General features: G+C 59.4%; 46 protein-coding genes (2 of these 46 cut by a window edge). 17 read left to right on the top strand and 29 right to left on the bottom strand.

From position 1 onward, the window contains the following. The 8 genes in view from HQL98_01680 to waaC are tightly spaced (at most 53 nt apart) and all read left to right on the top strand, a layout consistent with a single transcriptional unit that may run on beyond the window. Nucleotides 1-107 carry the end of a methyltransferase domain-containing protein gene (locus HQL98_01680; protein ID MBF0270771.1) on the top strand. Its footprint begins 556 nt before the window's first position, so only the last 107 of its 663 coding nucleotides appear in the window; the start codon falls outside the window, past its left edge; its stop codon occupies nucleotides 105-107. A 3-nt stretch (nucleotides 108-110) separates the two neighbouring features. Further along, on the top strand, nucleotides 111-1028 hold the full coding sequence (locus tag HQL98_01685) for a sugar nucleotide-binding protein (protein ID MBF0270772.1): 918 nt from the start codon (nucleotides 111-113) through the stop codon (nucleotides 1026-1028). A 53-nt stretch (nucleotides 1029-1081) separates the two neighbouring features. Beyond that, nucleotides 1082-1999, top strand: a complete 918-nt coding sequence (locus HQL98_01690; protein ID MBF0270773.1) for a hypothetical protein — start codon at nucleotides 1082-1084, stop codon at nucleotides 1997-1999. A gap of 51 nt (nucleotides 2000-2050) precedes the next feature. Continuing rightward, the gene (rfaE1, locus tag HQL98_01695) at nucleotides 2051-3544 is read left to right on the top strand and encodes a D-glycero-beta-D-manno-heptose-7-phosphate kinase (protein MBF0270774.1); all 1494 of its coding nucleotides are present in this window, start codon (nucleotides 2051-2053) and stop codon (nucleotides 3542-3544) included. Between the two features lie 3 nt (nucleotides 3545-3547). Further along, a complete protein-coding gene (gene rfaD, locus HQL98_01700) occupies nucleotides 3548-4501 on the top strand; it encodes an ADP-glyceromanno-heptose 6-epimerase (GenBank protein MBF0270775.1) in 954 nt (317 codons plus the stop codon). After that, nucleotides 4498-5502: a lipopolysaccharide heptosyltransferase II gene (waaF, locus tag HQL98_01705; protein MBF0270776.1), complete on the top strand. Its 1005-nt coding sequence runs from the start codon at nucleotides 4498-4500 to the stop codon at nucleotides 5500-5502. Before rfaD ends, waaF begins: the two co-directional genes overlap by 4 nt. A 2-nt stretch (nucleotides 5503-5504) precedes the next feature. After that, entirely contained in the window at nucleotides 5505-6467 is a 963-nt protein-coding gene (locus HQL98_01710) for a hypothetical protein (GenBank protein MBF0270777.1), read from the top strand. Beyond that, nucleotides 6464-7486: a lipopolysaccharide heptosyltransferase I gene (waaC, locus tag HQL98_01715; GenBank protein ID MBF0270778.1), complete on the top strand. Its 1023-nt coding sequence runs from the start codon at nucleotides 6464-6466 to the stop codon at nucleotides 7484-7486. Before HQL98_01710 ends, waaC begins: the two co-directional genes overlap by 4 nt. A gap of 254 nt (nucleotides 7487-7740) precedes the next feature. Here the strand turns inward: waaC and HQL98_01720 are convergent, their stop codons facing one another. Continuing rightward, nucleotides 7741-9633: a potassium transporter Kup gene (locus HQL98_01720; GenBank protein ID MBF0270779.1), complete on the bottom strand. Its 1893-nt coding sequence runs from the start codon at nucleotides 9631-9633 to the stop codon at nucleotides 7741-7743. Nucleotides 9634-10035: 402 nt separating this feature from the next. On the opposite strand from HQL98_01720, the gene HQL98_01725 reads away from it, so the two are divergent. Beyond that, nucleotides 10036-10422, top strand: a complete 387-nt coding sequence (locus tag HQL98_01725; GenBank protein MBF0270780.1) for a hypothetical protein — start codon at nucleotides 10036-10038, stop codon at nucleotides 10420-10422. 68 nt (nucleotides 10423-10490) lie between these two features. Here the strand turns inward: HQL98_01725 and HQL98_01730 are convergent, their stop codons facing one another. Genes HQL98_01730 through rfaQ form a run of 5 tightly spaced genes read right to left on the bottom strand, consistent with a single transcriptional unit; the run spans nucleotide 10491 to nucleotide 16371 of the window. Next, a complete protein-coding gene (locus tag HQL98_01730) occupies nucleotides 10491-12305 on the bottom strand; it encodes an ATP-binding cassette domain-containing protein (protein MBF0270781.1) in 1815 nt (604 codons plus the stop codon). A 7-nt stretch (nucleotides 12306-12312) separates the two neighbouring features. After that, nucleotides 12313-13095, bottom strand: a complete 783-nt coding sequence (locus HQL98_01735; protein MBF0270782.1) for a glycosyltransferase family 2 protein — start codon at nucleotides 13093-13095, stop codon at nucleotides 12313-12315. Between the two features lie 26 nt (nucleotides 13096-13121). Beyond that, complete coding sequence (locus HQL98_01740; protein ID MBF0270783.1) at nucleotides 13122-14384, bottom strand: O-antigen ligase family protein; 1263 nt, start codon at nucleotides 14382-14384, stop codon at nucleotides 13122-13124. Then, nucleotides 14381-15226: a glycosyltransferase family 2 protein gene (locus HQL98_01745; protein ID MBF0270784.1), complete on the bottom strand. Its 846-nt coding sequence runs from the start codon at nucleotides 15224-15226 to the stop codon at nucleotides 14381-14383. The genes HQL98_01740 and HQL98_01745 overlap by 4 nt, the downstream gene beginning before the upstream one ends. Beyond that, a complete protein-coding gene (gene rfaQ / locus HQL98_01750) occupies nucleotides 15223-16371 on the bottom strand; it encodes a putative lipopolysaccharide heptosyltransferase III (GenBank protein ID MBF0270785.1) in 1149 nt (382 codons plus the stop codon). Before rfaQ ends, HQL98_01745 begins: the two co-directional genes overlap by 4 nt. A gap of 207 nt (nucleotides 16372-16578) precedes the next feature. Between rfaQ and rfbD the strand changes: the two genes are divergently transcribed. Beyond that, on the top strand, nucleotides 16579-17460 hold the full coding sequence (rfbD, locus tag HQL98_01755; GenBank protein MBF0270786.1) for a dTDP-4-dehydrorhamnose reductase: 882 nt from the start codon (nucleotides 16579-16581) through the stop codon (nucleotides 17458-17460). Between the two features lie 64 nt (nucleotides 17461-17524). On the opposite strand, the gene HQL98_01760 is transcribed toward rfbD, so the two are convergent. Beyond that, nucleotides 17525-19378 (bottom strand): diguanylate cyclase, encoded by a 1854-nt coding sequence (locus HQL98_01760; protein MBF0270787.1) that lies wholly within the window; start codon nucleotides 19376-19378, stop codon nucleotides 17525-17527. A 38-nt stretch (nucleotides 19379-19416) separates the two neighbouring features. Further along, nucleotides 19417-20433 carry a flippase-like domain-containing protein gene (locus HQL98_01765; GenBank protein MBF0270788.1) on the bottom strand — a complete coding sequence of 339 codons (1017 nt, stop codon included), beginning with the start codon at nucleotides 20431-20433 and terminating at the stop codon, nucleotides 19417-19419. Nucleotides 20434-20728: 295 nt separating this feature from the next. Here HQL98_01765 and HQL98_01770 point away from each other — a divergent pair, with 295 nt between their 5' ends. After that, nucleotides 20729-23908, top strand: a complete 3180-nt coding sequence (locus HQL98_01770) for an SEL1-like repeat protein (protein ID MBF0270789.1) — start codon at nucleotides 20729-20731, stop codon at nucleotides 23906-23908. Between the two features lie 190 nt (nucleotides 23909-24098). On the opposite strand, the gene HQL98_01775 is transcribed toward HQL98_01770, so the two are convergent. From HQL98_01775 to HQL98_01785, 3 genes are all read right to left on the bottom strand, one after another. Next, nucleotides 24099-24788, bottom strand: a complete 690-nt coding sequence (locus tag HQL98_01775; protein ID MBF0270790.1) for a hypothetical protein — start codon at nucleotides 24786-24788, stop codon at nucleotides 24099-24101. 6 nt (nucleotides 24789-24794) lie between these two features. Beyond that, nucleotides 24795-26249 (bottom strand): hypothetical protein, encoded by a 1455-nt coding sequence (locus tag HQL98_01780; protein ID MBF0270791.1) that lies wholly within the window; start codon nucleotides 26247-26249, stop codon nucleotides 24795-24797. 89 nt (nucleotides 26250-26338) lie between these two features. Further along, nucleotides 26339-26896, bottom strand: coding sequence for a hypothetical protein (locus HQL98_01785; GenBank protein MBF0270792.1), 558 nt, complete (start codon nucleotides 26894-26896; stop codon nucleotides 26339-26341). A gap of 487 nt (nucleotides 26897-27383) precedes the next feature. Here HQL98_01785 and HQL98_01790 point away from each other — a divergent pair, with 487 nt between their 5' ends. Both HQL98_01790 and HQL98_01795 read left to right on the top strand, forming a co-directional pair. Further along, on the top strand, nucleotides 27384-27866 hold the full coding sequence (locus HQL98_01790; protein ID MBF0270793.1) for a type II secretion system protein: 483 nt from the start codon (nucleotides 27384-27386) through the stop codon (nucleotides 27864-27866). 81 nt (nucleotides 27867-27947) lie between these two features. Beyond that, nucleotides 27948-29441, top strand: a complete 1494-nt coding sequence (locus tag HQL98_01795; protein ID MBF0270794.1) for an O-antigen ligase family protein — start codon at nucleotides 27948-27950, stop codon at nucleotides 29439-29441. Nucleotides 29442-29448: 7 nt separating this feature from the next. Here HQL98_01795 and HQL98_01800 read toward each other — a convergent pair whose 3' ends face one another. The 8 genes from HQL98_01800 to mshL all read right to left on the bottom strand — a co-directional run bounded on the left by HQL98_01800 (nucleotide 29449) and on the right by mshL (nucleotide 41823). Further along, nucleotides 29449-29862 carry a DUF1566 domain-containing protein gene (locus HQL98_01800; GenBank protein ID MBF0270795.1) on the bottom strand — a complete coding sequence of 138 codons (414 nt, stop codon included), beginning with the start codon at nucleotides 29860-29862 and terminating at the stop codon, nucleotides 29449-29451. Between the two features lie 227 nt (nucleotides 29863-30089). Next, on the bottom strand, nucleotides 30090-30650 hold the full coding sequence (locus HQL98_01805; GenBank protein MBF0270796.1) for a DUF1566 domain-containing protein: 561 nt from the start codon (nucleotides 30648-30650) through the stop codon (nucleotides 30090-30092). A 1014-nt stretch (nucleotides 30651-31664) separates the two neighbouring features. Continuing rightward, complete coding sequence (locus tag HQL98_01810; GenBank protein ID MBF0270797.1) at nucleotides 31665-32540, bottom strand: hypothetical protein; 876 nt, start codon at nucleotides 32538-32540, stop codon at nucleotides 31665-31667. 208 nt (nucleotides 32541-32748) lie between these two features. Then, nucleotides 32749-33969, bottom strand: a complete 1221-nt coding sequence (locus tag HQL98_01815) for a type II secretion system F family protein (GenBank protein ID MBF0270798.1) — start codon at nucleotides 33967-33969, stop codon at nucleotides 32749-32751. A 16-nt stretch (nucleotides 33970-33985) separates the two neighbouring features. Beyond that, nucleotides 33986-35638: a type II/IV secretion system protein gene (locus HQL98_01820; GenBank protein MBF0270799.1), complete on the bottom strand. Its 1653-nt coding sequence runs from the start codon at nucleotides 35636-35638 to the stop codon at nucleotides 33986-33988. Between the two features lie 43 nt (nucleotides 35639-35681). Beyond that, the gene (locus tag HQL98_01825) at nucleotides 35682-38903 is read right to left on the bottom strand and encodes an AAA family ATPase (protein MBF0270800.1); all 3222 of its coding nucleotides are present in this window, start codon (nucleotides 38901-38903) and stop codon (nucleotides 35682-35684) included. Nucleotides 38904-38911: 8 nt separating this feature from the next. Next, complete coding sequence (locus tag HQL98_01830; GenBank protein ID MBF0270801.1) at nucleotides 38912-39877, bottom strand: tetratricopeptide repeat protein; 966 nt, start codon at nucleotides 39875-39877, stop codon at nucleotides 38912-38914. A gap of 50 nt (nucleotides 39878-39927) precedes the next feature. Then, nucleotides 39928-41823: a pilus (MSHA type) biogenesis protein MshL gene (gene mshL, locus HQL98_01835; GenBank protein ID MBF0270802.1), complete on the bottom strand. Its 1896-nt coding sequence runs from the start codon at nucleotides 41821-41823 to the stop codon at nucleotides 39928-39930. Between the two features lie 217 nt (nucleotides 41824-42040). Between mshL and HQL98_01840 the strand changes: the two genes are divergently transcribed. The 4 genes from HQL98_01840 to HQL98_01855 all read left to right on the top strand — a co-directional run bounded on the left by HQL98_01840 (nucleotide 42041) and on the right by HQL98_01855 (nucleotide 48908). Beyond that, nucleotides 42041-43321, top strand: coding sequence for a 3-deoxy-D-manno-octulosonic acid transferase (locus HQL98_01840; protein MBF0270803.1), 1281 nt, complete (start codon nucleotides 42041-42043; stop codon nucleotides 43319-43321). Nucleotides 43322-43326: 5 nt separating this feature from the next. Continuing rightward, on the top strand, nucleotides 43327-44439 hold the full coding sequence (lpxK, locus tag HQL98_01845) for a tetraacyldisaccharide 4'-kinase (protein ID MBF0270804.1): 1113 nt from the start codon (nucleotides 43327-43329) through the stop codon (nucleotides 44437-44439). A gap of 126 nt (nucleotides 44440-44565) precedes the next feature. After that, nucleotides 44566-45468 carry a transporter substrate-binding domain-containing protein gene (locus HQL98_01850; protein MBF0270805.1) on the top strand — a complete coding sequence of 301 codons (903 nt, stop codon included), beginning with the start codon at nucleotides 44566-44568 and terminating at the stop codon, nucleotides 45466-45468. A 20-nt stretch (nucleotides 45469-45488) separates the two neighbouring features. Then, a complete protein-coding gene (locus HQL98_01855) occupies nucleotides 45489-48908 on the top strand; it encodes a response regulator (protein MBF0270806.1) in 3420 nt (1139 codons plus the stop codon). Between the two features lie 143 nt (nucleotides 48909-49051). Here HQL98_01855 and HQL98_01860 read toward each other — a convergent pair whose 3' ends face one another. The 10 genes from HQL98_01860 to pssA form a co-directional block, all read right to left on the bottom strand. After that, nucleotides 49052-49216 carry a Trm112 family protein gene (locus HQL98_01860; GenBank protein ID MBF0270807.1) on the bottom strand — a complete coding sequence of 55 codons (165 nt, stop codon included), beginning with the start codon at nucleotides 49214-49216 and terminating at the stop codon, nucleotides 49052-49054. A 26-nt stretch (nucleotides 49217-49242) separates the two neighbouring features. Next, nucleotides 49243-49995, bottom strand: coding sequence for a DNA repair protein RecO (recO, locus tag HQL98_01865; GenBank protein MBF0270808.1), 753 nt, complete (start codon nucleotides 49993-49995; stop codon nucleotides 49243-49245). Next, the gene (era, locus tag HQL98_01870) at nucleotides 49979-50893 is read right to left on the bottom strand and encodes a GTPase Era (GenBank protein ID MBF0270809.1); all 915 of its coding nucleotides are present in this window, start codon (nucleotides 50891-50893) and stop codon (nucleotides 49979-49981) included. The genes recO and era overlap by 17 nt, the downstream gene beginning before the upstream one ends. Before the next feature lie 71 nt (nucleotides 50894-50964). Next, entirely contained in the window at nucleotides 50965-51729 is a 765-nt protein-coding gene (rnc, locus tag HQL98_01875; GenBank protein MBF0270810.1) for a ribonuclease III, read from the bottom strand. A 4-nt stretch (nucleotides 51730-51733) separates the two neighbouring features. After that, complete coding sequence (locus tag HQL98_01880; protein MBF0270811.1) at nucleotides 51734-52126, bottom strand: hypothetical protein; 393 nt, start codon at nucleotides 52124-52126, stop codon at nucleotides 51734-51736. Between the two features lie 13 nt (nucleotides 52127-52139). Beyond that, nucleotides 52140-52850, bottom strand: a complete 711-nt coding sequence (lepB, locus tag HQL98_01885) for a signal peptidase I (GenBank protein ID MBF0270812.1) — start codon at nucleotides 52848-52850, stop codon at nucleotides 52140-52142. Between the two features lie 181 nt (nucleotides 52851-53031). Continuing rightward, nucleotides 53032-54843, bottom strand: a complete 1812-nt coding sequence (lepA, locus tag HQL98_01890; GenBank protein MBF0270813.1) for an elongation factor 4 — start codon at nucleotides 54841-54843, stop codon at nucleotides 53032-53034. Nucleotides 54844-54935: 92 nt separating this feature from the next. Then, on the bottom strand, nucleotides 54936-55382 hold the full coding sequence (locus HQL98_01895; GenBank protein MBF0270814.1) for a hypothetical protein: 447 nt from the start codon (nucleotides 55380-55382) through the stop codon (nucleotides 54936-54938). Between the two features lie 114 nt (nucleotides 55383-55496). Further along, nucleotides 55497-57032, bottom strand: coding sequence for a 2-isopropylmalate synthase (locus tag HQL98_01900; GenBank protein MBF0270815.1), 1536 nt, complete (start codon nucleotides 57030-57032; stop codon nucleotides 55497-55499). A gap of 50 nt (nucleotides 57033-57082) precedes the next feature. Further along, nucleotides 57083-57671, bottom strand: the 3' portion of a protein-coding gene (gene pssA / locus HQL98_01905; protein MBF0270816.1) for a CDP-diacylglycerol--serine O-phosphatidyltransferase. 149 nt of this gene lie beyond the right edge of the window; the window shows 589 of its 738 coding nt (coding positions 150-738); its start codon lies off the right edge, out of view; it ends in the stop codon at nucleotides 57083-57085.

Below are 57671 nucleotides of genomic sequence, written 5' to 3' on the forward strand. Positions count from 1 at the left end.
TCTACTGGCAATTGACCTGCGAAAGCTTCTTCACCCCGGAAGAGTGGCAATGGTGGTTCGACCGGTGCGGTTATGACGGCGACGCCGAATTCATCTATTTCGAGTAGATCATGTCCAAAAAGATTCTGATTGTCGGCGGTTCGGGTTACATCGGACGCCAACTGTTCGCCCGGCTGGGCAGAGACCGGGCCGTGGCCACCCATCACACCCACCCGTTTCCCGGCAGCGTGGCCTTCGATCCGCTCACCACCCAGCCCGAAAGCTGGCTGACCGCCCATGGTCCTTTTTCCACCGCCATTCTCCTGATGGGGGCCACCCGGGTGGATGCCTGCTCGAAAGACCCCGCCGGCACGGACCCCATCAACCGCGACGCGGTGCAATCCGTGATCCGGGCCTGTCTGAAGCTGGGCATTCATCCCCTGTTCACCTCCTCGGACGTGGTGTTCGACGGTCACAAAGGCCATTACGCCGAATCCGACCCGCCGGCTCCCCTGCTCCAGTATGGCCGCCAGAAACACCACATCGAACAATTCCTGCACGCCACCAACGCGCCCCACACCCTGATCCGCCTGCCCAAGGTCTACGACAGCGATCCGCAAGGATCCTCCCTGCTGGCCAACTGGTGGCAGGCCATCCAACGCCGCGAACCCATCCGCAGCGCCGCGGACCGGATTTTCTCCCCGGTGCATGTGGCAGATGTGGTCGAAGGCCTGATCACCCTCACACAATCCGGCCAAAGCGGCACCTGGCATCTGGGGGGACCGGTGGCGGTGTCGATGGCCGGGCTGTTCGGGCTGTTCGCCGCGGGGCTGCGAAAGGCCGACGCTTCCATTCCGGCTCCGGACCACACGGTGTGCGGCATCAACGATCTGGGATTCCGGGAGCGCTGGCCCTTGGACATCTCCTTGAATTCCACCCGCTGGATCCAGACCACCGGCATCGCCCCCCAGACACCGGACGCGGTGGTGGATGCGTTTATCGCACGCTTGAGATTGCCTTTTGAGAGCCAATGCGGTAAATCTGCCTGATCGAAAATCCACGGATCCACATTCATCCTCGATTCACGCGGCGGCCCAACACCATGACACCCATCCGACCATCCGCACCCCCTCTTCCCGCCGTGACCGCGCCCGCACAGCCCGAAGAGGTGAAACAGTTGACCCTGGATGACCTGTTCGGCAGACTCATGGAACAAAAATGGGTGGTGCTGGCGGTGACACTGATCTCCCTCACCTGCGCCGTGACCTACGCCATGATTACCCCCCGGCTCTACCAGTCCGACATCCTGCTGGAACCCTCCAGTGACGATGGAAGAAGAGGCGGAGGCGCCCTGGCGCAACTGGGTGGCTTGGCCGCCATGGCCGGGGTAAGCCTGGGATCCGGAGGCACCTCCAAGGATGCGGCCCTGGCCAAACTCAAATCCCGGATCTTCATCGGCGAATTCATCCAGGACGAAAATCTGCTGCCCGTGCTGTTCAACGAGCAGTGGGATGCGGCCAAAAAGGATTGGATGCCCTCAACCCCGCCCCCGAGCGTGTTCAAGGGGATCGTGCTGTTCAAGAAACAGGTACTCAAGATCACCGAGGAGAAACGCTCCGGACTGATCACCCTGTCCATCGAATGGACCGATCGGGAACTGACCTCCAAATGGGCCAATCTGCTGGTGGAGCGGATCAACCGCCACCTGCGCCTGCTGGCCATCGAAGACGCCAAACGCAACATGGATTATCTCAACAAGGAACTGGCCAAAACCACCATCGTGGAACTCAAGCAGGTGATCGCCTCCCTGCTGGAAGACCAGATCAAAAAAGTCATGATGGCCAATGGCCGTCCCGAATACGCCTTCAAGGTGCTGGATCCGGCGGTGGTGCCGGAACGGCCCGTCTGGCCCAAACGGACCCAGATCGCGCTGATCGGTGTCATTGGAGGTGGACTCCTGGGCATTCTGGTCGGGTTCATTCGCATCACCTTGCAACACCGCAAACGCATCGTCCTGTAATTCCCCATGCCACCCCGTTCCCATCCACCCGACCAACAAGGCCCACAGGTCATGTTTCAAGATCGCGCCACCGTACAACAGACCCTGAATGCCGGTTTTCATGGCCAATCCGTGCTGGTGGCCGGTGATCTGATTCTGGACCGCTACATCTGGGGGGAGGTCTCCCGCATCTCCCCCGAAGCGCCAGTGCCGGTGGTCAAGATTCTCCGGGAGACCTCCCGGTGCGGAGGCGCGGCCCATGTGGCGGTCAATCTGGCCAATCTCGGGCTCACCCCCCGCATCTGCGGCTGGGTGGGAGAGGACGCGGACGGCGCCCTGCTGAAAAATCTGCTCCATCAGGCCGGAGTCACCACCGAAGCGATCCACGCCCTGCCCAACCGTCCCACCATCGCCAAGACCCGCATCATCGGCGGACGGCAACAGATGCTGCGTCTGGATCTGGAACAGACCGATCCGGTGGCCGAAGAGGTCTGGACCACTTTCGTCTCCCACGTCATGGAACAACTCCTCAAAGAACCCCGTCCCAAGGCGGTGATTCTATCGGACTACGGCAAGGGCACCCTGGCCGAACCGGTCTGTCAGGCGATCATCCAGGCGGCCCGCTCCATCGAGGTACCGGTGCTGGTGGATCCCAAAGGGATGAATTACGACAAATACCGGGGCGCCACCACCCTCACCCCCAACCGCCGGGAACTGGCGGAAGCCATTCCCATGGGAATCGGCGACCTGGAACCCCTGCTGATCGCCGGAGAAACGTTGCGTCAACGCATCGAAGCCGATTTTCTGGCGGTCACCTTGAGCGAACTGGGCATCGCCTTGCTGGAAGGCCATGGACCTCCGGTACGGATTCCCGCCACGGCCCGGGAGGTGTTCGATGTCTCCGGCGCCGGAGACGCGGTGATCGCCGTTCTGGCGGCGGGCATGACCGCCGGTTTTTCCCGGCTGGACGCCTTGCATCTGGCCAATCTGGCCGCCGGGGTGGTGGTGGGCAAGGTGGGCACCTCTCCCATCCATCGGGATGAACTGCTGGCGGCCCTCTCCTCCCACGAAGCCCTGGCCCAGGCCGACAAGATCTGTCTGCCGGAAATCGCCCTGTCGCGGGTCGAGGCGTGGCGGCAGAAAGGAGAACGGATCATCTTCACCAACGGCTGTTTCGATCTGCTGCACGCCGGACACGTCACCTATCTGGAAAAGGCCCGCAACCTGGGCAACCGCCTGATCGTGGGGTTGAACACCGACCGTTCGGTCCAGGCCATCAAAGGCCCGAGCCGTCCGGTGATCTATCAGGAGGATCGGGCCCGGGTGCTGGCGGCTTTGGCCTCGGTGGACATGATCTTGCTGTTCGACGAACCCACCCCATTGGAACTGATCCATCTGCTGCGTCCGGACGTGATCGCCAAGGGAGCGGACTACACCGAAGAACAGGTGGTGGGAGGGGACGCGGTCAAATCCTGGGGAGGACGGGTGGCCTTGATTCCTCTGGAGCCGGGACGCAGCAGCAGCACCATTTTGCATCACATTCAATCCAGCAGGGGAGCGACCTGAAAGATGTATATCGTGACCGGAGGCGCGGGATTCATCGGCGCCAATATCGTGGCCACCCTCAACCGCAGGGGCGACAGCAACATCTTGGTGGTCGATGACCTGAAACAGGGAGACAAATTCCTGAATCTGCGGGATCTGGAGATCGCCGACTACCTGGATCTGACCGAATTCCGCGAGCATCTGCGGGCCGGACGGTTCCGCAACGCCCGGGTGCGGGCCATTTTCCATCAGGGGGCCTGCTCCGACACCATGGAGTACGACGGTCGCTACATGATGGACAACAATTTCACCTATTCCAAAGAGCTGTTCCATTTCGCCCTGGAACAGAACACCCCCTTCATCTACGCCTCCAGCGCCGCCACCTACGGAGCCTCCGTCACCTTCGCCGAACACCCGGACAACGAAAAACCCCTCAATGTCTACGGCTACTCCAAACTGCTGTTCGACCGCTATGTGCAACGGCTGATCCCCCGGACCACCACGGCCGTGGCCGGATTGCGTTATTTCAACGTCTACGGCCCCCGGGAAGACCACAAGGGACGCATGGCCTCCATGATCCACCAGATGCACCATCAACTCCTGACCCACGGCGTGGTCAAGCTGTTCACCGGCAGCGGCGGCTATGGGGACGGGGAACAACGACGGGACTTCGTGCATGTGGCCGACGCGGTCAAGGTGAATCTGTTTCTGGCGGACAGCGGCAACATCCAGGGAATCTTCAATGTGGGCACGGGCAAAAGCCGCAGCTTCAACGACGTGGCCCGGAGTCTGATCGACACCCTGGGACAAGGCCGCATCGAATACGTGCCGATGCCCGACGTGCTGAAAACCAAATATCAAAACTTTACCGAAGCCGACATCACCCACCTGCGGGCCGTGGGTTACGACGCCCCCTTCGACTCTTTGGAAGAAGGCATCCAGACCTTCGTGCGCGCCAAGGCGAGCGCCACCCCATGAATTCCGACGGGGCGATCCTGGTGATCGGTCCCTCCTGGGTGGGGGACATGGTGATGGCGCAGGCGCTGTTCAAAACCCTGCAACAACATCACCCCCAAACCCCCATCGATCTGCTGGCCCCGGCCTGGACCCTGCCCCTGGTCAGCCGCATGCCGGAAATCCGCCAGGGCATTCCCCTGCCCGCCGGACACGGGGAGTTGGCCCTGGGCACCCGCTTCCGACTGGGCAAAAGCCTGCGGGGACGCTACCGGCAGGCCATTTTGCTGCCCAACTCCCTCAAGTCCGCGCTGCTGCCCTGGTTTGCCGCCATTCCGGTGCGCACCGGTTTTTTGGGGGAGTGGCGCTGGGGGCTGCTCAACGACATCCGCCCGTTGGACAAAACCAAACTGAAACGCACCGTGGACCGCTTCGTGGCCCTGGGACTGCCGTCGGGCACCCCCTTTCCCGACTCCATCCCCCTGCCCGCCCTGGTGGCGACACCGCAAGCCGGAGCCGCCCTCCTTCAACAATACGACCCCTCGGGCCAGGGACCGCTGCTGGCTTTGTGCCCCGGCGCCGAATACGGTCCGGCCAAACGCTGGCCTGCGGGCCACTTCGCCGCCCTGGCCCAGACCCGCATCCGGGAAGGATGGCGGGTGGTGGTGCTGGGCTCGGGCAAGGAACAAACCCTGGGGGATGAAATCCTCGCCGGACTCGGCCCCCACGCCCTCAATCTGGCGGGGAAAATCCCCCTGGAGCAGGCCGTGGATCTGCTGGCCCTGGCAGAGGCGGTGGTGACCAACGACTCCGGACTCATGCATGTGGCCGCCGCTCTGGATCGTCCCGGCGTGGCCATTTTCGGCTCTTCGGATCCGGGCCATACCCCGCCTCTGGGGGGACGGTTGCGGGTGGTCTCCCTGGGTCTGCCCTGCGCCCCCTGCTTCAAACGCCACTGCCCCGACGGCCCCAAGGCCCGCTGCCTGGAAGAGATCACGCCCCGGATGATCCTGGAGGCCTTGTAACCATGTCCCGTCCCCGCTTCCGTCACCGCGTCGAATGGCTGCTGCTCGAAGGTCTGCTGGCCCTGATCCGCCAGGGAGACTTAAGCGCCGCCTACCGCAAGGCCAGGGGACTTTCCCGGCTGGCCCGACGCCTGCTGCATTCGGAATGGGCCTGGACCAACGCCAATCTGGCCATGGTCTACGGGAACGCCCTCACCCCGGAGCAGCGGGAACGACTGGCCATGCTCGCCTTTGAAAACATCTTCTACAGCCATATGGAGGCGATCCGGGTACACGAAATCTCCTTCCGAGACGAAGGGGTGGAACGGCTGCACGCGGCCCGCGAGCAAGGCCGCGGGGTGATCGTGGTGGGGGTGCATGTGGGCTGCTGGGAACCGGGTCTGAAACGGCTGGGAGGACATGCGGCACCAGCGGCCATTCTCTACCGGCACGCCAACAACCCCTTGAGCGAACAAAGCTTCATGAAGATGCGCGCCAGCTACGGCGTGGAGTGGATCTCCCGGCAAAACACCCGGGAGATCGTCCGGGCCTGCCAGGAACGCAAGGTATTGGGGTTCATGACCGACATCAACACCCGGGATGGCGGCGTCACCGCGCCGTTTCTGGGGGTCGAGGCCCAGTGTCCGCCGGGACCGGCCCGGCTCGCCTTAAAATTCAACATGCCTTTGGTGCCCATCATCGCCACCCGCCATGGGATGGGTCAGGCCATCTTCCGGGTGGGTCAAGCCATCGATCCCCACAGCGCCGGCTCCGGAGAGGCCCAAATCCAGACCCTCACCACCCGGATCAACACCGCCTTCACCGCCTGGGTCCACGAATACGCCGAACAATACAACTGGCTGCACGCCCGCTGGCGCGCCCGTCCCGACGGAACCTTGTGGCGACCCGAAGAGGCGATCCACGCCAATCCCGCTCCGGCGACCCCGTCGCCACGGGTCATGCGGTTGTTGCAAAGTCCGCGATGAAACTGCTTTTGGTCAAGACCTCCTCCTTCGGGGATGTGCTGCACACCCTGCCGGCCCTCAACGACCTGCGACGCCATCGCCCGGAGATCCGGGTCCACTGGGTGGTGGAAGAGGCCTTCGCCCAGATTCCCACCTGGTCGCCCCAGGTGGAACGGGTGATTCCCGTGGCGTGGCGACGCTGGCGGGGCGGCGTGTGGCAGGCCATGCGCTCCGGGGAGCCGGAAGCCTTTTGGCGCGCCCTGCGGGATCAACCTTTTGAAACCATTCTGGACGCCCAGGGATTGATCAAAAGCGCGGTGATGGCCCGCATGGCCCACGGCACCCTCCATGGACTGGATCGGGCCTCGGCCCGCGAGCCATGGGCCACGCTCTTGTACCAGCGGACCCACACGGTGCCGGTGGAGCTGCACGCCACGGAGCGGTTGAGACGCCTGTTCGCCGCCGCCCTGGAGCTGCCGCAGCCCCAGGGGCCGGCGGATTTCGGGTTGGAGGCGGCACGCTTCGCCACTGACGCCAATCAGGCGGAGGGGTCCACTCTGATTTTTTTGCACGGAACCACCTGGGTCTCCAAGCTGTGGCCCGTGACCCACTGGCAGGAGCTGGCCCGACTGGCCAGTCAAGCGGGCATGGGCGTGGCGCTGCCCTGGGGCAACACGACGGAACGCCAGCGGGCCGCAGAGATCGCCCAGGCGGCCCCTTCCGCCTGTCGGTTGCTGCCGCCTTTGACCCTGGCACAATTGGCGGCCCGACTGGCCGGCGCCCGGGCTGTGGTGGCCACGGATACCGGCCCGGCCCATCTGGCGGCGGCCCTGTCCACCCCCACCATCGGCCTCTACGGCCCCACCCCCACGGAGCGGATCGGCATCGTGGGGCGTCACGTGACCCGGCTGTGCGGTCCCTGTCCCCTGGCTCCCTGTCGTCAACGGGTCTGCCCGCTCAAAGGGCAACCAAACGGCTGCATGCGCGCCTTGACCCCGCAACAGGTGTGGCAAACCGTCACAGAGCAGCTTGGCATGTAAACTTTTGAAGAAAAAGAAGAGGTCTGGGGGATTCCTCCCCCAGGGTTTTAACTATAGTTTATTTATTGATAATTTTTTACATAGCAATTCCAATATTATGCTTTAAAATGACATAACCATACAATTCCAAGTTTTCAATTTCCAGGAATCCCAAAGCAAGACAATGGGTTCACCCAACGGGATAAGATTCTTCTGTCCGGTCTGCGGCGTATCTCTTATGAGTCTGGGGCGGACCGCTAATCCTGACATACGCGTCAGATTGGAATGCGCACCCCAAGTTCGATGACCTTATCCAGAGGAATATTCAAATAGGCGGCAATGCTGCCCGCATTGTGTTGCATGACAATCCAGAACTTGGTGCGCCAGGAGGAGAGTGTTCTTGTCTTATTTTCCTGGAAGACAAACACCACTCTTCCCAAGAAGTAATACGTCTCATCCGCATCAAATCCGTTGATGCGGATTTGACAGAGTTGTAGCGCTGCAGGAATGTCCGGAACCTCTTGATAGCCGTAATCCAGAAAAATACGATAAACGCTATCTTGAATCAGTTCCACATTCAGCCGTTCGTGATCTTCCACATAGGGGACATCCTTGGTGCGGGTGGTTAAAATGATGACCCGATCATGCACCACACAATTGCACGAAATATTTTGCATAAGGGCACGGGGGGCATTGTACGGATCGGCGGTAAAAAAAATGGCCGTTCCCGGTGTTCTGCTGATGAGGGGATTGTTGGTGAACTGGCCCAGGAAAAGTTCTAAAGGAATGGTGTCTTGATGCCAAGCCTGCGAAGCCTGTTCCCCTCCCAACCTCCAGGTGGTCATAATGAAGAAGATCGAAAAACCCAGCACCAGCGGAAACCATCCACCAGTGGGAATCTTGATGACATTGGCCAAAAAGAAGGTCAGATCAAAGGCAATGAAAATGGTCAGGAGGCTGAATTTGACCAGCCTGTTCCAGCGATGAATGGTGCTGAGGACGACCCCAAAGGCCAGGATGGTGTCCACGAGCATGGCCCCGGTGACGGCGATACCATAGGCGGAAGCTAGATTGTCAGAGGATTTGAAGGAGAGTACCACCAAGACGACACCGGTCATCAGACTCCAGTTCAAAAAAGGCACATAGATCTGACCCATTTCATGGATGGAAGTATGGATCACCTCCATTCGGGGCAACAAACCCAGTTGCACGGCTTGGCGGGTAGCGGAAAAAACCCCGGAAATGACCGCCTGAGAGGCGATAACCGTGGCTGCGGTGGATAATGCGACCATGGGATAAAGCAGCCAGGAGGGAACCAGCAGATAGAAAGGATTGCTGGCCGCTTCAGGATTGTGCAACAAAAGTGCTCCCTGACCGAGATAATTGAGGAGCAGGGATGGGAAGACAATAAAAATCCAGGAAATACGAATCGGGCGTGAACCGAAATGGCCCATATCCGCATACAAGGCCTCGCCACCGGTCACGCAGAGAAACACAGACCCCAAAACGATAAAACCAGTTGTGGGGTTGTCCATGATGAACCGGATGCCATGCCAGGGGCTGATCGCCATGAGAATTTCTGGGTGTTTCAAAACTTCAATCGCCCCCAGAGTTGCGAGAACCCCAAACCACAAGAACATGACCGGACCAAAATATCGGCCCACTGATTCTGTTCCCCGTTTCTGTATGGCAAACAGGACGATGAGTACGACCAGGGTCAAAGGAAGAATATAGGGTTTGAAGAAGGGAGTGGCCACCTCCAGGCCTTCGATGGCGCTGAGTACTGAAATCGCCGGAGTGATGATGCCGTCTCCAAAAAAGAGTGAAACTCCGCACATGCCCAACAGCAGCACGAGTTTCTTCCCTCGCGGATTGTTTCCAAGGCTTCTTTGGGCCAATGCTACCAAGGCCATGACGCCACCCTCACCTTTATTGTCAGCTTGCATAATAAAAAATATATATTTTAGCGTAATAACGATAATAAGCGAAATAATCACAAGTGATATTACACCAAAGATGTGAGCGGGAGATGTGGCGTGACCTGCGCTGACGGACTCTTTGATGGAATATAAAGGACTGGTGCCAATATCTCCAAAAACCACCCCCATCGTCCCAAGGATGAGAACGTCGAGTCGCTTCTTTCTGTCTTGTTCGTGAGATTGATCCATGGAATCCTCATTAACCTTTGAGAGAGTTGCGAATATTTTTTGATCTCATGTTTCGCAAATACAGGAGAGCTTTTATAGACAAGACTTAAAGAAAGGATAAACATCTACCGATGATAAAACAAGGAGATATAAAATTTATATAATAATTATATGTAATGTCTCTCCATTTTTATAAAATTTTTATGTCACATTTTCTTCACACTTGTCCAAAACAGCTTTCTGAGGGTGCGCTCTCCTGGTAAAAACGGCAAAATGGGATTGTCGAGATTCCAGTTCCGCCAACACCCACCAGGAGAACCCTCTGCGCATCCAGATCTGGACGGCTCTGCTCGCAATCCTCCTGCTCAAGTGGCTGCACCATCCCTCCATGGCGGGATGGTCCATCTCCAACATGGCGGCCCCATGCTGCGCATGAACTTGTTCACCTACAGGAATTTTCGAGATGCTTTTCTTCAGGAGCGGGATCAATACGTTGGCGTGTGCATCAGCACGGTGTCCGCAGCGATGCAAAAAATGGAAATCCGTAAAAAGACGACGCGCTACTCCGAAAGAAACCACACTAGAAGAATAGAATATTTACGACAATTCCGTCTTCTTAGACAAAAATATGGCAAGGAGAATGCTGTTTATTTTGATGAAAGTGGATTCGATCAAAGTGTAAATCGTACTCATGGATGGGCTACCAGAGGCCACAGGATTCAAGGTGATATTCCGGGCCGCAGACACCGACGCACCAACCCGAATGATGGCCTAAAGAAACGGGGCATGGTTGGCACCTCTGCTGTTTGACCACTCCTGCACAGCAGCACTTGTCAACACTTGGATACACGCGCCTTTCCTGGCGCACCTGGACCCCATCAATTTTGGGACGGCTCGGCCAGCAGTGGTACTCCTTCTTCCACCAACTCCTTGCCGATCAGCTTGCGATACTCCCCATCCTTGCGGGTAAGCAGCTCGGCATGGGTGCCGCTTTCCACGATACGACCATTCTTGAGCAGTAAAATATGATCGGCCCGCTCCACCGTGATCAGACGATGAGCAATGATGATCACGGTGCGGCCCGACATCAACTGGTCGATGGCATCCTGCACCGCCCGTTCCGACACGGTATCAAGGGCCGAGGTGGCCTCGTCCAGAATCAAGATCGGGGCATCCTTCATGAAAGCCCGGGCCACGGCCAAACGCTGACGCTGTCCCCCGGAGAGACGAATGCCGGACTCCCCGATCTGGGTGTCGAAACCCTGGGGCAGGGCCTGGATGAACTCCAGGGCGTTGGCCTGTCTGGCCGCGTGGAGAATCCTTTCCATGGGACAGTCCGGCATGCCATAGGCGATGTTGTTGCTGATGGTGTCGTTGAACAACACCGTGTTCTGGGTCACCACGGCGATCTGGGAACGCAGACTTTCCAGGGTGACCCCCCGGATATCGTGACCATCGAAACGGATGGTGCCCTGGGTGCCTTCGACGAAACGGGGCAACAGATTGGCCAAGGTGGTCTTGCCACTGCCACTCGGTCCGACGATGGCGATCTTCTGACCCTTTTTCAGGGTGAAATCCACCCCCTGCAACACATCCGCCTCGGATTGCAAATAGCGAAACCACACACTGTCGAAACGGATTTCGCTGGTAAACGGCGGCAGCGGAATGGCGTCGGGCCGATTCTGAATCTCCGGCTCACGGTCCAAAAGCCAAAACACCCGGCTGGCCGCCGCCAATCCCTGCTGGATCATGCTGTTGATCTTGGTGATCCCCTTGATGGGCTCATAGGTCATCACCAAAGCGGTCAAAAACGAAAAAAACGTCCCGGTGGAAGACTCCCCGGCGATCACCCGGCTGCCGCCATACACGATGATGGCGATGATGCCGATGCCGCCGATCTGCTCCATCACCGCGTGGGAGAGTTTGCGGGTTTTGGTGTCCTGGATGGTCACCCGGAAATTCTCTTTCATCACCCGGGAAAACCGATCGATTTCAAATTGTTCCATGCAAAACGCCTGGATGATCAGACTGCCGAGCAAGGATTCGTGCAAAACGGCAGTCAGATGGGCCATGATCTCTTGCAAGCGGTTGTTCAGGCGGCGATGAATGCGGCTGAAGAAAATCACCGGCAGAAAAGCCACCGCGATGAATCCGGAACAAAAAATCGCCAACTGCCAGTCCAAATAATAGATCAGACCCACCAGCCCGATGATCTGAAACACATTCTTGACCAGTCCCACCGACGCGGACGAAATGCTCGCCTGGATCAAGGAGACATCGTTGAGAATGCGGGAAATCAACTCGCCGGTTGAGTATTGATAGTGGAAAGAGAGGGATTGCCGATGCAGATGCTCGAAGATTTTCAGGCGGATGTCCCGCACGATGCTTTGGCCCACCAACTCCAGATAATACTCATAATAATAATAACAAATCCCCTTGAACAAAAAGACCGCCGCAATCACCCAGGGCAGATAGGTGAAATAGAAATAGTCCTTTTCGATAAAAATCTTGTCCAAGGCCGGTTGGATCAGATAGGCCTGAAGCGCCGTGAGTCCGGAGACCAGGATCATGCACAAGATCGCCACCGACCAGTAGCGCAGATAGGGTCGGGTATAGCCATACAAACGTCGCATGACATCATCGTCTGGTTTGTCTTTGCCGGCCGACAGGGGTTCTGTATGCTTTGCATTCATGGAGGGGTCATTCTTCCCGGGTTGATCGCAGCGATAATTGTGAATTGACTTCGCGCAATTTCATGTATTTGAAAAACACGCCAGTGGCGTTGGAGACCGATATCAAAAATCCGTTGGCACCATCCAGAATGCCTCCCTGCAGCAAATAGTTCTTGAGAAAAGCAATAAAAGTTTTTACAACAATCATCGGCACCGCCGCGTGACGTTTTCCCGCATACTGACTGGCATACAGATCCGAATAACGCTGCATCTTGTCGATCAAGCCGGAGACCCCATCGAAGGAGTCATGACGGATCACCTGTCGCAACTTCACCACCCGCATGCCGGGTTGGACGATCACGCTCTCATGGACCAACGCGGCGCTGTAGGCCGTGACCCGACGGTGAAACAGGCGGCTCACATAATCCGGATGCCAGCCGCAACAGCGGATGACCTGTCCCCGGTAGTGGTTGCGGCGGGGCAACGCGTAGATGGTCTGGGAATCGAGACTGGCGTGCAGGGTGACAATCTCCTGACACGCCTCGGCCGAGAGTTGTTCATCGCTGTCCAGGGCCAGGATCCAGTCGTGTCTGGCCTGTTCCGTGGCCCAGCGTCTCAGGGGGCCGAAGCCGATGAAGGGGCTGTGAATGACCAAAACATTAGCAAAATCACGAGCGATTTCCAGGGTGTCATCCGTGGAGCCGTTGTCGCACAGGATCACCTCATCGAAGCCACGCACCGATTCCAGACAGGCCCGCAGGTGGCGGGCGCTGTTGAAGGTCAAAACCTGGACACTGATCGGAAGCGTCATGCGACAGCACTCTTTTTTTAGTACAATCAAAGCGATTCATGGTCACCTCCACGCAGATGAGCAAACAGCACCACCGTGAAATAGGTGAAAAAGTACCGCTCGGTAAAATCCATCAACATGGAGTTGAGCAAACAGCCCAGCGCAAACAGCACGACAAACCCCTGTGACAGATCCCTGAAGAATCCATCCTGCTTGCAACTGGCCTGCCACTGCGCAAAAAACAACAAAACCAGCGCCGCCATGCCCATCAGACCCAACTGCACCCCGAACTCCAGATACTGGTTGTGGAGATTGCTGGTCGGCAAGGTGGTGGTGGCCTGGACCAGGCCAGAGGCGGAGGGTTGAGGCGACGGGCGGGGGGAGCGTTCCTGTTGCAAACGCTCATAGCGAGCCAACACACTGCCGGTTCCGCCCCCCAGAATCGGTTTTTCCCGGATCAACGCCAAGCCATTGACGAAATAGTCGTAACGGGCGCCGATGGAGTTTTCGTGGCTTTTGTCCTGCAACAGCCGATAGTCAAGAACGGCGGCCTGGATGCGTTGCTGGATGGTGCTGGAGGTGACGGTGACCACCACCCCAAAGACGCCCAGGGCGGCGCAGACCAGCAACAAATAACGACGGGGGGTCACCTGAGCGGCGAAGACGAAGACCAGCACCATCAACAACACATATCCGGAGCGTCCTGGAGAAAAATACAGAATGTACTGCATGCCCAGCACCGCCATGCCCACCCCGAGCCAACGACCTTTCCGAAACCGGAAGGCGTGCTGGGCCAGCACAAACACATAAAAAGACATCATCAGGCTGGTGGAGATGTAACTTTTCAACAAGCCGGGATTGTCCGGGCGGAACAACGGATAAAACACCGAATCGGGACGGAACCATCCGGCAAACACCTGGGCGATCACCGAAAGCACCACCACACCGCTCATCGCCACCACAAACAGATAGACCCCCCGCATGCGGTTTTGATGCGACGCGAAAAACGGCAACAACAAAACCGCCAACAGCAGATAGTGATACTTCCAAAATACCCGGGCCGCCTCGGCCAGCGTCAATTCGCTGTAAAAAACCCCCAGCCCCAACAACACGAACAGCAGCAACAACGCCTGGGCCACCCGACTGGCGCCAAAGGCCAACCACCGCTCCCGCCAGCCTCCGCTCAACAGAAGCAACACCAAGGTCAGATAGGAGGAGATGGTGGTCAACGACGTGGAAAAGGGCAACGACAACCCCAACAACAAAAAACTCCTCACCGCCCAGGGATGCAACGGAAACACGACGCTCATGGCAAGCCGGACTCCCCTCCCGATGGCCATTCCCGATCCCGAAGCCCCTCCCCATCCGGCAGATGCCGGTTCAGTCCCTGGAGGCAAAACACTCTTTTCTCGTCGATGGTCTGTTGCAGAATATCATCGTTCACCGACACCTGATCCCGTGACGCCAAAGGATGGTGCAGGTGATATCCCACCCCCTTGAACACCATCTTGCGACACCATCCCCCGTTGTTGATCAATCGGGCGGCGAATTCGCTATCTTCCCGACCCCATCCCTCCATGGCCTCGTTGAAGCCGTTGACCGCGATGGCGTCCTGCTTCCAAAACGAGAAATTGCAGGTACGAATGCCCCGCAACGATTGGGTTTTCCGGGACAACAGCCCCGACAGCACCCCGAGACGCAACGCCTTGTGGCGACCACTCAGGCCCGGCGTCCAGAAGGGAATCCGGATCGATTCGGTTTCCAGAATTTTTTGTGTGCGCTCCGGACTCAACAGGATGCGGGATCCTTGAATGAACTGGCCTTGCCGGGCCGTCTGGAGATGATCGGCCACGAAACGGGCATCCAGAATCATGTCCCCGTCGATCAGAATCACATAGGCGCCACGGGCGCGGGCAATGGCCAGATTGCGACAGCGGGCGGCGCGAAATCCCCGGTCCTCCTGCCACGCATGGATCACCGGCACCGCGGACCGTTCCTGAAAGGCGTGGACCAGCGCGCCAGTCTGCGGCCCGGAGCCGTCATCCGCCACGATGATCTCATCCGGTGGCCGGGTCTGGCGCAAGGCGCTGGACAACGCAGCCTTCAGAAAGGCTTCCTGGTTGTAGGTGGTCACGATCAAGGAGACCTTCATGGGCGCTCGCTTGGCAAAAGCCGTTGCAGCACCCCGATGACTTCCGAACTGTCCAGTTGTTCCAGACAGTCGCTCACGTGGCTGTCGTTGCAGCCGCGCCCGTGACACGGCACACAAGGCCAATCCTTCTGCACGATTCCATGGGGTCCGCAGAACTGGATTCCCTGTCTGCCGTAGGGATTGCGGGTCAAGGAGTCCCAGCCATTGGGCCACGGTCCCCACTCGAAGGGCATGCTCGGACCAAACAACGCCAACACCGGCACATCCAGACTGGCGGCGATATGCATCATGGCCGTATCCACCCCCAGATACAGCCGACACAAGGAAGTCAAGGCCACCACCTGCTTGACCGTCAAACATCCCCCCATGTCCACCGGAGGCAGCCGACACAAAGCAACGATCGCGGCGATATTGGCCATCTCCTCCGCCGCCGGACTGCCGGTCAAGGCCACGGCAAACCCTCGCTCTTGCAACCAGTCGATCACCTGGGCCATGCCGGTGGCTGTCCAACTCTTGAAGCGCCAACGGGCGGTGGGATGGATCTGCACCAACGGCTTGACCCCATCCCATCCCTGCTTGAGCAGACCCTCCCGGACCGTGGACAACTCCGTCGCGGAAAAAACGTTGTAAACCCGGGTATCCAGCTCCCGGATCCGGCTGTTCCAGGTGATCAGATCCAGATGCCGCAGCACGGCATGACGGGGGCCCACATGATGGGCAACGGGATGGGTCAACAGGAAACGCCGCCACCACCGCTCCCGGTCCACCCGCAAAAAGCCGATACGCACCCCGGCTCCGCTGACGAAGCCCACAATGTGACCCCGATCCCCGTCGGTGGTGTTGATGGACCAGTCGAACCGTCTCCCCCGCAACGTCTGCCACCAACGCCATTGCCGCAGCCCATACGCGCCGACGGACTCTCCGGCTCCCCGTTCGGGAAAGGTCAACACTTCGTGGACATGGGGATGGCCCGCCAGAATCGACTCGGTGCCGGCCTTGACCAACACGCTGATCCGGCACTCCGGAAAATTCTTCTTGAGGGTGGAAAACAGTGGACCCGTCAACAACACATCCCCCAGATAGCGGGATTTGACCACCAGAATCCGTGCCGGACGATCCCCTTCTTTCCCTGCCGCTGACATCATGACGCTCCAATAACAGTCCATGGGGATTGATTGTCAGGCCAATCTAACACCCCGTTCCACCACGCTCAAGTCTTTTCCCCCCGGCTCTCCGGAGCCAAAACGCTTCCGGAAACAACAGGATTCAACAAAAAAGCAACAGGCTTTCCTTTTACCCCGGAAACCGTTTTAATAGTCCCGTACTCCCTTCACTCCAAGGAAAACTCCCCCATGAAACTGCTGCTCACCGGTGCCCACGGTCAGGTGGGTCAAGAGATTGCCGCCTTGGCCCAACAGTCCGACTGCTCCCTGCTGGCCCTGGACCGGACCGCCCTGGACATCACCGATCCCCAGGCGGTGCGCATAGCGGTGAATGCCTTCCGCCCCAACGTCACCATCAACGCCGCGGCCTTCACCGCCGTGGATCTGGCCGAAAGTCAGCCATCCCAGGCTTTCGCGGTCAACCGGGACGGACCCGCCCATCTGGCCGCCGCCTGTGCCGCCATCGATTGTCCGTTGATACATCTGTCCACGGATTATGTGTTCGACGGCAGCAGTCCCACTCCCTACACCGAAACCGATCCCGCCGCTCCCATCGGGGTCTACGGGCAGAGCAAATACGACGGGGAAGAGGCGATTCGCACCCTGTGGTCCCGTCATCTCATTGTGCGGGTCAGTTGGGTGTTCGGCTTTCACGGCAGGAATTTCGTCAAGACCATGCTGCGGCTCGCCCGGGAAAAAGAGACCCTGGCGGTGGTCCGGGATCAGTGGGGAGGCCCCACCCCCGCCGACGCCATCGCCGACACCCTTCTGACGCTGGCCCGCCGGATCGCCACGGAACCGACGTTCCAGGAATGGGGAACCTATCACTATTGCGGAGAACCGGGGGTCTCCTGGCATGAGTTCGCCGCTTTCATCATCGCACAGGCCCGGCAACGGATCCCCCTGGCGGTGCAGGAAATCCGGGGCATCACCACCGCCGAATACCCCACTCCGGCCCGACGCCCCGCCAACTCCCGCCTCGACTGTCAACAAATCGCCACCCGTCTGGGAATCGCACCGGCGGATTGGCAGCAGGCGGTTCACATCCTGATGCCCCGTCTGCTGCCATGATCGACGCAAGCCAACCGCGCCCCCTTCCCCCGGGGCCGGCGCGAGCGTCGGCAAGCAGGCCCCATCAAAGGGTGACCGATTTCGCGCCCTCTTCCGACTGCCCCACCGGATCGGCGGCCAGCAGCATGCGGGAATCGACCCGGGAGGCCCGATTGCGACCCGAGGTCTTGGAGTGGTACAACGCCACGTCGGCGGATTTCAACACATTCCAGAACTGATCCGAATCCCCGGGAAACTCCCCATATCCGATGCTGATGGTCTTATGCAAAATACGCCCGTTGCTGATCCGGAACTCGCAGCCGGCCACGCTGGACAACAGCTTTTCGGCAATCTGCCCGGTCTCTCCCGAATCGATGTCCACCAGCACGATCAAGAACTCCTCGCCGCCGAACCGGATCACCAGATCCGCCGCCCGGACGTGATCCCGCAGCAGTTTGGCCAGGGTTTTCAGAACCGCGTCACCGGCGCCATGGCCATAGGTATCGTTGACCTGCTTGAAATGGTCCATATCGCACATCAACACCCCCAGACTCTTGTGGCGTCGCACGGCCCCGAAGCAGATCCCGTCGATGCACTCCTGCAAAAAGCGACGGTTGTGCAATCCTGTCAACGGATCCCGCAAGGCCGACTCCCGCAGGGTTTGCAGCAAACGTTTGGACTCGATGACCGGCAAAGACTCCTTGAGATACTGGCCCGCCTTGAAGATCCCATCGATCCGGCTTTGCCGTTCGGCATGGGTTTCGACCTTTTCCATGATGAACTGCACCAGTCCCACGGTGCCCCCCCCGATGGACATGGGCAGACAGGCGTGCTCATGGGTCTGATACAGCAGGAAATGACGACAAATGCGGGGAAAATCCATGGATGAGACTTCATGCCCGGTCTTTTTGGCCTTGCACAGCTCACAGTTGACCAGAATCTCCGGATTGCAAGGCAGAAGTTGGTCCTCGGCATCCTCCGGATAGACCACCTTCAGGGTATGGTTCATCACATCCACTTCGTAGATCAGACAGTGGGTCAGATTCAAGGCGCCGTGGAAGGTTTCCCACAAACGGGTATAGACATCTTCCAGGGTGTCATCCTCCTCGATCACCTTCTTGAAGTGGTTCAGCCGGGCGATGGACTCCATCAACCCATTGAACTCGTTCGACAGAACACCAATTTCGTCGATGGAGGTAATGGAGATGCGCTTGTGCAAATCCACATTGCCATTGCCGCTGGCGATCTCCTTGAGGCCCACGATCACCTTGCTCAACCGGTGGGTGATCCCCCGTCCCACCAGCCAGGCCAGCAACAAAGTCAACACCGCGAACACCGTGGCGCCACTGATGGACACCACCCGCAACTCCCGGATTTCCGTCACCACATCATCCATGTAGACGCCGCTGCCGATGACCCAGCCCCAGGGGGAGAATCCTTTGACAAACGACATTTTCGGCAATGGTTCCTTTCCCCCCGGCCTGGGCCAATGGTATTCCACAAACCCCTGGCCCTTGAGGGTCACCACTTCCACGAACTCCTTGAACAGCCGTTTGCCGTGGGGATCGGCGTAATCGGCCAACGATTTTCCTTCCAGTTCCGGGAAATTGGGATGCATCACCATCGCCGGTTGGGTGTCGTTGATCCAGAAGTACTCCTTTTCCCGATAGCGGAGTTGTCTCAAGGTTTCCCGGGCCAATTTTTTGGCCTGCTCTTCTTCCAAGACCCCTTTTTTGTACTCCTGGTGAAAAAAGCTCACCACTCCGTGAACCACCTCCACCACATGCTGAATACCGGCCTTTTTTTCGTCGATGATCCGCGACTGAATGTTGGGAATGAAATAGAAGAAGACAATCGACAGCAACATCAACACGCTGAGACAGGAGATGAACAGAATCTTGGCCAGAATCGACCACTGTGAAAAACGCAAACCATGCATCACGACTCTCCCACGGGTAAACCGGCACCATGCAACGCTCAAGAAGGGCTTCCAGGTTCCTGGATCACCGCCCGGACCTTCTGACGGTCGAAAAAGAAAATCACCAATCCGGGAAAGCTTCCCAGCATGTTCAACATCCGATACACCAGGAAAATGGTGCCATAGGGGGCTCCCGAGGGCACGGTTTCCAGCCAACGACACATCTGATCGAACGCCGCCTCCCCCACGCCAATTCCCCCGGGGGTCAAAGGGAGAAAATTGGCCATCCAGGCCCAGGGGGTGGCGAAGGCGTAGTCCAGGGGCGTCAAGGTGCCCACGCCCATGGCCATGGAGACCAGCACCAGTCCCATCAAAAGCAACCCCTGCAACACCAAGGTAAGCAGAAAAGCCATCAGCAGTTGGGGCAACGCATTCCGATAAAGACGGATGATATCCAACAGCCGCCCGAGCAACTGACCCAGGCGACCCGCGGCCAGCAGGCGGGCAAACCAGGCTTGTTCCGTCAGGAAATGCAGCAGCCGATACAGCACCACCGCCCCCACCGGCACCCCCACCACCGCCCCGAAGACCACACCGGCCATCAGTTGCAACGGTCCGATGCCGGTCACCACAGCGGGGTTGGACACAATCGCCAGCATGGCGATGAACAGCATACCATACAGTCCCACCGCCCGGTCCACGAACAAGGAAAGAAATCCCTCCAGCCGCTGTTCCGGGGCCACCCGGATCACCTGGGCCAACCGGACCGCATCCCCCGCCATGCCGCCACCGGGCAGAACCAGATTGCAATACAACCCCAGAAACGTCACCTTGTGTCCCCAGGACAAAGGCAACGCAATTCTCTGGGAACGCAACAGCACGATCCAACGCAAAGCCCCCAGACTGTAACTGACGGTGCTGAACAAAACCGCCATCACGATGGTCCAGGGAGAAGAGGAGAGCAGCCACAACGCGGCAAAATCCAGTTTGCCCTGATACCACAGCAAAGCGATCAAACTGACGCTCGCCCCCAGTTTGATCACCGGCAGCAACCGCTGCCACAGTGTCTGTTTCATGGGCACATTCCCCGACGGTGATCGTTCACCCCTTGCAAAACGTGACAGAATATCATGCACCACTCTCCCCCTGGAAGCACAATCACCGTCGTCGGATCAGAACCAACCCGGTTCTCGCCCCCACGGCGCGCTTCCCGGGGATTTTGACAACGCAGCTGGTTCATTTCCGTGGCCCTGGTGATAAAATTATGGCATAGTTGTTGATGTGAATGATAAACCTGACCCCATGCCCCATGGATTCAGACGATGTTTCACATTTCGTTCCAGAAATTGCCGATTGATCAGGAGAACCACTGTGAGTGAGTTTTTTGCCGGACTTTCCCTGGCCCCCCGCGACGAGGATGACGACGCTCAAAAACGCGGAAAGGAGGGAAAATCCCATGGTCTCTCTCTGGAATTCCAACCCCTGGACGACACAGACGCCCCGCATCCGGACGCTTCCGCTTCGTCCGCCGCCTCGTGGCGACTCCACGAAGAACCGGCCCCTCTGGCCTTCAATCCGGATGACGAAGCCACCTGTCTGGCTCCACCCGCGATGTTCCAGTTCCACGACGAGCCGGCCACGCCGACGCCACCATCCAGCGACACATTTGACCGCGAATCCATCCGCCCGTCTCCGCCCCCGACCCTGGCGTTCGACGACGAAGCCACCTGTCTGGCTCCGCCCCACTCCCTGGTCTCCGATGACGAGGCCACGGTCATGGCCCCCACCACCCGCTCCACCACCTCCCCCGTCACCGCGTCGGTCACCGCGTCGGTCACCCGGGGAGGCCATACCCGCGCACCTTTGAATTATGGAGATGAAAACACCTCCCTGCCCACCCTGACCCAACTGGACCCGGATGGAGACGGCGCCACCGAGGCCACCCGCGCCCGGGAACCGATCAACTCCGACGCCCTGCCCATCGGTCACATGCTCATGTGGTACCGGATCGAACAGGTGCTGGGTCAGGGGGGCTTCGGATTGACCTATCGGGCCAAGGATACCCGGCTCAACAACTTTGTGGCCATCAAGGAGTATCTGCCCACCCAGTTGGCCAGCCGTGGCACCGATGGGGGCATCCATCCCAAGGGACCGGATCAGGAGGAACCCTTCATCAAAGGTCGGGAACGCTTCCTCAACGAAGCCCGCACCCTGGCCCGCTTCAAACATCCGGCGCTGGTGCGGGTGGCCACCTTCTTTGAAGAGGCCAACTCCGCCTACATGGCCATGGAGTTCGAGGAAGGCGAATCCCTCGGCTCGGTACTCAAGGCGAAAAAAACCCTGGAGGAACCGGAACTCCTCAAGATCGTCATGCCGCTGCTGCAAGGACTTCAGGCGCTGCACGCGGAAAACATCATCCATCGGGACATCAAGCCGGACAACATCTTCATTCGCAAAAAAGATGGCACGCCGGTGCTGCTGGACTTCGGTTCCGCCCGCAAGACCGATGCCGGGGACAACATGACCGCCATGCTCACCCCGAGCTACGCCCCCATGGAGCAGTATTTCGAGGATGCCAGCCGTCAAGGCCCCTGGACCGACATCTACGCCATGGGTGCGGTGATGTACCGGATCATCAGCGGTCGCAAGCCGGTGGGAGCGCCGCAACGCAGCAACGCCATCATGCGCAATCAGCCGGATCCCCTGGTGGCGGCGGTGGAAGTCGGCATCGGACGCTATTCGGAATCCCTGCTCAAGGCCATCGACGTAGCCCTGGCGGTGGTGGAGACGGATCGTCCCAAAACCATCCAGGAGTGGTTGAAGTCGGTGGAAGTCGCCATGCCGGAGGAAGAACTCCACGGCATGGAACGGGTGATGAGCAAACTCCCCAAGGATCCGAAACTCAAGGCCGCGGTCATCGGGGTGATGCTCCTGACCCTCGGCGGTCTGGGCTATGGGGCCTGGAGCCTCATCAGTCAGGCGGCAGGTCCGCCGGTACTCACCCAGGCGGAAATTCAAGCCCAGGCCATGGCCGCCCTCAAGGCCAAAGCCGACCAGGGCGACGTGGCCGCCATGCGGGAGATGGCCGAACGGCATCTGAAAGGGGATGGATTTTCCAAGGATCTCACCGTGGCCCTGAACTGGTACCGTCAGGCGGCCAAACAAGGCGACGCCGTCTCCCGGTTTGAACTGGCCACGGCTTACGCGTCGGGCAACGGCGTGCCCAAAAACGAGGAGAAGGCGGCGGAATACTACGAACAGGCCGCCCAGCAGGGACACCCCAAAGCCCAGGCCCGCCTGGCGGAAGTCCTGGAAAACGGTCACGGCATCAAGGCCGACGCCGCCAAGGCCCTGGAATGGCACGAAAAGGCCGCCAAACAAGGGGATGCCAACTCTCAATACAAAATGGGGGTGGCCCACGAAACCGGCTCCGGCATGCCCAAGAACGATCAGACCGCCCTGACCTTGTACCTGGCGGCGGCAGACAAGGGAGTGGCCGAGGCCCAATTCAAGGCTGGCCTGTTTTTTCTGTCGGGACGGGGCACCCAGGCCGATCCCGCCAAGGCGGCCCAATGGCTGCTCAACGCCGCCCAGAAGGATATCGCGGAAGCCCAGTTCCAGTATGCCCAACTGCTGACCAAAGGCACCGGAGTCGAAAAAAATCCCAAAGAGGCGGCCCGCTGGATTTTCAAGGCGGCCAACCTGGAACACCCGGAAGCGCAACTGCAACTGGCGATCCTGTTTGAACGGGGCGCGGGCATCCGACAGGATGGCATTCAATCCTTCAAGTGGTACCGCAAGGCGGCGGATCAGGGCAACCTCAAGGCGCAATTGATTCTGGCGGAGATGTACCGCTCCGGCAAAGGGGTGGATCAAAACTTCCAGGAAGCCACCCGCATGTTTGAAATGGCCGCCAAACAAGGCAACGCCGAAGCGCAAAACGGTCTGGGCACCCATTACCGCTTTGGTCTGGGCCCCCCCAAGGATGCGGAACAGGCGATCCAGTGGTTCCAAAAAGCCGCGGAACAGGATCACCCGGATGCCCAGTATCACCTGGGCGCCATGTACGAAAACGGCGAAGGGATCAAACAGGATTACGCCAAGGCCATCGAATGGTATCGCAAGTCCGCCACCAAGGGTCATACCGGCGCCTTGAGCAGCATGGGCTGGATGCACGAAGAGGGCAAAGGGGTGGCGGTGAATCTCAACGAGGCGGCCAAATGGTATCAAAAAGCCACCTTGCGGGGAGATGCCCGTTCCCAGAAAAATCTGGCCTGGATGTACGAAGAGGGACGGGGCGTCAAACGCAACACGCCCATGGCTTTTGCCCTCTACACCCTGGCCGCCGCCCAGAAAGACAAGGACGCCAAACGCAACATCACCCTGATCACCCAGGACATGACCCCGGAACAATTGCGCAAAGGAGCCGCACTGGTCAAGCAACTCGACGAAATCGTGCAAAAGTTCAAGGAACTCCGGGAAAAGAAACATCAAACCTCCCCGGTCAGTCAGGCGGCCTCCTCCGGCAATCCGGTCCACAAGACCCCCTGACCCCATCCAATCAAAAAAAGGGCCGGGAAGTCAAATCCCCGGCCCTTTTTCACACATGCTCCCGTTTCCTGCCCCCCATCCGCCCCATCACAGGTCCAGAGGGATCATCCCCTGGCGGGGTATGGGGCACAGCCCCACGGTTCGATTGGGCGACTGTTCGTCAAAACGCACCAGACGAACGCCCCATCGTTTATTGTCCCGCCCCTTTCAGGGCGTTCATCACGTCGGAGTAGTTCTTGAGCATCTGCAACGCTTCCCCCACGTTGCCAGACGAAGCCGACCCGGCGGGAACCTGGGCGGCGACCACTTTCGACTCCTCTTTTTTCTCTTCCTTTTTCTCTTCCTTCTTCTTTTCCACATGAACCGGGTTGAACACCTTGACCCACTGCCGAATGGAACGACCGGCGATCAGGACTTTTTCCGTGGTGATGGTACGGACCTTGGCTCCGGATTCCCCTTTAAGTTCATCTCCTTCCTGATACATCTCCCCGTCGATCACGGCAAAGCGGTCCGGCCCGGAAACATAGGCCATGGAGACCACATGGCTGCCCAGATCCTCTTCGGGACGGTTGGAAATGGCCTGATCCGACGCCACATGCTGACTGGAATAACCCAGCATTTCCATGGCCACGCTCCCGGGAACCTGAGACGGGGGCACCCGCAACTGATCGAGTTCCGGCATCAAGGTGCGGATGTCGGTTCGGGCCTTGTCATCCACCACCGGGACCGGTTTTTTTTCCTTCATGGCCGCGCCGCCGGGGGCCAGCACGATCGGCTTGACCACGGGTTGCAACGCCAGCCACGTGAAATATCCGCCGGTGGCAATCACAGCGGACACAGTCAGGGCCATGGAAATCAAACCCATATGTTTTGCTTTCATGGTAGCCTACTCCCTCTCCAGTTTGAGGGTAAACTGCAACTCGGCGACATCGGTGGAGAAATCGCTCTTGAGTACCCGATAGTTGCGACTGGTCAAGCCGGCGATGAAGGCCTCATGATCCTGGCTGGCCTGGGGGAAGCCTTCCTTGATGCGTCCTTTCAGGGTCATCAGGATTTTGGAGTGATCATCGTACTCCACCTGCACCTGATCGAACTCGATCTTGCCCTTGAGGGATCCGGAAACGTCGTTGAGCACCCCTTGCAAAGAAGGCGCGGCCTTGAGGCGATTCAGGTTGTCGGAAAAGGCGACCATTTGCTGATAGCCGGGATCCAGAAGATCGACCTTCAGGCTGGCCATGGTCTTGACATCGGTCAGTTGATTGGCCTCTTCGGTCAACACGGTGGCCTGACGTTGCAGGGCCAAGGCTCCGAGATACAGACCGGCCACGATCAACAAGGTGATGAAAGTGGCCCAGGGCAACAGACGTTGCGCCTGATAGCGCACCCGATCCAGAGTCGGAGAGGAGGAGTCCGCCACCGACAGATAGGTCAGCACCTCCGGAATGGAGGAGACCACGAAGGCATTGTCCTTCATTTCAAACAGGCGGGGTTTCAGCGGTTTGAACGGAACATTGAAATTTTTGGCCAGTTTGTGTCCCCACTCCGCGGACATCAACCGGGACTGCTCCTTGCCCAGGGAACTGGCCTCTCCTCCCCCGACCCAACCCGTGGCGGTGGAGGAGGCTTCCCGGGTCTGACCAAAGCCGGAAAAACCGGTTTTGCCGGACATGGCGGAGTGGGAAGTCAAGGAAGCATCCTCCTGTTCCACCCCCGCCAGCCAGTTGAAGTGGACGATCAGATCGGGTTTGCCCTGCAAATCAGCGAACAGGGCGCGAATCTCCTGTCCCACGGTTTCGGCCTGATTTTCCTTGGCCTCCGGGGTGTTGCCATAACTGGAGACCCGACTGGAGGCCAAGGCCTGACCGGAACGTCCCACCAACAGATCCACATGCCGATCATGCTCGAACAGCACCACCACGGTCTTGTTTTTGGAAAAGGCCCGCAGGCAGGCGTAAAGCAAGGCATTGACGGAAAAAAGCAGATGGTGATCCGGATCGTCATGGGCCCGGTCTTCGTAGGCGCTGTAAAGTTCGCCTTCCACCACGGTGAAGAAAAGCTCCGTGGAGGTCTTGCCCCGTGCCCGTTTCCAGTGGGTACAGACCCGGGCGTGTTCTTCGCTGTCACCGCTCTCCAAAAGCCGTCTCTGGGTGACGATTTCAGCGTACTTCACCGGCGCCTCAACCGTCATGAAACGGGGGACGGCACCACCGAAATCGCTGAAGATCCACTTGTTCCCCTTGACCGTGGAGATATCATCCAAAAGTTCGGCGGATCTGCGATGCATCCGATGGGTAGCCCCATCCAGCTCTACAATCCATTCATCCAACAAGGATTTTCTCATCGTGTTTCCATCCGGTTAGCCACTTTCCAATCCACCCGGCGCCCTTCTCCACCAGGACGACGACGATTTGACACCCGCCACGGCATCGGTCAACTCCTTGGGAAAACCAGGTAATGACCCGTCAAAGAGAGCAACACCTTTTCCCCGGGAACCGGCGGCGGCGTGGTCGGAGCGCCCGGTCCCATCCCGGCCTTGGTGGTCATCAGGGTCACGATGGACGGGGGCAACGACTCCTTGGCGAACAAAGAGGTGATTTCCAGCTTTTTGGGCTTGAAATAAAATCGGGATGAAGGGCCGGCATTGATCAGCAAGGCGCGCAATTCGCTCACGGTGATCAACTTTTCCTTGATATCCACCTTGTAGGTGGTCCACCCCTGACGCTCATCCAGCCGGTTATCCTCCGCCGACTTGACGAAAGTCCGCACCTCTGTGGAAAATTTTCTGTATTCCTGGATCTTTTCCATCTGACGATCCAGTTCCGCACGGATCCGTTTGGCCTCGTCCAGACGCTCGCTGGCCGCGATATGATCCTGATAGGCATTCCAGAGCAGATGGGCGCTGTAGGGCATGCCCACCAGGATTCCCAGGGCCACCATAAAATAAAGCGACCGTCCCAACAGGGCAATCATCGATTGCAAGACGTTCAATAGCGCGACTCCTCTACAAAAACAGGGTGCTTGGCAATTTCACTATCTTCCGATAAAAATGGAAAAAAAGCAATACCGATGCCATTTCTTCCACACACACTCAAAAAAGCCCTGCATTTTCGCCTTCCACCCCACCCGCCGCCACCCGCATCAGCCCATCGCCCCACCCTGGACACTGGGGTATCCTGGACTTTGCAACGCTTGATTGTTTTTGGCCCTCTCGCCCCTCAAGCCCCCCTTACGCATCCAATTGCGACAGCACACCTCTTGCTTGCAAATGGGAACACTTTTTGCTTGGCGCCATGCACGCCTCTCAAACTACTGCCAGAATACACACAGAGAGAACTAGAACATTTTATAAACATGGATGGATCATTTTTTATGTTGACAAAAAGGAATATTTCAGAAACAATTTACATTTCCTTCTTTAAATTGAATTCGGAAACCAAACCGGAAACCCCATCAGCACCATCAAGGAGTCTTACAAATGAACAGCATCCGCGCCGCCCTCCGGCAACGCAAGGAAGAAGGCTTTTCCCTCGTGGAAATGGCCATCGTCCTGGTGATCATCGGCCTGATCGTCTCCGCCATCGCCGTGGGCAAAACGACCATGAGAAAAGGCGAAGCCACGAAAGCCTATCAGCAATATCTCAACCCCTGGATTCAAAACGCCCTCAACACCTACCAGGGCACGGGTACAGCCGGTTGGGGTACCAACGCCGACCTCAAGGACACCTACAATTTTGGTGCCGGCACCATCGCCAAGACCACCAGCTATCCCACCTATACCGCTGGCATTCTGGAGATGCGCTTCACCCTGACAAGCCTCACCGCCGATGAATCCCAGGAATTGATGGGTGTGTTCAAAAATGCCCTGACCAACTCGGCGACCTCCGTGACGGTTAGCACGACCTCTCTGCAAGTGACCTTCAACGTTCCGGCTGTTTCGCAGACCGCCACCGGCACGTAATCGGCTTGCAGCACACATCAAGCGGATTCCCGATACCCCGGGAATCCGCTTTTTTTATGCCACTCCTCCATGGCCCATCCCATGTCAAAAACACTTCAATCCACCATGACTCAGCCTCTGTTGTGGTGGATTGGACTGTATTGGCTCATTACCCCCAATTACAATCTCATCCCGGATATCCAGCTTTCCGCCTACGACGAACAACGGTTCTTTGAGTTGCTTCTGCTTGCTTGCGGCATGCTTTTGACCCTCGTGCCGCCATTCCGCTCCCAATGGCTTGGGGTTTTGCATGCGATCCCCGGTCGCCTGCAAAGCGTAGTCGCACTTTTTTTCCTGTGTGGTATCCTGTCCGCGTTGCTGGCCCACTCTCCCCAGGCGGCCATCCAGGAGGTATCCCTGCTGATGATGCTGACCATGCTCGCCATCGGCATCGCCGCCCACCTGCGCACCCACGGGGAGCAGGCTGTGGTGCTGGTCGTGGTGTTGATGATGGGGGCTTGCACCTGGATCAGCCTGCTGTTGCTGGATGATTTTTTCTACTTTCTCGAATATATGAAGTTCATGCTCGACCCGACCCGATTCTTTTCCCGTTTTGTCAGCCTGCGCTTTTTCAACCAGTTCCAGACCTGGACCTTTCCCCTACTCGCGCTGCCCTATCTCTTCTGGTCCGCACGTCTGGGACGCTGGAAATGGGCACTCTATCTGCCGAGCGCCTTGTGGTGGGCTTGGTGGATGTTCACCGGTGGCAGAGGCGTATTGATGGCCATGGTGGTGGTTTGTGTCACCCTTGGGGTCATGTTTCGCAAACAGGCTCTGCCCTGGCTGCATTTTCAAGGGCGTGCGCTGCTGGCAGGATTAATAATTTATATCGTCTTATTTGAAACACTAATCCCCGCCAATACCAGCGAAACTCTGCTGCGGTTGCACGATCCCGCCCGACTGAAGCTGTGGTCCGCCGCGTGGCAGATGATGATGGAACACCCCTGGCTGGGCATCGGCCCCCAACATTATGCTTGGTATTATCCCTACCAACTGGCCGCGCATCCCCACAACCTCTCACTGCAAATCCTGGCGGAATGGGGCATTCCCGCCTTTGTGGCCTCTGCGGTGATCACGATTTGGGGCGGGCTGGGATGGTTTCGGTCGGCTGCGGGACAGGTGAAAGAGGAGTCGGTCACCTCACCGGTGCTGCACCACACCCGCATCGCCCTGACCGGTTCATTCGTGGCCGGCATCACCCATGCCCAGGTATGCGGACTGCTGGTGATGCCCATCAGTCAAGTGACGGGGGCCTTGGTCTTGGGCATGATGCTGGGCCTGCATCAACATACGGCCCCCTCGACTCCCCCTCTGGTCTCCGTCTCCTCCCGATCCCAGGCTTGGATCCTGGGCCTGGCGGGCCTGATGCTCGTCTCGGTCTTGAGCTGGAGCCTGTTCCCCAAAATCACCCGCTTGCAGGATGACAAACTCCACTTCACCCAAGCCTATCCCAAACTTCCATACGCGCCGCGATTCTGGAATCAGGGGTTGATTCATCTGCCGGAGGCGGCTCCGCCCCCCCCTAACCCCTCATGACAAAAAATCACTGCCCCCCGCGCACCGGCCAGACATACAAATTACTGACCGTGCTTTGCCCCTGACCGGGAGGAGCCTTGCGATTGGAAGAGACCACACCATCGGTAAAATCCACATACCACGCCTTGGTCGTATCGCTGGCCAAAGGGGTGCTGGTCCAATACTTGTCCGCCTGAAGAGAAACGAAGGGATGTCCAGACTGCACAGGCACGCTGGTATTGCCCAAATCCAACAGGCTTTCCAGTTCCAGACGCGATGGCAAACGCCAGTCGGTGTAACTGCCCGTGTAGGTGTTGCTGGAACAGTTGTTGGTAGAGCGCGTGGTATTGAACGCAACGATTTTGGTCAATGCCGCGGACCATTGCATGGAACCCCAGCAGTTGGCATTCTTCAACCACATCAAACCGGTTAATTTATCCACGACACTGCCATCACTCCGGTCACTAAAACGGGTGGTTGGCCATGCCACGCCTTTTTGCAAATCCCCGTCTTCACCGCTGCGCGCACCATCGTATCCAATCGTCTGACCGGTCTTTGGAACCAGAGCACTGGATGCGCACCCATCGGCACTCACGCCCAAGAGGCCTGACAATCCCATCACAAACAGACCTGCGATTGCAAAATTCTGCCTCATGCGTCATCCCCTTGCTACTGACCACCCCGTACCGGCCAAACATAATACTGCTTCGATTTGGTATCACTGGCAATCGCGGCACTGTCCAGACTCACGGCCCAGGCATTGTTCGCCGGTTGACTGATGGCATAGGAAGTGCTGGTCCAGTACCAATTGTTCTGCACATTTTCCGGCGCGGGCAATCCGCTTGTGGGCACGGGAATGGCGGGTGAGTATCGTCCCATATCCAACAAACTGCTCAACTCCCGACGATTGGGCAGACGCCAATCGTTTAATGTGCCGGTGTATGTGGGAGATGTGGTGCAATTATAGCCCGTGGTGCGACTGTTCAAGGCCGTCACCTTGTCCAGGGCCTGGGTCCAGGTCATATTTCCCCAACAATTCGCATTCTGCAACCAACTCAATCCGGTCAGATTGTCCGTGATCGATCCATCCCCGTTGTCCGAGAAACGGTAAACCTGATACCACAAAATGCCAATGTTGGAGGTTCCGGTCAACTGGGCAGTACTGATATCATCTCCGGCAGCCGTCGCCGTGGCGGTGGCCAGATATTCAGACGAATAGTTCTTGCCCATCGACACCACACCGCTTCTCACCGTCAATTGAAACAGACGATTGACGGTATTCCCCACCCCATCCTTGAGATAGATGCGAATATCGTGCTTGGTTCCCGTGGAACTGCCATCCCCCAGATCAAACTCGGAACTGCCTGTCATGGTCAACGTCGAGGAACTGCCCGATGCAAACGACGCTCCGCACCCGCCACTCCCCACCACCGAGACGGAGGCGGGAGATGCAAAGGAGAGATCACCATTCAAAAGGCCGCTGGCAATCGCACTGCTTTCCACACACCATTGATAACTGGAACCACTGCCACCCTGGGCCGTAAACGTCTGGGTTCCATAGGTCTCAAGCTCGAAACCAACCGGCAACGCATTGGCAACCAGGGTCAAGGTGGTGCTGGATTCCAGATCCTGGCAACCAAAAGACTTCTTCAATTCATCCAATGTCACCCACTCCAGAATATCATCCGTATCATCGGTGATATCGCTCGGAGTGCCATTGTTGCTGTACACGGTATTGGGAAAGGGGGTGGAGACGGCAATGGCGCCGGCGGTTTTGTCGGGTGTGGTGGTGGCGTTGTTGACCTGGCCGTTGCGGCCATTGCTCCAGATCACCAAGGCCACACTGCTCAAACTGTCCACCGAGAGATAACCGGAAGGGGTGGCGCACACCGAGCCTGTGGTGACCAAACGGCTGTCAAAGGCGTATTGAATGGTATTTTGATACCCATCGAGCTGATTGGGAACCACACCACCAAACTCCGTGGCATTCGGCAAGCGGCCATTGGCGGTGGCGTAACCAATCAAGGCGCTCTTGTCGGCACGCAACGCCGAGACCGTTTTTTCCCGCCCGATGGTCTCCATGTTGGGGGCCAGCAAGGTCAACGTGGAGACGCCAATGGCCACGACCATCATGAACAGCGCCATGCCAATCAGGCTGAAACCGGCGGATTTTTCAGTATTCATGACCACTCCGCAACACCCGGGCACGGTTTTTCGGTTCCGAACGACGAGCCCCGGCCCCTGCTACTGGTTGACATACAGACTGAACCGCCTGCTGACCGTATAGGCGTTTGTATCCTTGAGATACACCACCAAATCATAAGGGCCACCCTGATCGGTGGAAACAAAGGCCGAATTGCCCGTCATGGTCAAGGTGCTGCCCACCGAGGCCGGAGCGGTGCAACTGCCAAACGCGGTGGCGGGGGTCACGCCTGCGGTGGCGGTGAACGTCAGCTTGCCGGATCGGGTGGTATCCGGGAACTCGACACACCAGTAGTACGGCGCAAGCCCCCCATCCGGTGTAAAGGTCACGGTGCCATAGGTGGAACCGACGATCCCCACCGGCATGGACGAGGCCAGAATCTTCAACGAACTTCCCCCGCACCCGGCAGCGGCTTTCAATTCCGACATGGTGGCCCAACCCACCAGATCGTCGCTGGTGGTGCCTTCCTGATACAAAGGAACCGTATAGGTGGCGGCAGCCGCGATGGCACCTGCGGTCTTGGCGTTGCTGGTGGCGCCGTCGTACCCCATGCTCCAGATCACGAACGCCACGTTGCTGACCGAAAAATTGACGCTACCATCGGACTTCAAGACCTGGACGGTCAGATTGGTGCTGTCCCGGTTGCATACGGCGTTGGCGGAGGTCAGATTGGTATCATACGCGTATTGCAAGGTATTTTTCTGTCCATCCTGCACGCTGTTGACCACACCCGTATTGGAAATGGTGGAAGGCAGGTATTTATGCGCCCCCCCGTAACCGACCAGGGCTTCCACGGCATGACGCACGATGGTTTCGTTCTTGTTTTTCAACGCCTGCCGCATGGAGGGGGTGTAGGCGGTGATGCCGCCGGCGATGATCAGGCCGATGATGATCATGACGATCGACAGTTCAATCATCGAAAACCCGCCGCTCCGTTTGCGAACCGGGGATATCGTGTCATGGTTCATGGTCATGCGATCCTTGGCGATTGGAGAAGCCATCCGGCCTGGACGATAACCCACCGGAAAAAGGTTTCCGGGTCGAATTTTTGTCCAGGTTTCACGGATGGTTGCAGGATAACACAATCCCTGCCGGGGTGATATTCTTTTTTGTCGCCCGCCCGACTCATCCCACCATGCTGTACAACGGCATGAACATGCCCAAAAGCAGCACCACGAACATGCCGCCTCCCAACACCAAGGCGATGGGCTCAATGCTTTTGCCCAGGGTCTTGACGGTGTCGTCCAGGCGTCGTCCATACTCTTCGGCGGCGAAGTCCAACTGGGTGGACAAGGCGCCGCTGACCTCGCCGATACCGATCATGCGCACCACGAAGGGCGGAAAGATTTTGGCGTCGGCAAAAGAGACCCGCAGTCCCAGACCATTGATCAATCCGGCGCGCACTTCGAGCATCTTTTCCTTGTAGACCTCGTTGCCCAGCGATCCCCCCAGGATGTCGATGCTCTTGATCACATCCACGCCGGCATTGAGCAACAGGCTGAAATATTCGGTGATGAAGGCCAGATTGGAGGCGTTGATGATCCGGCTGATGATCGGCAGCCACAGCATGAATCCATGGACCTTGCGGCGAAAAATATAAACCTTTCTCATCAAAGTTTTGAACGTGACAAAAAACACGAACATCCCCAACCCGATGAATCCCAGATAATCCCGCAGGAAGTCCGCCGCCCCGATGATGCCTCGGGTCAAAGCGGGCAGTTCCTTGCCCGTGGCCTGCAACAAAGGCAGCATCATCGGCACCACGAAATACAGCCAGAACGCCATGGCGCCGATAATGGCGGTGAACATGAACGCCGGATACATCAAGGCACTTTTGGTTTCCCGGAAGATCTTATCCACCTTGATCATGTGCAAGGAGGCATCCTTGATGGTGCGATCCAGCGAGCCGGTCTCTTCGCCGATGCGCATCAGAAACAGGGTGGTATCCGGAAAGAAGCGGCTCCAGCTTTTGGCGGCCTCCGACAGACTGGCTCCGGAGTGGATACGGCTGACCAGATCCTGTCCCAGTTTGGCGAGGGTGGGATTTTCGTTATCCGCCATGGCGTCCTGGATGGCGGCCACCACCGGAATGCCGGACTTGAGCATGATGGCCACGTTGTTGAGGGCTTCGGCCATGGTGGCCACATCGACCTTGGTTTCAAAGAACCGTTCCAGAATGCCGTAGAGGGTGCCCACCACCGGATGCAACGCCCGGGCGAAAATCACCGCGCCCCCTTTGCGCTCCAGATAGGAGGTGGCGGAAATGGGACTGTCGAAGGGCAAATGGATCAATCCGCCACGAATCACGCCTTCCTTGGCGATCAGCTTGTAATAAAAATAGGCCATGCGTGCCCGCTCCCGCTCAATGTCCCAACACCCGAATCACTTCCTTGACCGTGGTCTGGCCAAGTTTCACCTTGCGGGAGGCGCAATGGAAGATGGTCCGGTAGCCATGCTTGATGGCGGACTCTTCCATGGTGTCCACATCCACATCCCGACCGATCATGCCCGCCAGTTCCCGGTTGGAACGCAAAATTTCATAGATCAGCGTCCGCCCCATGTAACCGCTGTGATGGCAATCCTCGCAGCCCCGGCCCCGCCACAGGGTGGTGATTTCCGGATCCCGCAGATAGGCCAGTTCTTCGGCAGACGGATGATACTCCTCCTTGCATCCGGGACAGATCTTGCGCACCAGTCGTTGACTCACCACCCCCACCAGGGAGTCCGCCAGCATGAAGTTGGGAATCCCCAACGAACGCAAACGGGGAATGGCCCCCAAGGCGGTATTGGTATGCAGGGTGGACAGCACCAGATGGCCGGTTTCCGAGGCGGAAACCGCGGTCTGGGCGGTTTCGGTGTCACGGATTTCACCCACCAGGATCACATCCGGGTCGTGACGCAGGAAATAACGAATGGCGCTGGCAAAGGTGTAACCGGCCTTGACGTTGATCTGGGTCTGCCGAATCAGAGGAATACGGTACTCGATGGGGTTTTCGACGGTGAGAATGTTTTTTTCCGTGAGGTTGAGACGACGCACCGCCGCGTACAAGGTGGTGGTCTTGCCGGAACCCGTGGGACCGGTCAACAGCACGATGCCGAAAGGTTCGTTGAAGATTTCGGTCATCAGATCCAAATCCTCGTCGAACACCCCCAACTGACGCATGCCCATGAAGTCACCCTTGGCGGGCAACAGACGCAGCACCAGATTTTCGCCGTAGGGGCAGACCGTGGACGAAACGCGGAAATCGAACTGATTGTTCAAGATCATCTCGGAGAAACTGCCGTCCTGGGGAAGACGCTGCTCGGAGATGTCCATGCCGGCTTTCATCTTGAGGGTGGAGGTGAGGCGTTTGAAGGTCAACGGAAGAGCGAACTGGGCGCGCATCACGCCGTCCACCCGGAAAGCCACGCTGATGGACATGTCCATGGGGCGGATATGGATGTCGGACGCCCGGGCCTTGACCGCCAACTGCAACAGATGATTCACGAACGAATCCAGGGAGCGCACCCCGTCCCGGTCCGCCGCCAGGAGTTGGATCTCCTTTTGGATGAGCCGTTCCACCGGGTTTTCCAGGAAGTAATAATAATACTGGATGGCGTTGATGATCTTGCTTTTTTCGCCTTGGCGCACCCGGGGTCTCAAACCGGTGGCCCGGGCGATGAATTTTTCCAATCCGTCCACGTCGTCGGAGTAGGTGACGACGATCACCTCTTTGGCGTCGTTGAAATAGGGCAAAAACTTGTGGGCCATGCAGGCTTGAATGTTGAACAGGCGCAAACTCTCCGGAGAGGGCCGTTTCTGGTCCACATCCACATACTTGCGTCCGTCCTGATCGGCGATGGTGGTGGCGATGTCGTACTGGGAGATGAAACCCAACCGTTCGAGGATTTCACCCACCCGTTCCCGGGTCACCTTCTGGTCTTGCAGGGCCAGTTCGATGTGGGAGTCAATGATCAGCCCCTTTTCTTTCAGGAGCTCACCGATCTGTTTGGTGACTTTTTCCGCCTCGGCCATCTTTCACGTCTCCCCGAACCTTCCAACCCTTGCCGCTGGTCCCTTATCGCCGCGCCGTTGGCGACAGCCCCATGATTATCCCTTTCCGACCGAATTTCAACTCCATCTCCCGCAAAAGCTGTTCCGCCTGCCCCCGCTCCTCCACGGGCGGAGTGCGCAACGCATACCAGGTATTGCCATCCGGTTTGGAAATGTTGGCAATCACCGTCTCCACTCCCTTGTCGGCAAACCCCTTGCGAAACCGCTCCGCCTCGGCCTCGGTGCGCACGCTGGCCAACTGAATCACCCAGATCCCCCGCCCCGACAATACCCCCCCCTTCTCCCGGGTTCCGGCTGATGCGCCCGCCTTCTCCTTTTCCCGGGCCGGAGGCGTTGCCACGAGCTTGTCCCGGGTCGGGGAGGGATGGCCCTGTTCCTGACTCAACCAAAACAAGGTGGCGATATCCGGATAACCGGTGACCGGCAGATTGCGCTGCTTTTGGAACTGGGTCACGGAACTCATGGTCTTGCGGCCGACGATGCCGTCGGAAGGATCCGAGTAGAAGCCCACCCGGCTCAACTGCTCCTGCAAGGCCCGCACCTCCGGCCCGGAATGATCATAATAAAACGACTTGATGACAATATCCGGCTGCCAGAACAACAGCCGCTTGCCCCCGTGGTTCAACACCGCATGTTTCTGCTCCAGTCCAGGAGGCAACGCCGACAGGGAGACCAGATGCAAGCCCTTTTCCTCTTCCACCCGTCGAGCCACCCCTTCCAGCCATCCGTCAGCCAAACCCCGGGCGAACATCCCCTCGTACTCCCCCAGACCATAGGCCGCCAGAAACCGTTTCAGCTCGGGGGTGACACTGCCCGAATCCCGGGCCTCGCCACGACCACCCGGAGCGGAAAGCTCGGCAATGCGCTCACGGGCGATACGCAGTTCCTGTTTGGCCTTCTCCGCCTCCACCCGCGCCAGATCCACATCCTGGGCCACCCGCTCCCGGGCCTGAACCGCCTCCTCCATGGCCTTGCGGGCCCGGGCCTCCGCCTCTTTGGCCCCGGCTTCCGCCTGCTTGCGGGCCTGACTCAACTCTTCCATGGCCTGGGCGCGTTTTTTGGCCTCTTCCTCGGCCTTGGCCACCAACGCTCCCGCCTTGGCCGCTTCCGCCTCCCGCTCCTCCATCGCCTTGGCGTGGGCGCTCCTGGCCTGGGACAAAGCCTGCTCACGGCTGGACTGATCCAGATTGCGCGCCTGCTCGATGGCCTTGATCCCCCGCTCCGACTCCTCCCGCAGCTTCCGGGCCTCCTCTTCCGCCCGCTTGCGGGCCGCCAAAGCCTCGTTCAACACCCGCTGCGCCTCGACCTTGCCCTTTTCCAGCTCCTGACCGCTCTTCTCCTGCTCGGCTTGCACCCGGGCCAACTCCCGGGCCGACTCCTCCCGCACCCGTTTGGCTTGCGCCTCCGCCTCACGCTGTCCCTCTTCGGCACGCTTCAGCTTGGCCTCCGCCTCGGCCTTGGCCGCCGCCACCGCCTTTTCCGACTCCACACGCAACGCCTCGATGCGCTGCAAAGCCGCCTGGGCCTCCTGACGGGCGGTCTGCGCCTCTTTTTCCGCCTGCTCCCGGGCCCCCTGGGCCACGGTCAAGGCCTTCTTCTCCTCTTCGGAATGAACCGCCCGGGCTTCCGCCTCCTGACGGGCCTTGTCCGCCGCCTCCTGAGCGCTTTTGGCACTGGCTTCCGCCGCCTTACGGGCCTCCGTCGCCGTGACCAACGCCTTGCCACGGGCCTCCGCCTCGGCTTGGGACTCGGCCAACCGGCGATGGGCCTCCGCCGCTTCCGCTTCGGCCTTGCGCTTGGCCTCCGTGGCCTCGGTCAACGCCTTGGCCTGACTCTCGGCACGGCTCCGGGCCTCCGCCAACGCCCCCTCGGCGCGGCCAGCCGCGGCCTCGGCAGCCTCCCGGGCCTCCCGAGCCTCGCTCAACGCCTTCTTGCGCGCCTCGGCTTCCACCTGGGAAACCTCCCGGGCATTGGCCACCTGGGTCAACGCCTTGGCTTCCACCACCTGGGCCTGGGCCACAGCCCCGCGGGCCTTCTCGCTTTCGGCGCGGGCCTTGAGCAGCTCCGACGCCGCCGACTCCCGAGCCGCCCGGGCCTGCTCCAGTTCTGCCGATGCCCGCTCCCGCTCCGACCGGGCGCGGGCCAACTCCGCTTCCACCTTCTCTTGCGCCAGCCGCACCGACTCGCTCTCCACGCCCCGGCCCGCCCCCTGTAACCACTCCCCCCGCCACCCCATGACCGCGATCGCCAAACCCGCCGCCGCCAACACCCCCGGTCCGATCCGCCAGCCCCAACGCTTCCAGTTCACCGCCGGGCGGCTCATGTTCAGCTCACGGGCCACTTCCAGAATCAGACGCCGACTCAACCGCATGGTATTGTAGGCGAACAATCCGTACAAACAGCGATCCATCAAGTTGTTGAGCCGACGGGGATTGCCTCCGGTCAACACGTGCAACAAACGATAGGAGGCATCGGGAATCGTCACCCCCCCGGATGACCCCGCCGAAGTGAGCTTGAAGGCGATATACCGCTTCAACTCCTCCAGGTCATAAGGCCGCATGCGGGCATGCACCACAATCCGGCTCTTGAGCTGCCGCAATTCGTGGGCGTCAAGTTTGGTTTCCAGCTCCGGTTGACCCACCAGAAGAATCTGCACCAGCTTTTCGGCGTGTTCTTCCAGGTTGGAGATCATCCGCACCATCTCCAGACTCTCCATGGTGAGATTCTGGGCATCGTCGATGACAATGGCGCAATTGATCCCGGCGGCGTAACGGTCGATCAAAAACCGATTCAAGGCCGCCATCTGCTCCTGGGGACCGGTTTTGCCTTCCACCACGATGCCGAAGTCCCGGTTGATCTCCTCCAGCAGCGCGGTTCCCTGAATGAAGGTGTTGAAGACCAGAGCGGTCTCCACCCGGGTTTCGTCCAGGGTGCGCAAAACCCGGCGGCTGACCGTGGTTTTCCCCAGTCCCACCTCCCCGGTGATCATCAAAAAGCCCTTGCGGGTATGGATGCAATGCAAAACTTCGGTAATCAGGGTATCGATGCGGGTCGGCAGGAAAAACACATCCGCATCCGGGGCCACCGGGAAAGGATTGCGCTTGAGCCCCAAAAAACGCAGATAGGCCTCGCTCTCCTTGGCCATGGTCACCAGCTTGGCGACATCATCCCAGCTTTCGGGTTGGGGATTGGGTGAGGAGTTGGCCGGCTTGCGGGAAGCGGTCATGGGATGCATCAAGGCAAATGGCGCAGCATTTCCCCAATGCGGGGGTCACCGGGATAGAGTCTCGACAGGCCGTGCAACCGCTCCCGGGATTCCGCCGTTCGCTGGGTGCGCATCTCCACCACCGCCATGTTCAATCCGGCCTCCAGATCGTCCTTGCGACGCTCCAGGACCTGTTTCAGATAGATTTCGGCCCGATCGTAACGACCTTTGGCCACCTCCCAGTAGGCCCGCATGTTGAGCACATAGGGATCCGCCTCCCCACCGGCTTTGACCTTGCCGAGTTTCACGAACAGGTCATGAACCGATTTGGCATCGTCCCGGCCCATGGCCAGTCTCAATTCCGCCACCACCCGGGCCACATCCCGCTCACGGGTTTCCAGCACCTCGGGAGCCACGACAGGCTCGGCCTTGGGGGCAGCCCGACGGGCCTGGGACAAGGCGAGACGCTCTTCTTCCCGGCTCACCACCAGCGGGGCCGGTTCACCGCCGGGGTTGGCGCCCTTGGCGGCGGGCTTGCCGGCATGGCTCTCCGGCCCTTCGGGGGCGGCGGAGTCGGCAAAAATGGCCAGGAATTTCTCTTCGGAGAGCGCTTCCTGTTTGGCATCGGCTTGGGGGTCGGCCGGAGTTTCATTCAGAGGCAGGTTTTCCGTGGCCCCTTCTGGACCAATGCCGGCGAACAACTCCTCGTCGATGGCACTCTTGGCTCCGGCTTTGGCCTCCGGGGCGCTCTTGGCGGCGACAGCCGGACTTTTGGCCTCCACAGCCGTCGGAGGCTTATGCTCCGCAGCGGAAAAAAACGTCCAATACACCCCGCCCCCGATCCCCGCCAGCACCACCACAGGCAGTGCCACCACCGCCGTTCTCACCAGCAGGGAGGCTTCGAGAAACCAGGAAACGAACCGGGCAAAAGGCCCAGAACCAGAATCCGTCTCATCATCGATGATCCCACCCTCGCCATCAAGCCTGGGAATCATGGTGACCGCTTCCGCCCGTTTCCGGTTGCGCAGAGCTTGATAAATCACGCTCACAGGATGGTCACCCGCAGCATGATGACCAGTTCCCGGGTGGTTTCGTTCTCCTGGTCATGGGTGAACAGCCGACCCAGCAATGGCAGTTCCGACAGCACCGGTGCGCCGGTGCGATACTTGGTGGCGGTTTTGTCGATCAGACCTCCCAGCAACACCGTATCCCGATCCTGAAGTTCCAACAACGTACTGATCTCTTTCAGATTCACCTGGGGCAGGGAGACCTCGGAAGCCCCGAATTTCTTGGCATCCAGACTGCCGGACACCAGTGAACTCTGAATCGGATGGATGGAGAGGGTAATCTTGCCATCGGTGGAGATGAAGGGCACCACCCCCATCATCACCCCGTCGAACAGGGTGGCGGTGGTCACCTCGGTGGTGGGGGCGGCCCCGGCCACGGTGGCGGCGGTCACTTTGGTCTGTTGCACGTAGTTGCTGGACTGGCCCACGCTGATCATGGCGGGCTGGCCATGACGGGCGCGAATGGTGGGATTGGACAGGGTGCGCACGTCGCCAAACTGCTTCAACAGATCGATGAAGGCTAGGCCATGGGAACCACCCAAGGTGAGACCCAGACCGGCGGGTTTGGCTCCCTGCAAGCCCAAAGCACTGGTGGTCCCGGAGGTGGACGTGCTGGGAATGCCCACAGCCACATGTCGATTCGCGGAGGCGTTGAAGGGATCATTGCCAACGATGGTACCATCCGCAACCACCACCCCCTGCCCGACACCCAAAGTGGAGATGGTCTGGGTGATGCCACTGGTCAAAGCCAGATTCGAGCGCAGCAAGGCCCAGTTGATGCCGGCCTGATACTGATCGCTCAACTGCACTTCCATCAAGCGGGCCTCGATCAGGATCTGACGGCCTAAAATCTCCTTGTAGCGCTGCACCAGATCGGTGACGGACTTGACCGCCGAGGGTTTGGAACGGATATACAGGGTTCCGGTCTGACGGTTGATCTGATAGGTGCCTTTTTTCTCACCCACCAGATTTTGCAGGGTCTTTTCGATGGGTTCGTAGGGATTGGTGGACTTGGCGCCCCCCGTCATGGCAAAGCCGCCTTTCAACCCGGTACCGGCTGCGGGGGCTCCGCCTCCGCCGGTGGCCCCGCCACCGATGCCCGTCAGGGCCGCGGCGCCCAACACATCCCCACCCGACTCGAAGGTGGAGGTGACATTGGTTTCCAGGAAGTTCAGGGGAATAACCACCTCCTGGAACGGTTCGACCCGCAACAGGTTGTCTTCGATCACGCCATGGAGGTCCGCCAGTCGCAACACCTCCCGCAGCACCGTGGCGGCGGAGACCTTTTGAAAACTGACCGTGATGAGGGGGGCTTCTTCCAGCACAGCCGGATCCAGCAAAAGATTCAGGTTGGCCTGCTTGGCCAGGGCGCGCAACGCCTGACGGGCATCCACCTTGTCCATTTCCAAGGAGACCATGATGTCGGAAAGACGGTCGTATTTGGGCAAAACCGGAGCCGGCATCACCGGAGGGGCAATGTGTTCCATGGCGCGCATTTGATCGTTGCGCGCTCCGAGTCCCTTGGTTTCGCTCACCATCCGGCCATGGAGGTTGCGATCCGGAGATTCGTTGGACAGGTGCTGGGCATCCCGGTTGATTTCCCGGCTGGTGCGTTCCCAGCCTGGAAATTCTTCAGCCTTATCCGCCGCTTTGGCCAAAGGCTTGTCGCCAGGCTTATCCCCTTTTTTGTCCGCATTCCCCTCCCGTCGTCGTTCCAGGGCGGCAGACTCCTCCACCACGGCTTTGTGGGCAGCCGCCATGGATCCCGTGTCTCCCGAACCCGGATTGCCGGAGACCATCTCGCCCGTCTTGCATCCGCCCATCACCAGAGCCAGACACACGATGCCACCGATCATCCATGCTTGCTTCATCATCCGCGACCCTTTATTGGGATCCATGGAACGGATACCCACTCATTCTGGGGGAAAAAAGCATATTCCATACAAAGAAATCATAAACAATCCGAACCATTATTTCAACCCTTCACACCATCATCTCTCGATCCGGCTCATGCTGGCATGGTATATGGTTGCGCGGTGATGGTTTCCATCGTGGATTGGACACAGCCACCTTCGGCTTGAGAATTAAAGCATGCACACTCTTTATCACGCCCTTTTGACAGTCGTCATCGTTCTGACGCTGCCTGTCTGGGTTTGGCGCTATTACACCACCCCCAAATACCGGGGAACCCTGCTGCCACGATTGGGAATACTCCCTCCAGGACCAAGCAATAATGATACCAGAAAACCCCGCATCTGGCTACACGCCGTTTCGGTTGGCGAGGTGATGGGAGCACGGGAACTGGCGGTGAATCTGCTCAAGAGTTTTCCCGGTCACGAACTGGTGATCTCCACCGTCACCCGCACCGGCCAACAGGTGGCCAAAGAGCGCATCCCGGAAGCCAGCGCCTATCACTATCTGCCCCTGGATCTGCCGGTGTGCATCCATCCGGTGGTCAACGCCATCCGGCCACGGCTGCTGGTGGTCATGGAGACCGAATTGTGGCCCGGACTCTTCCGGGTGCTGACCCAACGGGGTATTCCCATCTTTGTGGTCAATGGACGCATCTCCCCCCGTTCCTTTCGACGTTATCACGCCATCCGCCTTCTGACCCGGCGACTGCTGGCGGATGGCCGACTGTTTCTGATGCAATCCGCCCCGGACGCCCAGCGTCTGATCGCCATGGGAGCCGATCCTGAACGGGTGGTGGTCACCGGCAATCTCAAATACGATCAGGCCATGAAACCCCCGGATCCGGCGCTGCTGCACCAGTTGACCACCCGGCTGCCGGTGCCGGAACAACCGGTCTGGATCGGCGCCAGCACCCATCCGGGGGAAGAGGAAATCCTGTTGGATCTGCATCAAAAACTGCTGAACCATCCCCTGGCCCCCCGGCTGATCCTGGTGCCGCGCCATCCGGAGCGCTGCCCGGCCATCGAGGAACTGGCCCAGCAACGGGGATTGCGGCTGCAACGCTTTTCCGAGACCCGGGGAAACTGGGAGACACCGTTGTTGCTGGTGGATGAAATCGGCTGGCTGAACGGATTGTATCGCTGGGGACAACTGGTGTTCATCGGCGGCACGCTGGTGCCCAAAGGGGGACAGAACATGCTCGAAGCCGCCGCCTGGGGGGTGCCGGTGATCTTCGGACCCCATGTGTTCAATTTTCCGGAGATCTCCGAGCAAATGGAACGCGCCGGCGGCGCACTCCGCATCGCCACCCCCGCCGCACTGGAGACCCAGGTGATCGGCCTGTTGGAAAACCCGCAACGCCGTCAGCAGATGGGGGAGGCGGCCCGTTCGGTGCTGCCGGCCAACACCGGAGCCGTGCAACGCACCATCGCCGCCATTCGACGGGTCATGGATTCCTGAACCCCATGCAACGCCTGCTCCCCTGGCTCAGCGGCGAACAGCAACCCGACTCTCCGGCTGCCCGTCTGCTCCTGGCGGGACTGGGGGGAGCCGGCACCCTGCTGGGGGAATTCCAACGCCTCAAGGCCCGACTGCATCGGGAACGGCGTCTCGCTTCCCTGCGGGCTCCGTGTCCGGTGATCAGCGTGGGCAACCTCACGGTGGGGGGCACCGGCAAAACCCCCATGGTCTGCTGGCTCGCCCGTCACCTGATACCCACCGGTCGCCGCATCGCCGTGGTCAGCCGTGGCTATCGACAACACTCCCGGGATCCGGTGACCGTGGTCGCCGACCCGGAGGGCATTCGACTCGCGCCCCCCATGGCCGCCGACGAGGCGGTCTTGTTGGCCCACGCCCTACCCGGAGTCGCGATCCTCACCGGTGCCGACCGGCCCGCCCTGATCCGCCATGCGCTGGAACGGTTCGGCTGCGACCTGATCCTCATGGACGACGGCTTTCATCGGCTCGATGTGCAACGGGATCTGGATCTGGTGCTGCTGGACGCCCGCCGTCCCTTCGGCAACGGTCGGGTGCTGCCCGGCGGTATTTTGCGGGAGTTCCCCTCGGCCCTGCACCGCTGCGACGGCATCATTCTCACCCGGGCCGACGATCCCGACGCCACCCAGGCCACCCTGGACACCCTGACACACCGTTTTCCCGACAAACCCCTGCTCACCGCCATCCATCGTCCCGCCGCCTGGATTCCCATCCACCCAGACGGCTCCCCCCTGCCCCTCCACGGCCTGACCGGTCCGGTGCTGGCCTTTTGCGGCATCGCCGCCCCGGAAGGATTCCGCCGCGCCCTGTCGGCACTGCCCCTCCAGGTGACGGCTTTCCACCCCTTTCCGGATCATCACCCCTTCTCCCCCGACACCCTGCGCCACCTGATCGCCCAGGCCCGGGCCTCCGGCGCCCAGGCCCTGGTCTGCACGGAAAAAGATGCCGTCAAGCTGACCCACGCCCCCTTCCCCCTGCCCCTGTTGGCCTTGCGGGTGGATATGGAACTGCAACACAACCGCTCCTGGCTGGAACAACGCCTAAATTCTCTGAATACCCTCCAATCTTTCACAAAATATTAAACCAGACCATCCTTTGCTCTTGCAATAGCAGCAAAACGATGCGATTTTTTCAAAAAATACCGACTTGACGGTTTATCCTGTCGTGTCATGCATCGATTTCAGCCACCTCTCCCAAAGGAGTCAATCATGCCCTTCCTGCCTCTACTCCGTTGGATTTTGCCAACACTCTGCCTGTCATGGATTTTTGCTGGCCACATCCAGCCTGCCCACGCCGATCTGAAAGAGATTCTGGCCCGTGGCGAACTGCGTCATCTGGGCATCAAATACGCCAACTTCGTCACCGGTGCCGGAGATGGCATGGATGTGGAGATCATCCAGGGATTTGCCAAGAGTCTCGGGGTGCGCCACACCCTGGTATTCACCGATTTCGACACGGTTCTCAAAGACCTGCTCGGCAAACAGGTCACCCGCAAAGGGGATGAGGTGATCCTCGAAGGCAACTATCCCGTCAAAGGGGATCTGATTGCCACCGGATACACCATACTGCCCTGGCGGCAAAAGGTGGTGGATTTTTCCGCGCCCATTTTTCCCACCCAGGTCTGGCTCATCGCCCGTTCCGACTCCAGCCTGCATCCCATCAAGGGCAGCCGCGACCTGAGCCAGGATATCCAGGAAACCAAGGCGTTGATCTCCGGAAAAAGTCTGCTGGTCATGGAAAAGACCTGCCTGGATCCGGGGCTTTACGGCCTCAAGGACAAAGGACTGGATCTGCGCAAATATACCAAGAACACCAACCTCAACGAGATGGTCCCGGCCCTGCTCAACCAGGATGCGGAATTGTCCCTGCTGGACGTGGCGGACGCCCTCATCGACTTGCAAAAATGGACCGGCAAGATCAAGGTGATCGGACCGGTATCCGACATGCAGGAAATGGCCGCCGCCTTTCCCAAGGACGCTCCGGAGCTGCGCCAAGCTTTTGACCAATATCTCGCCCGGATCCGCAAGGATGGCTCCTACGATGCCATCGTGAAAAAATACTATCCCGGGATCAAAAGTTACTTCCCGGCCTTTTTCGCGCCCAAAAGCTGATGCCCCCACGGAGAACCGGCATGAAACATCCCATGCTCTCTCTGCCGGTTCTCCTGGTTGCGATGTTTTTTCTCTACTCGTCCGGCCTGCTGTGGCACGGCTACAAAAGTCAGGAACAGTTGCGGTTGGCCGCGGAAAGTCGCCTGCTGCTGGAAACCATTCGGCATACCGTCGCGCTTTCCAACCATCTGGGGGCACACCTGGAGCAGATCGCCGATCTGACCCATGGTCGGGAAATCGAAACCTACCTGACCAACCAGGATCTTGGCATGTCACCGATGTACGGTCTGAACGCCAATCTGGAAACCATTCGCGACCGTTTCATGCAAACCCTCCTTGCCGGCACGAACGCCTCGACCCCTCCGCCCTACCTGCGTTTGACCCTGCTGGATCCGGAAGGAACAGCGTTGGTGGATACCCACGACGCCAATGATCCCTGGAACACCACCACCCCCCATCCGAACCAAACACCGGCCATCGAAATCGATCTGCTCCGACGCCAGATCATTCTGAAAGCCCCGGTACTGTTCAAGAACGCCCTGAGGGGACATGTTCTGGCCCAAGGGGATTTCAACGACCTGATGCACCCTCTCCAGACGGTCCAACAACAGGAAGGACGCCTGGAATTTCTGCTGCAGAACGATGGTCAAACTTTTTTCGTTCACAATCACCCCCTGTCCCCCGCCACGCTCCAGACCATTCAGCAAACGACCGCCGGAAGTCTATTCGAGCTGACTCTGCCCAAAACCGATGCGGATGAGGCAATCAACGTCTTGGCCATCAAGCACACGGTTGCCGGCACCGGGCTGTTCTGGCTGACCATCGCCGACGAACAGAAGCTCTACGGCCATATCACCTCCCGCAAATTCCTGGTGGCGTCGAGTGCCGTGCCCCCACTCCTGTTGATCAGCGTTCTGATCTTCGCCCACCTGCGACGACGGGCCGAAATCCTCACCCGTCGTGTCGAAGAGACGGACCGGCAACGTTCCCATCTGCAAAACATCAATCAGGAATTGGAAAACGAAATCCAGAAACGCATGGCCGTGGAGGCCTCCTTGCGAGAAAAAAGTCAGACCCTGGAAAAACTCACCGGCGAGTTGCAGATCAGCAAAAAATTGGCCGAAGACTCCAATCAGGCCAAAAGCGAATTTCTGGCCAACATGAGCCATGAAATCCGCACCCCCATGAATGCCATCATCGGCATGACCCATTTATGTCTGCGCACGGAACTGATCCCCCGACAACGGGACTATCTGGAAAAAATCAACACGGCGGCCCATTCGCTGCTGCGCATTCTCAACGATATTCTCGACTTTTCCAAAATCGAAGCCGGTCGACTGGAAATGGAAGCCATTCCCTTCCGACTCGATCAGGTGATCGATCATCTCAGTACCCTCATGATTTTCAAGGCCCAGGAAAAAGGACTGGAATTCCTGCATCTGGTGGATCACCGCATTCCCGGCAATTTGATCGGGGATCCTTTGCGTCTGGAACAGGTGCTGGTCAATCTGGCGGGCAATGCCATCAAATTCACCACCAGCGGAGAGGTGATCGTCAAGGCCAGCCTGGAAAACCAGACCCCCTCCGAGGTCAAACTGCGTTTCACGGTACAGGATTCCGGCATCGGACTGACCCAGGCTCAAATCGACAAGCTTTTTCAGCCTTTTTCCCAGGCGGACTCCTCCACCACCCGACGGTTCGGCGGAACCGGTCTGGGTCTATCCATCAGTCGTCGACTCGTGGAGATGATGCAAGGTAGCATCTCCGTGACGGGTCAACCGGGCAAAGGGAGTCAATTTTCGTTTACCGCCGTGTTCAAGATGGGAGAACCCGCCGCCGAAAAAATGGTGATGCTACCCATGGATGCTCTGGCCATGGGCAGACGCGCCCTGGTTGTGGATGACAATCCCATGGCCCGGGAAATCATCGAACAAACCTTGATGGACTTTTCCCTGGAGGTCACCTGCGTCTCTTCCGGAGAGCGGGCCTTGCAGATTCTGGAACAGGCCATCCGCACCGAACACCCCTTCGGACTGGTGATCCTGGATTGGAAGATGCCGGGCATGGATGGTCTGGAGTGTGCCCGCCGGGTCCGCGCCACCATGCCGGCGTCGGTCCAACCCAAAATCATCCTGCTGACCGCCTATGACAAGGCCCAGGTCCGGGAAGAGGCGTTGAGCAGCCATCTGGATGGCTATCTGACCAAACCCTTCAGCCATTCCCAACTGTTCGACGCCATCATGGTCTCCTTTGGCCACCACAACGGGATGACACACCATCCGGAAACACCCCTGGTGGATGGATTCTCTCCCCTGCTGGCCGGTCTGCGGGGCATGCACCTGCTGTTGGTCGAAGACAACGCCATCAATCAGCAAGTCGCCCAGGAACTACTGGTCGCAGCGGGCTTTGCAGTCACCATCGCCAACCATGGACAAGAGGCCATCGACCGGATGCGGGAACAATCGTTCCAGGCCATTCTGATGGACATCCAAATGCCTGTGCTGGATGGTTACGACGCCACCACACAGATCCGAGCCATGGATGCGGGCAAAACGCTCCCCATCATCGCCATGACCGCCAATGCCATGTCTGGAGAACGGGAACGCTGTCTGGAAGTGGGCATGAACGACCACATCTCCAAACCCATCGATGTGGATCGTCTGATGTCCACGTTGATCCGCCATCTCAGCCCCAATGGTCCAGTGGTGTTGGAAAAAGAGGTCGCCGTACAGCCGGACAAGCCGATTTCCCCCCTGGTCTTGAACCTGACCGGATTCGATCTGCCCCGTGCCATGGCGCGACTGGGGGGCAATCAGAAGCTCTATCTGCAACTGCTGGATAAATTTGTGCGTCAGGAAAAGGACGCGGGGGAACGCATCGAACAGGCCTTGGAACACAACGAGATCCAGGAAGCCAGACGCACGGCCCACACCCTGAAAGGATTGGCGGGCAATCTGGGATGTGGGGCACTGCGGGATGCCAGCACCAACCTGGAACGGGAATTGATGCAAGACATTCCGCAAGGCTTGGGAGAACCGATGGAGACCTTCAAACAGATCCTGGACCAGACCATCGCGACCATCGAAACCGCCCTGTCCACCCTGCCCACCCACCTGCGTCAGCCCCGCATCCACAAGACGCCCCCCAAAGACAAGGGGCAACTGCTGGAGTGTCTGAAACGTCTGGAACCGTTGGTGCTGGAACGCAAACCCCGTCCCTGCATGGCGGTACTGGAGGAGATGCGTGGTCTCCAGTGGCCCGAACCGCTCCAGGAATCCTTGGAGCAATTGACCCAATGGATCCAGAAATACCGCCTGAAAGAGGCTCTGCCTCTGGTGCGTGAACTGATGACCGGGTTGCAACCCCAGGAGGATGAGGGTGACGAGCGTCTTCCCTGCCTTGCCCCTCAAGAGTTGGAGCCGGATACCATCCAAGGGTAAGTGCCCCATCCGGAGCGTGGCGGTCCAGCAGGGAGCGTCGGAATTTCCGGGTTGCACCGCGGGACGCCCCCGACCGCCCCACCCGAAACGCACCGTCACGGGGCAGACCCCGACCGGGACGCGGCCCCGCTCCCACTGGTCGTCTACTCCAGATTGCGCGCCTCGTCCACCAGCATCACCGGAATCCCCTCCCGGATCGGAAAGGCCAGACGATCGGCCTTGCAGATCAACTCCGCCGCCTTGGCGTCATACTCCAGACTCCCCTTGCACTGGGGACAGACCAGAATCTCCAACAATGCCCTGTCGATCATACGTCTTCACTCCTTTTGCCGCGTCAACACTCCGCCAGATCCATCAGATGTCGAAAAGGTTCCTCGGCGGCCCAGGAACGGGGATCGATCCGGGTCAGACCCGCCATGCCCAGCCGATACAAAAGCGTCAATTCCTGTCGGGACAATCCCGCCAAAGCGGGAGGCCAAGCCCGATCGTTCATGGCCCGAAACACAGCCGGACTCACCTCCGGCAGCCGATGGGAATGGGGGGATCCACAAGGCCCGCACACCGCCCCACCCCGACGCACGGAAAAAAACCGCAGATCCTCCCGGCGACCACAGCCGACACAATCGCCGGCCCGCCAACCGTGACCGAACAGGCCAAGCAGACGCCCCAGGGAGCCGGCCACCACCGCCAACGGATCCACCCCTGCCTCCAGGGCATCCAGGGCGCTGTTGAGACCATCAAACACCGCCCCGTCGCCGGAATCACCCGGCATGCCGAAACGATGGACCACTTCGATGAGCAGTTGCGCCGCCGCCGCAGCAGCAGCCATGAAGGGCAGATGATGACGGGCCTGAAGGATCTCCACCCGACTGACGCTCCCCATGGCCTCCGGCCCCCGGGCGCGCAACTCCACTTCCAGCAGATGAAACCCGGAAAACGCCCCCCGCGCCCCATCCCGTCCTCCCCGCCGCGCCCCCCGTGCCATGGCCGGCATCACGCCATATCCCGGCATCAGCAGGGTCACGATCCAGGAACTGTCGCGAAACGGCAACCGCCGCAATGCCAACGCCTTATCCGCGATCCTCATCCGGATCCACATACCCCAGGTCCGCCAGCACGCGGGGATCCCCGCTCCACTCTTTTTCCACCCGTACTTGCAACTGCATGTAGATGGGACCGCCGAACATGGCTTCCAGCTCCTTGCGGGCCAAAGCGCCCACCCGCTTGAGTCCCTCTCCCCGGTGACCGATAACGATCCCCTTCTGGGACTCCCGGGTCACGATGATCAACGCCTCCAGATCCCGCACCTCGGAAGGAGCGGATCGTTGTTCCCAGGTCACCACCCGCACCGCCAGAGCATAGGGGAGTTCCTGACGCAACTGCATGAACAGCTTTTCCCGGATCACCTCGGCGATGATGAACGCCTCCGACTGATCGGTCCATTGACCGGCGGGGAAATACCGGGGGCCTGCCGGCAAGAAATCCGGCAACAGCTTCAGCAGACGCTCCACATTGCGACCCGTCATGGCGGAAATCGGCACCACCTCGGCAATGCGCTCCTCGGCCAAAGCCGTGACCGCGGCCAGACGCTCCATGAGCTGTCCGGTAAGCACCCGATCCACCTTGTTGAAGACCAGAATCACCTTGGCCGCACCCAACCGGTTGAGAATCTCCCGATCTTCGCTGGTCAGACCCGTGGTGGCCTCGACAAAATACAAGATCACATCCGCTTCGCTACAGGCGTCATAGGCGGCCCGCACCATCACCTGATTGAGCAACAGGCGCCCCGGTTCGTGGATGCCCGGCGTATCCAAAAAAATCAACTGCGCCCCGTCCCGCTCGCACACCCCCAGCACCCGACTGCGGGTGGTCTGGGCCTTGGGCGTGACAATGGCCGCCTTGCGACCCAATACCCGGTTCAAGAAGGTGGATTTTCCCGTATTCGGGCGACCGGCGATGGCAATGTAGCCGGAACGAAAGGGCATCGGCTCTTCTTGTGCCGGCAGACCCTGCGACAACGCCCCGTTCACACCACCCGTGGATGACTCACGCACACTCAATCCAGACACTCCTTCCCGACAGCTTGATCCATGATTTCCATGACCGCACGTGCGGCCTCCTGCTCGGCGCGACGTTTGCTTGGTCCCTCGCCCCGTCCGCGAATCCGCTCCTCCACCCGACAATCCACCCGAAACAGCCGCTCATGGGGGGCGCCGGAGAGTTCCACCAGTTCATAGCGGGGCAAGGGTCGCCCGGTGGCCTGCAACCGCTCCTGCAACGCGGTCTTGAAATCCTTGCACTCCCCCCCCGGAGAAAAACGGTCCATGCGGGGGCCAAACAGCCGTTTGGCCACCCGTTCCACCGCCGGCCATCCCCCATCCAGAAAAACCGCCCCTAAAATCGCCTCGATGCAGTTGCCCAGAATCGAAGGTTTCTCCCGACCACCACTCAAAGCCTCCCCCCGGCCAAGCCGCAGACGGGCACCCAGACCCAGCTCCTGCCCCATGGCCCCCAACGCCCCGGTATTGACCAGCGACGCCCGCCAATGGGAAAGCTCACCTTCCGGAGAGTCCGGAAAGCGGTGATACAACAACTCCGAGACCGCCAGATCCAGCACCGCGTCCCCGAGAAATTCCAACCGTTCGTTGTGGCCCGGCAGTTCCTCGTCGTCACCCGCCACCCGGGAGCCCTCCGGCTCGTCCTGGGCCACGGAACGATGGGTCAGGGCCAGACGCAACAACGACAAATCCGCGAAGGTATGATCGAACCTGTCATCAAACCAGGCATGCAGCGCGTCGGCGCTCAGGAAGGTGCCGCTCATCCAGTCAGGAATCCGACTGATAGGTCAGGGTCCACTCCTCGTGTCCCGGCACCGCGAGTTCCGTATCCCCCAACGGCAGCGTCAAAGGAATGCTCATTTCCACCAACACCCGATAGCCCCGGGGAGTCCGGGACAAGGTGAAGGCCTCGGCGGGCAGACGGGAACGGTTGATTTCATAGTCGATGCGGCGTTTGACCTCTTCCACCGGCAGTTTGGCGTACTCCTTGACCACCCGGTTGGCCAGATCCCGCAACAAATAATAGTCGTAAACCGATGTGCCGATCCGGGAGACCAGGGTCATGGCCATGCCGACCAACCCGATGATCACCATCAACTTGAGCATAAAGCCCCCGGAATCGGGACGTTTGCCCTGTTGTCCCTGTTGACATGATTTCATGCGCTCACCCCATCTAGCGGATCATCTGCCCCACCCGCTCCCAGCGGGGTTTGTTTTCGGTGCGGTCCCAGGACCAGAAAAACGCCACCGCCCGCCCCACCAGACGGTGGGCCGGCACCAGACCCCAATAACGACTGTCGTTGCTGTTGTCCCGGTTGTCCCCCATGACGAAATAGTGATCCGGCGGAATCAGTTCGTCGGTGACCTGATCCATGTTGGCATAGGGACGCACCAAAATGGAGTGGGGATGATCACCAAGATTTTCCATCAGGCGTTGGGACTCGACCCACTGATCGGACTCGTTGAGGTAGTTGTAATTCCCCTCCAGTTGTTGGGCCACCAGTTGTCCATTGACGAACAGCCGCTTTTCCCGATAGGAGATCCGGTCTCCGGGGAGGGCGATGATGCGCTTGATGTAGTCCTTGGTGGGATCCCTGGGATACTCGAAGACCACAATCTCCCCACGCTGCGGCGCGCCGGACATCAAAATGCGCTTGTGGGTGAAGGGCATCCGGTAACCGTAAGCGAACTTGTTGACAAACAGATAATCCCCCACCAACAACGTGGGAATCATGGAGCCGGAAGGAATCTTGAAGGGTTCCACCACGAAGGTGCGCACCATGAAGGCGATGGCCACGGCCATGATGATGGCTTCGTAGTATTCGGCGGCCACGCTGCCGCCTTCGAGAAACCCTTCCCCCTTGACGATCAGGAATCCCCCCATGCACAACAGGCCCAGGGCGATGATGCCGCCCCAGGTATGGGAGGCCTCGGGCATGGAGTAGGCCCCCATGGAGACCGTGTTGCCCAACACAAAAATGGCGGCAATCACGAACAACACCCCATGCCAGAGATGTTTCCGACGCCATGGATGACGATTCAACACCGGATCGACTCCTCCTCCCTCATTCCACTTTCAAGACCGCCAGGAACGCCTCCTGGGGAATCTCCACCCGACCGATCTGTTTCATGCGTTTCTTGCCGGCCTTTTGTTTTTCCAACAGCTTGCGCTTGCGGGTGATGTCGCCACCGTAACACTTGGCGGTCACGTTCTTGCGCAACGCCTGCACCGTCTCCCGCGCCACCACCTTGGTGCCGATGGCCGCCTGAATCGCCACCTCGAACATCTGGCGATGGATCAATTCGCGCATTTTCTTCACCAGATCCCGGCCCCGGGCCATGCTCTTGTCCCGATGCACGATCACCGACAAGGCATCCACCGGATCCCCGTTGATCAGGATATCCAGCTTCACCAGTTCACCGACCCGGTACTCCAGAAACTCGTAATCCAACGAGGCGTAGCCCCGCGACACCGACTTGAGCCGGTCGAAGAAATCCAAGGCCACCTCGTTCATCGGCATCTCGTAGCGCAACATGGCGCGAGAGTCGGAGATGTATTGAATATCCCGCTGCGTGCCCCGACGATCGGTACACAGTTGCATCAAAGGCCCGACGTACTCCGGCGGCGCCAGGATCGAGGCCAGGATGAAGGGTTCTTCCAGGTGATCGAGCTTGTTGGGAGGGGGCAGCGCGGAAGGGTTATGCACTTCCAGCATGGTGCCGTCGGTGAGGTAGGCCTGATAGACCACCGTGGGGGCGGTGGTGACCAGATCGAGGTTGAACTCCCGTTCCAGCCGTTCCTGGACGATCTCCATGTGGAGCATGCCCAGAAAACCGCAGCGCATGCCAAAACCCAAAGCCGGGGAGCTTTCGGTCTCGAAAACGATGGAAGAGTCGTTCAGGGAGAGCTTTTCCAAGGACTCCTTCAACAGCACATAGTCCGAGGAGGTGGTGGGATACAGTCCCGCGAACACCAGGGGCTTGATCTCCTTGAAGCCCGGCAGCAACTCCGTGGCGGGTCGTCCGGCGTCGGTGATGGTATCCCCCACCCGGGCCATGGCCACCTCTTTGATGCCGGCCACCACCCAGCCCACCTCACCGGCGGACAGGCTTGGGGTTTCGGTCAGACGGGGTGTGAAAATCCCGACCCGATCCAGCGGATACTCCATGCCGGTACTCATCAGGCGGATGCGACGGGTGCGGCAGGAGGGTTCGGTGGAGAGCTTGCCATCGACAATGCGCACCAACGACACCACGCCCAGAAAGTTGTCATACCAGGAATCGACGATCAGGGCTTTGAGGGGGGCGTCGGGATCCCCTTTGGGGGGCGGAATGCGGGTGATCACGGCTTCTAAGATATCGCCGATGCCGATGCCGCTTTTGGCCGAGGCGAGAATGGCGTCGGAGGCGTCCAGACCGATGACATCCTCGATCTGCTTGCGCACCTTTTCCGGTTCGGCGGAGGGCAGATCGATCTTGTTGAGGACCGGCACCACCGCCAGATCGTGATCCAGGGCCATGTAGACATTGGCCAGGGTCTGGGCCTCCACCCCCTGGGCCGCGTCCACCACCAGCAACACCCCCTCGCAGGCCGACAACGATCGGGAAACCTCGTAGGAGAAGTCCACATGACCGGGGGTGTCGATGAAATTGAACACATAGGTGCGACCATCCTGGCCCCGGTAATTCAGTCGCATGGACTGGGCCTTGATGGTGATACCCCGTTCCCGTTCCAGGTCCATGCTGTCGAGGACCTGGGAGGTCATGTCACGGGCGTCCATGGCGCCGGTGAACTCGATCAACCGGTCGGCCAGGGTGCTTTTTCCATGATCGATGTGGGCTATGATGGAAAAGTTGCGAATCAGATCCAAAGACATGAGATGGCACGACCACGAGCAAAGAAGGGCAAGTCAACCCCGCGCTGACAAAGGGGGGTCGCGGCGCCCACCGGTTCGGAAACGCCGCGCGACTATTTATAATCCCCCCGATCGGTTTTCGCCAGTTCCACTGTTGCCAGAACCGCCGTTCTGTGCAGCATTTCTCGTTCCGAGCCGGTTTCCGGGGCGTTGGAGAGGGAATACAGAGCCTGATCCCGGGTTTCCTTGAGGCGCTGACGGGTTTCTTCCGATTCAGGCAGGGTGCCGGAGAGCAATTCGCGGCCCAAGACTTCCAAGGTATCGAGAAGTTCCCCCATCTGATCCAGTTGATCACGGCGCTGATGGGCCGAGGGTCCCCGTTCGGCGCCGGAGGAGACCGCCAGCGTGGCCAACAGAGGAATCGCCTCTTGAATGCCCGCGGCGGCGGCCAGGGATCTGGAAAAATTTGCCCCTGCCACACCCTGAGTGGAAGCTTTTGCCTTGGCGACCGACGCACCGGCCGCACTCTTATCCGACTTTTCCAGGCGACGAACGGTCATGTACGCTCCTCCCAGTGACGTATGCGTGATTTCGGTTGGTCCGGGAAGGATGGGTCATCCGCTCTGCCCGTTGCACTTCTTTACATTCAAGCCTCATGCCAATCCGGGTTGAAATCAGACTCCCTGACGGGTTTCAGTCGGTTTCCGGGCCAGTTTGGCCAAAGCGTTCAAAAAGGCCAGGGCCGAGGCCACCACCACATCGTTGTTGACCCCCCTGCCCTGCACCGAGCGTTCATCCCGTTCCATGTTGACGATCACATCGGCCTGGGCGTCGATGCCACCGGTGATGGCCCGTACCTCGTAGCGTTGCAGCCGCACCTGATCGGCGCCGGGCACCAGATGGACAATGGCGTTGAAGACCGCGTGAATGGCCCCTTCGCCCCAACCGGCCCCCCGCTGGGTCTGACCATGAATCTGGATCTCCGCCGCTGCCACCGGGGTATCCTCGGTGCCCGAGGCCACGTGCAGGCGGATCAGCTTGTAAGGATCCGCGTCCCGCACCACCTCGTCATCCACCAAGGCGCGGATGTCGTCGTCGAACAGGGTTTTCTTCTTGTCCGCCAGATCCTTGAAGCGTTGCATGATCCGTTCGATCTGGGAATCCGGGAGTTGATACCCCAGTTCCCGCAACCGTTCGGTGAAGGCGTGGCGACCGGAGTGTTTGCCCAGCACCAGCCGATTGGTGGCCAGACCCACGGAAGCCGGGGTCATGATTTCGTAGGTGGAAGCGTCCTTGAGCATGCCCGCCTGATGGATGCCGGACTCGTGGGCAAAGGCGTTGGCGCCGACGATGGCCTTGTTGGGCTGGATGGGAAAACCGGTGGTGCGGGAGATCAGACGGGAGGCGGCGGTAATCTCTTCGGTGACCACATCGGTGTGATACGGCATGATGTCCCGCCGGGTGCGCAGGGCCATCACCACCTCTTCCAAGGCGGCGTTGCCGGCCCGTTCCCCGAGTCCGTTGATGGTACACTCCACCTGACGGGCGCCATGACGGATGGCGGACAGGGAGTTGGCGGTGGCCAATCCCAGATCGTTGTGACAATGCACCGAGATGATCGCCCGGTGGACATTGGGCACCCGGGAGATGAGTTGATGGATCCGTTCGCCAAATTCGTGGGGCAGGGTATAGCCCACGGTGTCCGGGATGTTGACGGTGGTGGCTCCGGCGTCAATCACCGCCTCGACGATGCGACAGAGAAAATCCATCTCCGAACGGCCCGCGTCCTCAGCGGACCACTCCACATTGGCGGTATAGCGGGCAGCGCGACGCACGCCGGCCACCGCGGCTTCCACCACCTGATCCGGGGTCATGCCGAGTTTATGCCGCATATGGATGGGACTGGTGGCGATGAACAGGTGAATGCGGGGATTGACTCCTTCCCGCAGCGCCTCCCAGGCCCGATCGATATCCTCGTTTCTGGCCCGGGCCAAACCGGCCACCGAACACTCCCGCACCTCCCGGGCCACCATGCGCACCGCCTCGAAGTTGCCCGGCGAGGAGATGGGAAAACCCGCCTCGATCACATCCACCTTGAGGCGTTCCAACTGCCTAGCGACCCGGAGTTTTTCCTCCGCGTTCATCGAGGCGCCGGGGGACTGTTCCCCATCCCGCAGGGTGGTATCGAAGATGAAGACTTTTTCAGACATGCCGCGTCACTCCCTGGGACTCACGGGCCAAAGCCTCTTGGCAAAGAGGACTACTCGGTAAACTCCTGCACCTCGTCCTCCTCCTCCTCCTGTCCCTGGGCCAGCAAGGTACGGTATTCCCGATGGCTGGAGTAGGCAGAGAGCAGATAGGCCCAACCCACCACAAACAGAGTCGCCGCCATATGGATGGTAAGCACCGTGATGAACACCACCACCGCCACCAAAGCCAGGAAAGGCCGTTTCCGATGCCAATTGAACTCCTTGAAGCTGCGGAAACGGATGCCGCTCACCATCAGGATGCCCAGGGCATAGACTAAAAACAGCGGCAGCCAGCGCCAGAAATCGGAAATCCCCGCCGCGGCCCGATCCTGGGGGGCGATGCCCAGTTCCACATAAAACAGCACCGTGGCCGCCAGCACCCCGGCGGCTGCGGGAATGGGCAGACCCTGGAAATAGCGTTTGGCCACCTCCTCGTCGGGGGCGGATTTTTGCACATTGAAGCGGGCCAGTCGAAGCGCCCCGCACACCGCAAACAGAAACGCCCCGGCCCATCCCACCCGTGAAAACGGCGTCAAGGCCCACTGGTGGATCAATACCGCCGGCGCGATGCCGAAGGACATGAAATCCGCCAGACTGTCA

The sequence above is a fragment of the Magnetococcales bacterium genome (assembly GCA_015231755.1).
GTDB lineage: Bacteria > Pseudomonadota > Magnetococcia > Magnetococcales > Magnetaquicoccaceae > Magnetaquiglobus.

Bases quoted from the DNA above. Each gene is read 5' to 3' on its own strand.
- HQL98_01685 (MBF0270772.1), top strand. From the start codon at position 111: ATGTCCAAAAAGATTCTGATTGTCGGCGGTTCGGGTTACATCGGACGC.
- HQL98_01690 (MBF0270773.1), top strand. From the start codon at position 1,082: ATGACACCCATCCGACCATCCGCACCCCCTCTTCCCGCCGTGACCGCG.
- rfaE1 (MBF0270774.1), top strand. From the start codon at position 2,051: ATGTTTCAAGATCGCGCCACCGTACAACAGACCCTGAATGCCGGTTTT.
- rfaD (MBF0270775.1), top strand. From the start codon at position 3,548: ATGTATATCGTGACCGGAGGCGCGGGATTCATCGGCGCCAATATCGTG.
- waaF (MBF0270776.1), top strand. From the start codon at position 4,498: ATGAATTCCGACGGGGCGATCCTGGTGATCGGTCCCTCCTGGGTGGGG.
- HQL98_01710 (MBF0270777.1), top strand. From the start codon at position 5,505: ATGTCCCGTCCCCGCTTCCGTCACCGCGTCGAATGGCTGCTGCTCGAA.
- waaC (MBF0270778.1), top strand. From the start codon at position 6,464: ATGAAACTGCTTTTGGTCAAGACCTCCTCCTTCGGGGATGTGCTGCAC.
- HQL98_01720 (MBF0270779.1), bottom strand. From the start codon at position 9,633: ATGGATCAATCTCACGAACAAGACAGAAAGAAGCGACTCGACGTTCTC.
- HQL98_01725 (MBF0270780.1), top strand. From the start codon at position 10,036: ATGCTGCGCATGAACTTGTTCACCTACAGGAATTTTCGAGATGCTTTT.
- HQL98_01730 (MBF0270781.1), bottom strand. From the start codon at position 12,305: ATGAATGCAAAGCATACAGAACCCCTGTCGGCCGGCAAAGACAAACCA.
- HQL98_01735 (MBF0270782.1), bottom strand. From the start codon at position 13,095: ATGACGCTTCCGATCAGTGTCCAGGTTTTGACCTTCAACAGCGCCCGC.
- HQL98_01740 (MBF0270783.1), bottom strand. From the start codon at position 14,384: ATGAGCGTCGTGTTTCCGTTGCATCCCTGGGCGGTGAGGAGTTTTTTG.
- HQL98_01745 (MBF0270784.1), bottom strand. From the start codon at position 15,226: ATGAAGGTCTCCTTGATCGTGACCACCTACAACCAGGAAGCCTTTCTG.
- rfaQ (MBF0270785.1), bottom strand. From the start codon at position 16,371: ATGATGTCAGCGGCAGGGAAAGAAGGGGATCGTCCGGCACGGATTCTG.
- rfbD (MBF0270786.1), top strand. From the start codon at position 16,579: ATGAAACTGCTGCTCACCGGTGCCCACGGTCAGGTGGGTCAAGAGATT.
- HQL98_01760 (MBF0270787.1), bottom strand. From the start codon at position 19,378: ATGCATGGTTTGCGTTTTTCACAGTGGTCGATTCTGGCCAAGATTCTG.
- HQL98_01765 (MBF0270788.1), bottom strand. From the start codon at position 20,433: ATGAAACAGACACTGTGGCAGCGGTTGCTGCCGGTGATCAAACTGGGG.
- HQL98_01775 (MBF0270790.1), bottom strand. From the start codon at position 24,788: ATGAAAGCAAAACATATGGGTTTGATTTCCATGGCCCTGACTGTGTCC.
- HQL98_01780 (MBF0270791.1), bottom strand. From the start codon at position 26,249: ATGAGAAAATCCTTGTTGGATGAATGGATTGTAGAGCTGGATGGGGCT.
- HQL98_01790 (MBF0270793.1), top strand. From the start codon at position 27,384: ATGAACAGCATCCGCGCCGCCCTCCGGCAACGCAAGGAAGAAGGCTTT.
- HQL98_01795 (MBF0270794.1), top strand. From the start codon at position 27,948: ATGTCAAAAACACTTCAATCCACCATGACTCAGCCTCTGTTGTGGTGG.
- HQL98_01805 (MBF0270796.1), bottom strand. From the start codon at position 30,650: ATGGGCAAGAACTATTCGTCTGAATATCTGGCCACCGCCACGGCGACG.
- HQL98_01810 (MBF0270797.1), bottom strand. From the start codon at position 32,540: ATGATTGAACTGTCGATCGTCATGATCATCATCGGCCTGATCATCGCC.
- HQL98_01815 (MBF0270798.1), bottom strand. From the start codon at position 33,969: ATGGCCTATTTTTATTACAAGCTGATCGCCAAGGAAGGCGTGATTCGT.
- HQL98_01820 (MBF0270799.1), bottom strand. From the start codon at position 35,638: ATGGCCGAGGCGGAAAAAGTCACCAAACAGATCGGTGAGCTCCTGAAA.
- HQL98_01825 (MBF0270800.1), bottom strand. From the start codon at position 38,903: ATGACCGCTTCCCGCAAGCCGGCCAACTCCTCACCCAATCCCCAACCC.
- HQL98_01830 (MBF0270801.1), bottom strand. From the start codon at position 39,877: ATGATTCCCAGGCTTGATGGCGAGGGTGGGATCATCGATGATGAGACG.
- mshL (MBF0270802.1), bottom strand. From the start codon at position 41,823: ATGATGAAGCAAGCATGGATGATCGGTGGCATCGTGTGTCTGGCTCTG.
- HQL98_01840 (MBF0270803.1), top strand. From the start codon at position 42,041: ATGCACACTCTTTATCACGCCCTTTTGACAGTCGTCATCGTTCTGACG.
- lpxK (MBF0270804.1), top strand. From the start codon at position 43,327: ATGCAACGCCTGCTCCCCTGGCTCAGCGGCGAACAGCAACCCGACTCT.
- HQL98_01850 (MBF0270805.1), top strand. From the start codon at position 44,566: ATGCCCTTCCTGCCTCTACTCCGTTGGATTTTGCCAACACTCTGCCTG.
- HQL98_01855 (MBF0270806.1), top strand. From the start codon at position 45,489: ATGAAACATCCCATGCTCTCTCTGCCGGTTCTCCTGGTTGCGATGTTT.
- recO (MBF0270808.1), bottom strand. From the start codon at position 49,995: ATGAGGATCGCGGATAAGGCGTTGGCATTGCGGCGGTTGCCGTTTCGC.
- era (MBF0270809.1), bottom strand. From the start codon at position 50,893: ATGCCCTTTCGTTCCGGCTACATTGCCATCGCCGGTCGCCCGAATACG.
- rnc (MBF0270810.1), bottom strand. From the start codon at position 51,729: ATGAGCGGCACCTTCCTGAGCGCCGACGCGCTGCATGCCTGGTTTGAT.
- HQL98_01880 (MBF0270811.1), bottom strand. From the start codon at position 52,126: ATGAAATCATGTCAACAGGGACAACAGGGCAAACGTCCCGATTCCGGG.
- lepB (MBF0270812.1), bottom strand. From the start codon at position 52,850: ATGGGGGGATTCCTGATCGTCAAGGGGGAAGGGTTTCTCGAAGGCGGC.
- lepA (MBF0270813.1), bottom strand. From the start codon at position 54,843: ATGTCTTTGGATCTGATTCGCAACTTTTCCATCATAGCCCACATCGAT.
- HQL98_01895 (MBF0270814.1), bottom strand. From the start codon at position 55,382: ATGACCGTTCGTCGCCTGGAAAAGTCGGATAAGAGTGCGGCCGGTGCG.
- HQL98_01900 (MBF0270815.1), bottom strand. From the start codon at position 57,032: ATGTCTGAAAAAGTCTTCATCTTCGATACCACCCTGCGGGATGGGGAA.